Source organism: Nakamurella sp., from assembly GCF_044224575.1.
Lineage (GTDB): Bacteria > Actinomycetota > Actinomycetes > Mycobacteriales > Nakamurellaceae > Nakamurella.
This window is the reverse complement of record NZ_JBGAKE010000011.1, coordinates 1-57,671: the sequence shown is the minus strand read 5'-3', so window position 1 is coordinate 57,671 and position 57,671 is coordinate 1. Positions and strand designations below refer to the sequence as shown.

General features: G+C 71.3%; 51 protein-coding genes and 1 tRNA gene. 26 read left to right on the top strand and 26 right to left on the bottom strand.

Features of this window, described 5'->3' with window-relative positions; all coding sequences use genetic code 11:
• The first annotated feature begins 5 nt into the window (after positions 1-5).
• The 3 genes from ACILSK_RS14055 (at position 6) to ACILSK_RS14045 (ending at position 2,214) form a co-directional block, all read left to right on the top strand.
• A complete protein-coding gene (locus tag ACILSK_RS14055) occupies positions 6-635 on the top strand; it encodes a DUF2020 domain-containing protein (RefSeq protein ID WP_395727792.1) in 630 nt (209 codons plus the stop codon).
• Positions 636-757: 122 nt separating this feature from the next.
• A complete protein-coding gene (locus ACILSK_RS14050; protein WP_395727791.1) occupies positions 758-1,294 on the top strand; it encodes a peptidylprolyl isomerase in 537 nt (178 codons plus the stop codon).
• A gap of 41 nt (positions 1,295-1,335) precedes the next feature.
• A complete protein-coding gene (locus tag ACILSK_RS14045; protein ID WP_395727790.1) occupies positions 1,336-2,214 on the top strand; it encodes a rhomboid family intramembrane serine protease in 879 nt (292 codons plus the stop codon).
• Between the two features lie 10 nt (positions 2,215-2,224).
• Here ACILSK_RS14045 and ACILSK_RS14040 read toward each other — a convergent pair whose 3' ends face one another.
• On the bottom strand, positions 2,225-2,680 hold the full coding sequence (locus ACILSK_RS14040) for a PH domain-containing protein (protein WP_395727789.1): 456 nt from the start codon (positions 2,678-2,680) through the stop codon (positions 2,225-2,227).
• A gap of 66 nt (positions 2,681-2,746) precedes the next feature.
• Entirely contained in the window at positions 2,747-3,034 is a 288-nt protein-coding gene (gene crgA / locus ACILSK_RS14035; RefSeq protein WP_395727788.1) for a cell division protein CrgA, read from the bottom strand.
• A gap of 206 nt (positions 3,035-3,240) precedes the next feature.
• Between crgA and ACILSK_RS14030 the strand changes: the two genes are divergently transcribed.
• The 4 genes from ACILSK_RS14030 to ACILSK_RS14015 all read left to right on the top strand — a co-directional run bounded on the left by ACILSK_RS14030 (position 3,241) and on the right by ACILSK_RS14015 (position 5,985).
• Positions 3,241-3,972, top strand: coding sequence for a DUF881 domain-containing protein (locus ACILSK_RS14030; RefSeq protein WP_395727787.1), 732 nt, complete (start codon positions 3,241-3,243; stop codon positions 3,970-3,972).
• Positions 3,969-4,820: a class E sortase gene (locus ACILSK_RS14025; RefSeq protein WP_395727786.1), complete on the top strand. Its 852-nt coding sequence runs from the start codon at positions 3,969-3,971 to the stop codon at positions 4,818-4,820. The genes ACILSK_RS14030 and ACILSK_RS14025 overlap by 4 nt, the downstream gene beginning before the upstream one ends.
• Before the next feature lie 9 nt (positions 4,821-4,829).
• Complete coding sequence (locus ACILSK_RS14020; RefSeq protein WP_395727785.1) at positions 4,830-4,985, top strand: hypothetical protein; 156 nt, start codon at positions 4,830-4,832, stop codon at positions 4,983-4,985.
• A 355-nt stretch (positions 4,986-5,340) separates the two neighbouring features.
• Entirely contained in the window at positions 5,341-5,985 is a 645-nt protein-coding gene (locus tag ACILSK_RS14015; RefSeq protein WP_395727784.1) for an aminodeoxychorismate/anthranilate synthase component II, read from the top strand.
• A 118-nt stretch (positions 5,986-6,103) separates the two neighbouring features.
• Here the strand turns inward: ACILSK_RS14015 and ACILSK_RS14010 are convergent, their stop codons facing one another.
• The 12 genes from ACILSK_RS14010 to ACILSK_RS13955 form a co-directional block, all read right to left on the bottom strand.
• The gene (locus tag ACILSK_RS14010) at positions 6,104-7,756 is read right to left on the bottom strand and encodes a trypsin-like peptidase domain-containing protein (RefSeq protein ID WP_395727783.1); all 1,653 of its coding nucleotides are present in this window, start codon (positions 7,754-7,756) and stop codon (positions 6,104-6,106) included.
• A gap of 108 nt (positions 7,757-7,864) precedes the next feature.
• Entirely contained in the window at positions 7,865-9,910 is a 2,046-nt protein-coding gene (gene pknB, locus ACILSK_RS14005) for a Stk1 family PASTA domain-containing Ser/Thr kinase (RefSeq protein WP_395727782.1), read from the bottom strand.
• 130 nt (positions 9,911-10,040) lie between these two features.
• On the bottom strand, positions 10,041-11,213 hold the full coding sequence (locus ACILSK_RS14000) for a serine/threonine-protein kinase (RefSeq protein WP_395727781.1): 1,173 nt from the start codon (positions 11,211-11,213) through the stop codon (positions 10,041-10,043).
• 85 nt (positions 11,214-11,298) lie between these two features.
• Positions 11,299-12,780, bottom strand: a complete 1,482-nt coding sequence (locus tag ACILSK_RS13995; protein ID WP_395727780.1) for a peptidoglycan D,D-transpeptidase FtsI family protein — start codon at positions 12,778-12,780, stop codon at positions 11,299-11,301.
• Entirely contained in the window at positions 12,777-14,171 is a 1,395-nt protein-coding gene (locus ACILSK_RS13990) for an FtsW/RodA/SpoVE family cell cycle protein (protein ID WP_395727779.1), read from the bottom strand. The genes ACILSK_RS13995 and ACILSK_RS13990 overlap by 4 nt, the downstream gene beginning before the upstream one ends.
• 68 nt (positions 14,172-14,239) lie before the next feature.
• Positions 14,240-15,859, bottom strand: a complete 1,620-nt coding sequence (locus ACILSK_RS13985) for a protein phosphatase 2C domain-containing protein (RefSeq protein ID WP_395727778.1) — start codon at positions 15,857-15,859, stop codon at positions 14,240-14,242.
• Between the two features lie 52 nt (positions 15,860-15,911).
• Positions 15,912-16,382: an FHA domain-containing protein gene (locus ACILSK_RS13980; protein ID WP_395727777.1), complete on the bottom strand. Its 471-nt coding sequence runs from the start codon at positions 16,380-16,382 to the stop codon at positions 15,912-15,914.
• Between the two features lie 28 nt (positions 16,383-16,410).
• The gene (locus ACILSK_RS13975) at positions 16,411-17,601 is read right to left on the bottom strand and encodes an FhaA domain-containing protein (RefSeq protein ID WP_395727776.1); all 1,191 of its coding nucleotides are present in this window, start codon (positions 17,599-17,601) and stop codon (positions 16,411-16,413) included.
• A 160-nt stretch (positions 17,602-17,761) separates the two neighbouring features.
• Positions 17,762-18,397 carry a YigZ family protein gene (locus ACILSK_RS13970; protein WP_395727775.1) on the bottom strand — a complete coding sequence of 212 codons (636 nt, stop codon included), beginning with the start codon at positions 18,395-18,397 and terminating at the stop codon, positions 17,762-17,764.
• A gap of 290 nt (positions 18,398-18,687) precedes the next feature.
• Positions 18,688-20,058: a pyridoxal phosphate-dependent decarboxylase family protein gene (locus ACILSK_RS13965; RefSeq protein WP_395727774.1), complete on the bottom strand. Its 1,371-nt coding sequence runs from the start codon at positions 20,056-20,058 to the stop codon at positions 18,688-18,690.
• 4 nt (positions 20,059-20,062) lie between these two features.
• Positions 20,063-21,487, bottom strand: a complete 1,425-nt coding sequence (locus ACILSK_RS13960) for an APC family permease (protein ID WP_395727900.1) — start codon at positions 21,485-21,487, stop codon at positions 20,063-20,065.
• A gap of 249 nt (positions 21,488-21,736) precedes the next feature.
• On the bottom strand, positions 21,737-21,889 hold the full coding sequence (locus ACILSK_RS13955) for a hypothetical protein (protein WP_395727773.1): 153 nt from the start codon (positions 21,887-21,889) through the stop codon (positions 21,737-21,739).
• A 221-nt stretch (positions 21,890-22,110) separates the two neighbouring features.
• Between ACILSK_RS13955 and ACILSK_RS13950 the strand changes: the two genes are divergently transcribed.
• Both ACILSK_RS13950 and ACILSK_RS13945 read left to right on the top strand, forming a co-directional pair.
• Positions 22,111-22,193, top strand: a tRNA-Leu gene (locus tag ACILSK_RS13950).
• A 180-nt stretch (positions 22,194-22,373) separates the two neighbouring features.
• Positions 22,374-23,348 carry an alpha/beta hydrolase gene (locus ACILSK_RS13945; RefSeq protein WP_395727772.1) on the top strand — a complete coding sequence of 325 codons (975 nt, stop codon included), beginning with the start codon at positions 22,374-22,376 and terminating at the stop codon, positions 23,346-23,348.
• Here the strand turns inward: ACILSK_RS13945 and ACILSK_RS13940 are convergent, their stop codons facing one another.
• Complete coding sequence (locus ACILSK_RS13940; RefSeq protein WP_395727771.1) at positions 23,349-24,362, bottom strand: helix-turn-helix transcriptional regulator; 1,014 nt, start codon at positions 24,360-24,362, stop codon at positions 23,349-23,351. It abuts the gene before it with no gap.
• Positions 24,363-24,491: 129 nt separating this feature from the next.
• Between ACILSK_RS13940 and ACILSK_RS13935 the strand changes: the two genes are divergently transcribed.
• The 7 genes from ACILSK_RS13935 to ACILSK_RS13905 all read left to right on the top strand — a co-directional run bounded on the left by ACILSK_RS13935 (position 24,492) and on the right by ACILSK_RS13905 (position 32,561).
• Positions 24,492-25,493 carry an ATP-binding cassette domain-containing protein gene (locus ACILSK_RS13935; RefSeq protein ID WP_395727770.1) on the top strand — a complete coding sequence of 334 codons (1,002 nt, stop codon included), beginning with the start codon at positions 24,492-24,494 and terminating at the stop codon, positions 25,491-25,493.
• Positions 25,493-26,323, top strand: a complete 831-nt coding sequence (locus tag ACILSK_RS13930; protein ID WP_395727769.1) for an ABC transporter permease — start codon at positions 25,493-25,495, stop codon at positions 26,321-26,323. The genes ACILSK_RS13935 and ACILSK_RS13930 overlap by 1 nt, the downstream gene beginning before the upstream one ends.
• Before the next feature lie 161 nt (positions 26,324-26,484).
• Entirely contained in the window at positions 26,485-27,489 is a 1,005-nt protein-coding gene (locus tag ACILSK_RS13925; RefSeq protein ID WP_395727899.1) for an SDR family NAD(P)-dependent oxidoreductase, read from the top strand.
• Between the two features lie 209 nt (positions 27,490-27,698).
• Positions 27,699-28,538, top strand: a complete 840-nt coding sequence (locus tag ACILSK_RS13920) for a DUF2786 domain-containing protein (RefSeq protein ID WP_395727768.1) — start codon at positions 27,699-27,701, stop codon at positions 28,536-28,538.
• On the top strand, positions 28,531-29,064 hold the full coding sequence (locus tag ACILSK_RS13915) for a TIGR04338 family metallohydrolase (protein ID WP_395727767.1): 534 nt from the start codon (positions 28,531-28,533) through the stop codon (positions 29,062-29,064). Before ACILSK_RS13920 ends, ACILSK_RS13915 begins: the two co-directional genes overlap by 8 nt.
• A gap of 112 nt (positions 29,065-29,176) precedes the next feature.
• Entirely contained in the window at positions 29,177-30,181 is a 1,005-nt protein-coding gene (locus tag ACILSK_RS13910) for a pirin family protein (RefSeq protein ID WP_395727766.1), read from the top strand.
• Between the two features lie 208 nt (positions 30,182-30,389).
• Positions 30,390-32,561 (top strand): glutamine synthetase III, encoded by a 2,172-nt coding sequence (locus tag ACILSK_RS13905; protein WP_395727765.1) that lies wholly within the window; start codon positions 30,390-30,392, stop codon positions 32,559-32,561.
• A 205-nt stretch (positions 32,562-32,766) separates the two neighbouring features.
• On the opposite strand, the gene ACILSK_RS13900 is transcribed toward ACILSK_RS13905, so the two are convergent.
• Positions 32,767-35,160 carry a UvrD-helicase domain-containing protein gene (locus tag ACILSK_RS13900; RefSeq protein ID WP_395727764.1) on the bottom strand — a complete coding sequence of 798 codons (2,394 nt, stop codon included), beginning with the start codon at positions 35,158-35,160 and terminating at the stop codon, positions 32,767-32,769.
• A gap of 79 nt (positions 35,161-35,239) precedes the next feature.
• Entirely contained in the window at positions 35,240-36,220 is a 981-nt protein-coding gene (locus ACILSK_RS13895) for an NADPH:quinone reductase (RefSeq protein ID WP_395727763.1), read from the bottom strand.
• Positions 36,221-36,786: 566 nt separating this feature from the next.
• On the opposite strand from ACILSK_RS13895, the gene ACILSK_RS13890 reads away from it, so the two are divergent.
• On the top strand, positions 36,787-38,457 hold the full coding sequence (locus ACILSK_RS13890) for a hypothetical protein (protein WP_395727762.1): 1,671 nt from the start codon (positions 36,787-36,789) through the stop codon (positions 38,455-38,457).
• A 917-nt stretch (positions 38,458-39,374) separates the two neighbouring features.
• Here the strand turns inward: ACILSK_RS13890 and ACILSK_RS13885 are convergent.
• Genes ACILSK_RS13885 through ACILSK_RS13870 form a run of 4 tightly spaced genes read right to left on the bottom strand, consistent with a single transcriptional unit; the run spans position 39,375 to position 43,423 of the window.
• Positions 39,375-40,241 carry an ABC transporter ATP-binding protein gene (locus ACILSK_RS13885; protein ID WP_395727761.1) on the bottom strand — a complete coding sequence of 289 codons (867 nt, stop codon included), beginning with the start codon at positions 40,239-40,241 and terminating at the stop codon, positions 39,375-39,377.
• Entirely contained in the window at positions 40,238-41,245 is a 1,008-nt protein-coding gene (locus ACILSK_RS13880) for an iron chelate uptake ABC transporter family permease subunit (protein WP_395727760.1), read from the bottom strand. Before ACILSK_RS13880 ends, ACILSK_RS13885 begins: the two co-directional genes overlap by 4 nt.
• A complete protein-coding gene (locus tag ACILSK_RS13875; RefSeq protein ID WP_395727759.1) occupies positions 41,242-42,351 on the bottom strand; it encodes an iron chelate uptake ABC transporter family permease subunit in 1,110 nt (369 codons plus the stop codon). Before ACILSK_RS13875 ends, ACILSK_RS13880 begins: the two co-directional genes overlap by 4 nt.
• 28 nt (positions 42,352-42,379) lie before the next feature.
• A complete protein-coding gene (locus ACILSK_RS13870) occupies positions 42,380-43,423 on the bottom strand; it encodes an ABC transporter substrate-binding protein (protein WP_395727758.1) in 1,044 nt (347 codons plus the stop codon).
• Between the two features lie 133 nt (positions 43,424-43,556).
• Here ACILSK_RS13870 and rpmG point away from each other — a divergent pair, with 133 nt between their 5' ends.
• The 5 genes from rpmG to ACILSK_RS13845 all read left to right on the top strand — a co-directional run bounded on the left by rpmG (position 43,557) and on the right by ACILSK_RS13845 (position 47,230).
• Positions 43,557-43,721, top strand: a complete 165-nt coding sequence (gene rpmG / locus ACILSK_RS13865) for a 50S ribosomal protein L33 (RefSeq protein WP_395727757.1) — start codon at positions 43,557-43,559, stop codon at positions 43,719-43,721.
• A complete protein-coding gene (rpsR, locus tag ACILSK_RS13860; protein ID WP_395727756.1) occupies positions 43,718-43,966 on the top strand; it encodes a 30S ribosomal protein S18 in 249 nt (82 codons plus the stop codon). Before rpmG ends, rpsR begins: the two co-directional genes overlap by 4 nt.
• Positions 43,967-44,171: 205 nt before the next feature.
• The gene (locus ACILSK_RS13855; protein WP_395727755.1) at positions 44,172-45,074 is read left to right on the top strand and encodes a Gfo/Idh/MocA family protein; all 903 of its coding nucleotides are present in this window, start codon (positions 44,172-44,174) and stop codon (positions 45,072-45,074) included.
• Between the two features lie 39 nt (positions 45,075-45,113).
• Positions 45,114-46,628, top strand: a complete 1,515-nt coding sequence (locus ACILSK_RS13850; RefSeq protein ID WP_395727754.1) for a dihydrolipoyl dehydrogenase family protein — start codon at positions 45,114-45,116, stop codon at positions 46,626-46,628.
• Between the two features lie 38 nt (positions 46,629-46,666).
• Positions 46,667-47,230, top strand: a complete 564-nt coding sequence (locus ACILSK_RS13845; protein ID WP_395727753.1) for an SHOCT domain-containing protein — start codon at positions 46,667-46,669, stop codon at positions 47,228-47,230.
• Positions 47,231-47,236: 6 nt separating this feature from the next.
• On the opposite strand, the gene ACILSK_RS13840 is transcribed toward ACILSK_RS13845, so the two are convergent.
• Complete coding sequence (locus tag ACILSK_RS13840) at positions 47,237-47,458, bottom strand: heavy-metal-associated domain-containing protein (protein WP_395727752.1); 222 nt, start codon at positions 47,456-47,458, stop codon at positions 47,237-47,239.
• A gap of 120 nt (positions 47,459-47,578) precedes the next feature.
• Between ACILSK_RS13840 and ACILSK_RS13835 the strand changes: the two genes are divergently transcribed.
• Entirely contained in the window at positions 47,579-49,534 is a 1,956-nt protein-coding gene (locus ACILSK_RS13835; protein ID WP_395727751.1) for a M13 family metallopeptidase, read from the top strand.
• A 3-nt stretch (positions 49,535-49,537) separates the two neighbouring features.
• On the opposite strand, the gene ACILSK_RS13830 is transcribed toward ACILSK_RS13835, so the two are convergent.
• From ACILSK_RS13830 to ACILSK_RS13815, 4 genes are all read right to left on the bottom strand, one after another.
• Positions 49,538-50,878, bottom strand: a complete 1,341-nt coding sequence (locus tag ACILSK_RS13830; RefSeq protein ID WP_395727750.1) for a GGDEF domain-containing protein — start codon at positions 50,876-50,878, stop codon at positions 49,538-49,540.
• Positions 50,879-51,011: 133 nt separating this feature from the next.
• Complete coding sequence (locus ACILSK_RS13825; RefSeq protein WP_395727898.1) at positions 51,012-52,097, bottom strand: MBL fold metallo-hydrolase; 1,086 nt, start codon at positions 52,095-52,097, stop codon at positions 51,012-51,014.
• Between the two features lie 112 nt (positions 52,098-52,209).
• Positions 52,210-53,499, bottom strand: coding sequence for a TerD family protein (locus ACILSK_RS13820; RefSeq protein WP_395727749.1), 1,290 nt, complete (start codon positions 53,497-53,499; stop codon positions 52,210-52,212).
• 47 nt (positions 53,500-53,546) lie between these two features.
• Positions 53,547-53,828, bottom strand: a complete 282-nt coding sequence (locus tag ACILSK_RS13815; protein WP_395727748.1) for a hypothetical protein — start codon at positions 53,826-53,828, stop codon at positions 53,547-53,549.
• Positions 53,829-54,005: 177 nt separating this feature from the next.
• Here ACILSK_RS13815 and ACILSK_RS13810 point away from each other — a divergent pair, with 177 nt between their 5' ends.
• The 3 genes from ACILSK_RS13810 to ACILSK_RS13800 form a co-directional block, all read left to right on the top strand.
• Positions 54,006-55,826, top strand: coding sequence for an amino acid permease (locus tag ACILSK_RS13810; protein ID WP_395727747.1), 1,821 nt, complete (start codon positions 54,006-54,008; stop codon positions 55,824-55,826).
• A 36-nt stretch (positions 55,827-55,862) separates the two neighbouring features.
• A complete protein-coding gene (locus tag ACILSK_RS13805) occupies positions 55,863-56,456 on the top strand; it encodes a hypothetical protein (RefSeq protein ID WP_395727746.1) in 594 nt (197 codons plus the stop codon).
• A gap of 73 nt (positions 56,457-56,529) precedes the next feature.
• On the top strand, positions 56,530-57,671 hold a 1,142-nt coding region (locus ACILSK_RS13800), incomplete at its 3' end, for an ATP-dependent 6-phosphofructokinase (RefSeq protein WP_395727745.1).

Sequence of the window (57,671 nt, the reverse complement as noted above, 5' to 3'; positions counted from 1 at the left end):
GCCCGATGGTCGACCTCCGACCGATCGCGCGGTCGCGTCGGGCGGTCGTCCCGACGACCGTGTGCCTGCTGGCGTCCGTCCTGGTCGGCTGTTCGGGTGGGCCCGCGGCGCCCGCGGAATCGACGATCACGCTGACCGAGGGAACCCGGACCGCCACCCGGTCGGTCACCGTGACGGCCGCGCCGAGCGTGGCCCGGGCCGCGCCGACCACCGTGCTGCCGCCCGGTCCGACGGCCGAGCCCGCGCCGGAGGCCGGCCCCTGCCCGTACCTGTCGGACGACCAGGTGGCCGACATCAACGGCCAGCGCACCGGGACGACCACGGTCGTCGACGTCCCGCCGCAGCCCATCTGCACCTTCACCCGCAGCGACGGCGGCTGGCTGGCGACCGTACGCGTCGTCCAGGCCGATACCGCCGCGGCGGCCGTGGCCGCGGTCGACCAGCACGTCCCGGTGGACGGGTCGAACCCGGCCGATGACCCGGCGGGCTGGTCCGGCGGGTCGATGCTCACCGATCGCGGGTCGATCTATGCCGTCTCCAAAGGCCCGGTGGCCGTGATCGCGGAGGCCAATCAGCCGCAGTCGATCAAAGGCCGGCAGCTCGCCGCTGCCGCCATCTCCAACCTGGGGCTTTGAGCGAATCGGCCGAGCCGGCGAGGCCGCCATCGAGCACCGGAGAATGGGCACGGGGAACAAACCGGAGACGGAGGAGCCGGATTGTTCAGTGCCATCCCGGCCGAGTGGCAGGATGGTTCACCGTGAGCGACCTCTACGCGACCCTGCACACCAACCGCGGCGACATCCGGATCCAGATGTTCCGCTTCCAGGCCCCCAAGACCGTCAGCAACTTCGTCAAGCTGGCCAAGGGCACGGCGAAGTACACGACCAAGAACGCCTCGGGCGAGACGACCGGTCCGTTCTACGACGGCGCGATCTTCCACCGGGTGATCGAGGGCTTCATGATCCAGGGGGGCGATCCCACCGGCACCGGCTCGGGCGGGCCCGGTTACCAGTTCGCCGACGAGTTCCACCCCGAGCTGGCCTTCAACAAGCCGTACCTGCTGGCGATGGCCAACGCCGGACCGGGCACCAACGGCTCGCAGTTCTTCATCACCGTCGGCCCGACCCCGCACCTGAACCGCCGGCACACCATCTTCGGTGAGGTCGCCGACCAGGCGTCGCGCGACGTGGTGGACGCGATCGCGACCACCCGGACCGACCGGTTCGACCGGCCCGCCGACGACGTGGTGATCAATTCGATCAGCATCGAGGATCCAGAGGAGTCCGCGAGCTGAGCGGCCTGCCCCCGCCGGGCCCGGCCGCCGCCGGGCCACCGATGCTGCCGTGCACCTGGCATCAAGACCGCAACACCCCGCTGTCCTGTTCCCGGTGCGGGCGGCCCGCCTGCCCGGAGTGCCTGACGCCGGCGTCCGTCGGGTTCCACTGCCGGGAGTGCGTCGCCCAGGGCCGGGCGGCCACCACCGCGCCGCGCACCGTGGCCGGTGCCCGGCTCGGCCAGCGCCCGGTCGTCACGATCGCGTTGATCGTGGTGAACCTGGCATTCTTCCTGGTCACCGCCGTGCAGTCACGGTCGGCGATGGACCTGTCGAACTCGGAGCTGTACCTGCGCGGCGGGCTGATCCCGGCCGAGGTCGCCTCCGGCGAGTACTGGCGGCTCGTCACCGCCGGGTTCCTGCACGGCAGCCTGATCCACCTGGCCACCAACATGCTCTCGCTGTACTGGCTGGGCATCCCGCTCGAACGCATCCTCGGCCGGTCCCGGATGCTGGTGATCTACCTGCTCGGGCTGCTCGGCTCGTCGGTGAGCGTGCTGCTGTTCAGCCTGCCGGTCAGCCTCACCATCGGCGCATCCGGTGCCGTCTACGCCCTGATGGGTGCGCTGGTGGCGACGTTCCGCCGCTTGCGCCTGGACCTTCGCCCGCTGATCGTCGTGCTGGCCCTGAACGTCTTCATCACCTTGACCTACCCGGGGCTGTCCTGGCAGGGGCACCTGGGCGGGTTCGTGGTCGGGGCGATCGTGGGGGCCGCGATGGTGTTCCCCCCGCGGGCCACCCGCCGGCTCTGGCAGTGGGGGGTGTGTGCCGGCGTGATCGTCGTGCTGGCCGGGCTGACCGTGTACGCGAACCTGGAGATCGGCTCCTGGTACTGCATCTATCCGCCCGGCGGGCAGGTGGGCTGCATTCCCGCCCACTGACCCGGTTCGATCAGTTCCGGCCGGCGAACCATCCGGTCAATTCGGTGGCGACGTCGGCCGGGTCGGTGCCCAGCTCCACCCGACCGAACAACAGCAGGTCGTCATCGACGAGATCGATCTCCAGGGTCGCCGATCCCATCCGCTTGGTCCGGCCGCAGTCGATGGTGCGCACCGCCGACCACGGCACCAGCCGGGTGCCGGTCACTCCGCCGACCAGCAGCCCTCGGGGTCCGCCGACCAGCCGACGCCGCCAGGCGGCACCGGCCAGCGCCAGCAGCGCCACGGCCGCGGCGCCGGCGACGATCCGGTCGATCGGTTCACGGGGCAGGGCCGCGCCGAGCACCGCGACGGCCGCCAACGCGAGCAGCACCACCGGCAGGGCGGTGGACGGTCGCCAGGTGCGTGATCCCGGGCCGGGGAAGTCGGTCCCGGCGGTCACCGGCGGTCCCGAGTCGGAGTTGTCCACCGGGCTTGTCCACAATGGGGATGAATCACACGAGTGTGGTTCGGCGCCGCGGCCGGGTCACTCCGGTCAGCGCCACCGCATCGTCATCAACAGCCCGGCGATCATCAGGGCGAAGCCGATGGCGAAGTTCCAGTTCCCCAGGTCGGCGATGAACGGGATGCTCGATCCCCAGAGGTAGTAGACGACCAGCCACACCAGGCCGAGAATCATCAGCCCGAGCATCACGCCGATGTACAGGGGCGACGACGGTGCGGCCACATGGGCGCGAGTGGCCTCGGCGGCCGCCTCGTTGGCGTGGGTCGACGCACTGGCCGTGCTGGTCGCAACCTTCTTGCGCACCTTCGACTTGGGCACTTGTTCCTCCTGCGTCCGACACCCGCCGGTGAGCGCATCACCGCGGCCGTATGCCACTGCCTCTAGCCTACGGTGTGCGGCGCCCGATGCCGCCGGATCGATCGCCGCCCGGGGCACTCTCAGCGGCGACACGGGAGGCGCGGGTCGGCCCGGACGAAGGGGAGCGACGGACCAGCTGTGAGTCAAGTGTGCCGGGGACGGACGGGATGACGGCCCGACGACCACTGCGGTGGCGGGTGGGTGCGGTGGCCGCCTGCCTGGTCGCCGGACTGCTGCTCGGCGTGGCGCGGGCGTCCGCGGGTGGCGAGGACGTCGGTACCCGCTCGGTCGACCTGTCGGTGGTGGTCCGCGATGCCCAGCAACGGGTGCTCGATGCGGACGCCCGGGCCGCGGACCTGCAAGCCAAGGTGGGCCAGGCCGCTGAGCGGGACGTCTCGCCGCAGGTCGATCAGGCCTTGGCCCAGGTGGACGCGCTCGCCCCGGCCGCCGGCCTGGTGCCCGTCGTGGGGCCCGGCATCCGGGTGTCGATGTCCGATGCGCCGCGCGACTCCGACGGTAACTATCCGGCCGGCGTCGACCCGGACGACCTGGTGATCCATCAGCAGGACGTGCAGGCGGCCGTCAACGCGCTGTGGGCCGGCGGGGCCGAAGCAATGATGATCATGGACCAGCGGGTGCTGACCACGTCGGCGGTGCGCTGCATCGGCAACACCCTGTTGCTGCAGGGGCGCACCTACTCACCGCCGTTCGTGATCACCGCGATCGGTGACGCGACGGCGATGTCGGCCGCCCTCGACCGGGAGCCCGGAGTGCGCCTGCTACTGCAGTACGTGGCCAAGTACCGCCTCGGCTACGAGGTGACGCGGCTGGACGAGGTGGAATTGCCCGGTTACGACGGCGCGATCCGGATGAAATCGGCGACCGAGGGGGGCCGGTGACGACCACCGCGCCCGACCCGCCGCGCCCGGGCGCCGGCCGCCGGCTGGTGCGTGGCGTCGGCGAGTTGCTGATCACGCTCGGTGTCGTCGTGCTGCTGTTCGTCGTTTACGAGGTCTACGTCACCGATCTGTTCGGGGAGCGCAAGCAGGCCGCGGCCACCACGGCGGTCGACCGGGTCTGGGCCCAGTCGCAAGAGACCGCGACCGTCATCGCCCCGGCCCCGGATCAGATGGCGACGGATCCGCAGCAGCGGGTGCCCAGGTACGACACGGTGCTCGGCGAGGGCTTCGCCAAGCTGCGCATCCCGGTGCTGGGTGCGGACTACGTGTTCACCGTCGTCGAGGGCACCGCCCCGGACGACCTGTACATCGGGCCGGGCCACTACTCGGAGACCCAACTACCCGGTGAGCAGGGCAACTTCGCGGTGGCCGGCCACCGGGTGTCCAAGGGTTCGCCGTTCAACGATCTGGGCCTGCTCAACTCCTGCGACGCCGTCGTCGTGGAGACGCAGGACGACTGGTTCGTCTACCGGGTGCTGCCGATGGCGGAGGAGGAGTCGGCCTGGGCGGCCACCCCTCGGGCGCACTGCGCCGGGGTGCAGGTACAGACCGGGGCCTACCACGGCGTGTACGGCCGCCAGATCACCCTGCCGTCCGACTACGCCCAGGTGCTGCCCGTGCCCACGGTGCTGTCCACGACGGTCCCGCCGGACGCGCAGCGGTTGATCACCCTCACCACTTGCCACCCACAGTTCTCCGACGCCGAACGAATGATCATCCACGGCGTGCTGGTGGCCAGCTACGCCAAGGCGACCGGCTATCTTCCCCCCGAGCTGACCGAGACCTGAGGACTCGACGTGTACCCGTGGATCTGGCGTCATCTACCCGGACCGACCGCCGCCCGGCTCGGCCTGTCGCTCGTGCTGTTCCTGGCCGTGGTGGCCCTGCTGTTCTTCGTCGTCTTCCCCTGGCTGGAGCCGTACCTGCCGTTCGACCGGGTCACCACCGGCTGACGTCGCCGCGACCGGTCCCACCTCCTTCCTTCCGCGCCCCCGGCCGGCCGCGCCCCGCCCCTGCCGCGCCCCCTTGCCGCGCGGATCAACTAGGCCCGCGCGGATGAACTCGTCGACTCGCGTCCCACGCGTCACATCCGGTGCGACTTCATCCGCGCGTTCGTCCACAGGCGCGGTGTGGATCGCTGCGCGGATGAAGTGGTTGACTCCCGTCCCAGGCATCACATTCGGGGTGAGTTGATCCGCGCCGGCGTTCTTGATCCGCGCGGGGGAAGGGGGCGAGGCCGGTGTCGCGATCCGCGGCCTGGTCCCGACCCGGGGTGACCGATGGCGGACGTGTGGGACTCTGGTCGTCGTGACGCGCATCCTGGTGGTCGACAACTACGACTCGTTCGTGTTCAACCTGGTGCAGTACCTGGAGCAGCTCGGGGCCGAGTGCGTGGTCCGGCGCAATGACGCCGTGACCACGGACGACGTGCCGGCCATGGGCGCCGACGGCATCCTGCTCTCGCCCGGGCCCGGCACACCGGCCGACGCGGGCGTCACCGAGGAGATGGTGCGGTGGGCGGCCGGTCGGCTGCCGGTGTTCGGGGTCTGCCTGGGCCATCAGGCGATCGCCGAGGTCTACGGCGCGACGGTCGACCGCGCCGAGGAACTCCTGCACGGCCGCACATCACTGGTCGACCACGGCGGTGCGGGCGTCCTCGCCGGCCTCCCCACTCCGTTCACCGCGACCCGCTATCACTCGTTGGCCGTGGTCGACGGCACCGTCCCGGACGAACTCGAGGTCACTGCGCGCACCCAGGGCGGCGTGATCATGGGGCTGCGGCATCGCGAGCATGCCGTCGAGGGGGTGCAGTTCCACCCCGAGTCCGTGCTGACCCAGGGCGGCCACCGGATGCTGGCGAACTGGCTCGCCGCATGCGGTGATCGTGCGGCTGCCGACCGCGTCGCCCCGCTGGAGCAGGACGTCGAGCGGCTGCGACTGTCGGCCGTCTGAGTGCCCGACCCGGCTGATCGCACGGCCCGGGCCCGACTCGGCAGAGAGCCCGCGACCTTGGGGGGCGGTCGCGGGCTCTCTGGTCTGGGGGGCGGTCGGCACCGCCGGTGAGCGATGGCTAGTTTGCGGCGGCCGATCCCAACGTGACGTTGACGGTCTGGGACTTGCCGTCCCGGATGAAGGTGACCGTCGTGGTCCCGTTCGGGGTCTGCGACCGCACGGCGGCGATCAGCGCGTCCGCGCTCTCGATCTTGATGTCGCCGATCGCGGTCACCACGTCGCCCTTCTGCAACCCGGCGGCCTCGGCCCCGCTGCCGGCGGTGACGCTGTCGATGTCGGCGCCGGTGGGGATCTGGCTGTTGCCGTCGGTGGCGTCGCCGACAGCCGCGCCCAGCACGGCGTGGGTGGCCTTGCCGTTGTCGATGATCTCCTGGGCGATCCGCTTGGCCTGGTCGATCGGAATCGCGAAGCCGACGCCGATGTTGCCGGCCTGGCCGCCGTTGGAGGTGTCCGACAGCGAGGCGATCGCGGAGTTGATCCCGATGACGTTGCCGCCCATGTCGACCAGTGCGCCACCGGAGTTACCCGGGTTGATCGCGGCGTCCGTCTGCACGGCGTTGATCACGGTGTCCTGGGCCTGGCTGCGACTGGTCTGCTCCTCCGACGCCGTCCGCACCGGTCGGTTCAGCGCAGAGACGATGCCCGACGTCACGGTGGCGGACAGGCCCAGCGGCGAGCCGATCGCAACGACCTGCTGGCCGACCTGCAGCCCGCCGCTGCTGCCCAGGCTGGCCGGGGTGAGTCCGGAAACCCCGTCCGCCTTGATGACCGCGAGGTCGTCGGTGGCGGTCTTGCCGACCACCGTGGCGGTGGCGGTGGTCCCGTCGTTGAAGCGGACCTCCAGGTCGGTGGCCCCGTCGACGACGTGGTTGTTGGTCAGGATCAGCCCGTCGGCGGTCAGGATGACGCCGGAGCCCTCGCCCGCGCTCTGACCGGAACTGGCCAACACCGACACGACCGACGGCAACACCTTGGCGGCGACCTCCTGGACCGAGCCGGCCGGGGCCGGGGTCAAATTCTGGGAGACGGCCGCGCTCGTGTTCAGCCGGGACAGCGAGTTGTCCGAGGCCGCCGAGTTGTTGCTCTCCCAGGCCGACCCGGCCCAGCCGCCCGCGAATCCCGCCACCAGGGCCAGCGCGGTGGTGGTCGCCACCACCAGGGAGGTCTTGCGGCGACGTGGATTCGCTGGCGCTCCCGACCCGTTGCCGGTGGCCGGATAGCCGGTCTGGGCCGGGGGCGCGTAGGGGACGCCCGGGCCGGACGGAGGCATGGTCTGGGTGTGGCGGCCGGTGGCGGCGCTCGATCCCGGTACCGGGCCGGTCGCCGCTCCCGGCACTGCGCCGGTCGCCGCCCACGGTTGGCTGGACCAGGCGCCGCTGGGCCGCGGCTGCCAGCCGGAATGCTCGGCCGGCGTGCTCGGACCGGTCGTGCCCGGACCGCCACGGCCGGCGCCGGCCGGCGGCAGCTGGCTCCACGCCTGCGATGCCGTCGATCCCGGATAGCCGGCCGAACCGTACGACCGGCCGGTGTGCGTGTCCGCCGCGGGCGGGGCCGAGTACCGCGGGGCGGCGGGGTACCCGCCGCGGTCGGCGGTACCGCCTTCCGCGGCGCCAACCTGGCTGGTAGCCGCCGGCCCCATGCCGTCACGGGCAGTTGCGGGCTGATCACCGGCGGGCTGGTCACCGGGGCGCGGGGTCATGTCCTGGCTCATGGGTAGGACAGTGCCGGACCAGCTTGTGGATCTTCTGAGCGACCCCGGGGCTGCATCGGTGAGTACCTACCAACTCGTTGTGAATCGGGAAAGAGCCTGGTGAGGGGGTCAGCCACCGGCCGGAGGCGCTGCGGGTGGGGGCGCCGCGGGTGGCGCCGGCGTGGCCGGGGGCACGACAGCATCCGAGGTCGGCGGTGTGGTCGGTGGCGTCGTCGGTGGCGTCGTGGGCGGTGGTGGAGCCGCCACCCCGACGACGACCCGCACCGCGGTCGTCTTGGAGACGGTAGCGCCGGATGCAGGGTTCTGGCTGATGATCGCGCCGACCAGCCCGGGATTGGTGACCTCCTGGGTGGTCTGCCGCAACTGTTCGGTACCGCCGACCCAGCCACGGGCGTTCAGTGCGGCCAGCGCCTCGGCCGGCGTGCTGTTGACCAGGTTCGGCATGAACATCAGGTTGCCGTTGGACACCGTCAGCGTGATCGGCGTGCCCTCCTGGACCCGGGTACCGGCCGCCGGGTCGGCTGCCGTCACCTCATTGACCGGCTCGGCCGAATCCGCGGATTGCGACACCACCTGCAGCTTGGCGTCGGTGAGGATCTGGGTGGCCTCATCGAGCGACTTGCCGACGAGCCCGTCGGGCACCTGGACCACCTGCAGGCCGGTCCCGACCGTCACCTTCACCGTCGACCCGGGTTGAACCTGGGTCTGCGCCGTCGGGTCCTGGGCCAGCGCCTTGCCCTTGTCCGCGTCGGAGGAGGACTGAGGAACCTCCTCGTATTGCAGGTTGGCCGCGTTGAGGGCCTTCTTGGCCTCCTCGGGTGTGTAGGAAACCACGTTGGGGACCGAGACCAGGCTGACCCCCTTGCCGATCTCCAGGTTCACGGCGGAGTCCTGTGCCACCTGCGTCTGGCTGGACGGCCGCTGGTTGACGACCTTGTCCTTGTTCGCGTCGGTCGACTCGGTCGGGGTGACGGTGCCCAGGGTCAACCGGCTGTCGCGGAGCTTGGCGGTGGCCTCCTCCAGCGTCATGCCGGACAGGTCCGGCACGGCGACCAGGGCGGCCGGCGGCGGCGCGCTGATCACCCGCAGGGTCAGCCAAATGGCGCCCGCGATGAGCGCCGCGCAGAGCACACCGATGCCGATGAAACCCCAGACCCGCTTGGACCGGTCCGATTCCTCCGGTTCCCAGTCGTCGTCGGGCACGCCGCGGGACGGCGGGGCCAGCAGCGGCGGCGATCCACCGCCGACCCGGGCCGGGGTGGCGCGCATCAACTCGGTGCGCTCGTCATCGCTCATCAGCGGCGTCGCCTGCACGGCTTGCCCGGACAGCGCGCGGACCAGGTCCGAGCGCATGTCGGCGGCCGTCTGGTAGCGGTTCAGCGGGTTCTTGTTCAGGGCCTTGAGGACGATCGCGTCCATTTCCTTGGGCAGCCCGGGGTGCACGTCGCTGGGTGCTCGGGGCGCCTCCCGGACGTGCTGGTAGGCGATCGCGACCGGCGAATCACCGGTGAACGGCGGCTCCCCGGTGAGCAGTTCGTAGAGCACGCACCCAGTGGCATAGACGTCGGACCGCGCGTCGACCGCTTCGCCGCGGGCCTGCTCCGGGGACAGGTACTGCGCGGTGCCGATCACCGCCGCGGTGGCCGTCATGGTCGCCTGGCCGTCGGACACTGCCCGGGCGATGCCGAAGTCCATCACCTTGACCGCGCCGGCCCGGTTCAGCATCACGTTGGCCGGCTTGATGTCCCGGTGCACGATGCCGTGGCGGTGCGAGAAGTCCAACGCGGCGCAGATATCGGCGACGATCTCCATCGCCCGCCGCGGGGGCAGCGGCCCCTCCTTCTTCAGCACGTCGCGCAGGGTGTCCCCGTCGACGAACTCCATCACGATGTACGGGACGTTGCCCGCGTCGGTCATCGTCTCGCCGGTGTCATAGACCGCGACGATCGCCGGGTGGTTCAGCGAGGCGGCATTCTGCGCCTCACGGCTGAACCGGGCCTGGAAAGACGGGTCCCGGGCCAGGTCGGCGCGGAGCACCTTGATGGCCACGTCCCGGCCGAGCCGCAGGTCGCGGCCGCGGTGCACCTCGGACATACCGCCGAAGCCGAGGGTGTCCCCGACCTGATAGCGATCCCCGAAGAGATATCCCGTCATCGATGTTGTTCCTTGTTGCATATCCGTCGCGTTCGTCCGGTCGGCAGGAGGGCCCTGCGCTTGATGCATGAGGACCCTCCGGGGTTGCGTGCGATGATCCGCGGACCGCCTGTGGTGTTCGTCATCCTGATCACACCATCAACGTCCCGAAGACTGCGTTCAGGATCACCAGCACCAAGCCGGCCAGGATGACGACCAGCACCGCCAGCAATACCGAGAGCCCAGTGTGCCGTCCCGCGGTAGGCGCGGATCGGGCGGCCGGCACCGGCGGCGGAACGGACGGCCGAACCGCCTGTGCCGGTTGGGCCGGTGGCGGCAGCGGCCGGGCCGTGGCTCGAGTCGATCGGGCCTGCGGTCGGGCGGCGACGCCGGTCGTCATGGCCGGCGCGACCAACGTCGGCCGCGGGGCCGGCGGCGGCCGCAGCGGCGTCAGGTCGCGGCCCCCACCGGCCCGCAGCTCGCTCGCCGCGCGGGCCAGCACGGCACCGTTCGGGAAGCGGGCCGCCGGGTCCTTGGCCAGCATCGTCATCACCAGCCGGGCCACCGGCGGGGGCACGTCGTCGGGGAGCGGTGGCGGCGCCTCCCGGACATGGGCCAGCGCGATCGCGACGGTGTTGTCGCTGTTGAACGGCAGCCGGCCGGCCAGGCACTCGTAGGCGACCACGCCGAGGGAGTAGATGTCGGACGCGGGCGACGCCTCCCGCCCGGCGGCCTGCTCCGGAGAGATGTACTGGGCGGTGCCCATCACCATCCCGGACCGGGTCACGGGTGCCTCGTGGGCGACCTTGGCGATGCCGAAGTCAGTGATCTTCACCTGGCCGCCCGGCGTGATGAGCAGATTGCCGGGCTTGATGTCGCGGTGCACCAGTGCCCGGGCGTGCGCCTGCTGCAGGGCGTTGCCGGTCTGCTCGAGTACGTCCAGGGTGCGCCCGACGGACAACCGGCCCAGCCGGTTCAGCACGCTGGACAGGGACTCGCCGGAGATCAGTTCCATCACCAGGTAGGCGGTGCCGGTCAGGTAGTGGTCGGTGCCCGAGACCTCGCCGTAGTCGTAGACCGCGCAGATGCCGGGGTGGTTCAACGACGCGGTGATCCGGGCCTCGGTGCGAAACCGGCCGAGGAACTCCGGGTCGCCGGTGAGCTCGGGCCGCAGGATCTTGCACGCGACGACCCGGGCCAGCCGGATGTCGTCGGCGGCCCAGACCTCGCCCATCCCGCCGACCGCGATGCGGTGGGTGAGCCGGTAGCGATGGGACAACGTCACCCCGGGCGCCGTCATGACACCGCCCCCGTCGGGGCGCACGCAGGCTCCGCGCCCCTCGTGGGGGCGCTGCCGCTGTGCCGATGATTCGTTCGGTCGGCCTCACTCATCGCGCCCGCCCCGGCCATCAGGACCCCCCGGCCAGGGCCGCCGCGATGGTGGCCCGGCCGACCGGCCCGGCAACCTTCGCGCCGGTCGCGTCGGTGCCGAGGTCGCCGCCGTTCTCCACCAGAACGGCCACCGCGACCTTCGGATTCTCCGCGGGCGCGAAGGCCACGTACCAGGCGTGCGGGGGCGTGTTCTTCGGGTCGGCGCCGTGTTCGGCGGTCCCGGTCTTGGAGGCGATCACCAGGTCCGCGATGCTGCCGGACCCCGGGGTGTTCTTCTCCGACTCGATCATCATGTCCCGCAGTTGGTCGGCGACCGGGATCGGGATGGCCTGGCCCAGCGACTGCGGCTGGGTCTGCGAGATGACGGTCAGATCCGGTTTGGTCGTCTGCGCGACCAGGTGCGGAGCCATCCGGTCACCCCGGTTGGCGATGGTCGCGGTGGTCCAGGCCATCTCGAACGGTGTCACGGCCACGTCGCGCTGGCCGATGCCGGTCTGCGCGAGCGCCGCCGTGTCGGGGATGTCGCCGAGCCGGGATCCGACGACATCCAGTCCGATATCGGTGCCCTGCCCGTTGACGCCCAGCGCGTCGGCCTGCTTGCGCACCACCGGGGCGCCGAGCTGCATCGCGACCTCGGCGAACGCCGTGTTGCACGAGTGCGCCAGCGCCTCGGTCAGCGTGACGTCCCCACCGCCGCCGTTCGCGCAGGTCTCGCCGCCGAAGTTGGACAGGGTGGCCCCGCCGGTGGCCGGCAGCGTGATCGTCGACTCCCCCGTCACCGAGGTGTCCGGAGTGAAGCCGTTCTGCAGCGCCGCGGCCGCGATGACCAGCTTGAAGGTGGATCCGGGTGGGTAGACCGCGGAGATGGCCCGATTCAGCAGCGGGCTGGGATCGGCGTTGACCAGATCGTTGTAGGCCTGCCGCTGCGTCGCGTCCGAGTGGCTGGCCAGCGGGTTCGGGTCGAACGACGGCGTGGAGACCATGGCCAGGACGTTGCCGGTGGCGGGTTCGATGGCCACCACCGCACCGACGTAGCCCTTGTCGTTCATGGCCGAATACGCCGCCTGCTGCACGGCGGGCTCCAGCGTCAGCTGCACGTTGCCGCCGCGCGGGTCGCGGCCGGTGATCAGGTCGGACAGCTGACCGGCGATCAGCTCCGGGGCCTCGCCGGAGAGGACCTCGTTCTGATTCCGCTCGATGCCGGTCGGCCCATAGCGCATCGAGTAGTACCCGACCGGGTGCGCGTACACGGCGCCCTCCGGGTAGACACGCTGGTACGAGTACTGGTCGTCGACCGGATCGGACCGGGCCAGCACCACCCCGCCGGCCGCGGTGATCTGGCCGCGCTGGCGGCTGTACTCGGCGACCAGGGTGCGCTTGTTGTTGGGGTCGGCGCGGTAGTCGTCGGCCTTGATGACCTGGGTGTAGGCGACGTTGCCGAGCAGCAGCACCACCATGACGATGATGGCGTAGCCGACCCGGCGCAGCGGGCGCTTCATCCGCGACCGCCGCGGGCCGGGTGGGCGGGTAGCGCCGGGACCATCTGGGTGTGCGCCTGGTCCAGGGGGACCGCCGGGCCGGCAGGCACCGCCGGTGTCTCCTCCGGCCGCCGCGAGGAGTCGGAGATGCGCACCAGCAGCGCCAGGATCACGTAGTTCGACAGCAGCGACGATCCGCCGTAGGACAGGAACGGGGTGGTGAGGCCGGTCAACGGGATCAGCCGGGTGACCCCACCGACCACGATGAACATCTGCAGCGCCAGCGAGAACGCCAGCCCGCCGGCCAGCAACGTGCCGAAGCCATCCTTGGCCGCCAGTCCCGTGCGAATCCCGCGGGCGGTCAGGATGAGATACAGCAGGAAGATCGCGGTGATGCCGACCAGACCGAGTTCCTCACCCAGCGCGGCCGTGATGAAGTCCGTCGACGCGAAGGGCACGATGTCCGGGCGGCCGGCCCCGAGTCCGGTGCCGAAGATGCCGCCGGTGCCCAGCCCGAACAGCGACTGGACCAGTTGGTAACCGTTGCCCAGCGGATCACCGAACGGGTCGAGCCAGATATCCACCCGGACCCGGACGTGGGCGAACATGCGGTACGCCAGGTAGGCGCCGGCGGAGAAGCCGAGGACGCCGATGATCAGCCAGGACACCCGGCCGGTGGCGACGTAGATCATGGCCAGGAAGGTGCCGAAGATCAGTAAGGCGCTGCCCAGGTCCTTGCCCAGGACCATGATGCCGAGCACCAGCAGCAGCGCCACCAGGAGCGGGCCGAGGTCCCGGCCCCGGGGCAGGACCAGGCCGAACACCTTCTTTCCCGCCGTCGACAGGACGGTGCGCTTGGACACCAGGAACGCCGCGGCGAAGATGATCAGGGCGATCTTGGCGAACTCGGCGGGCTGGATGGAGAAGAGCCCGGGCACCTTGATCCAGATCTTCGCCCCGTTCACCTCCGACAGGCTGGACGGGAGGAGGGCGGGGATGGCCAGGAACACCACGCCGATCAGGGCCAGCGTGTACGCGTAGGACTGCAACACCGTGTGGTCGCGGACGACCAGCAGCACGATCAGGAAGCAGACCAGGGCGACGCCCGTCCAGACCAGCTGCAGTGAGGCCTGCGGGGTGGGCACCTCCTCGCCGCGGTTGACCGCGCTGATCTCCCGGGCCAGGTCCAGCCGGTAGATCATCACCAGCCCGATGCCGTTGAGCAGGGCGACGATCGGCAACAGCACCGGGTCGGCGTACGGCGCGTACCGGCGGATCAGCAGGTGGGCGACGGCCAGGGCGAGCAGATACCCGCCGCCGTAGTAGGCCAGCTCCCAGCTCAGCGTCCGGTTCTGGTTCAGCTCGACGATGACCAGGGCCGAGGTGACGACGATCGCGGCGAACACCAGCATCCAGAGTTCCGCCGTGCGCCCGGTTCGTGCGGGTGCGCCGGCGGTGGCCTGGTCCCCCCGGCGCCGGCTCACCTGACCACCCGGCAGGTCACGCCGGGTTCGGGAGCGCGGGTGGACAACGGGGTGCCCGAGCTGGTCGGGGTGAGCTCGCGCGACGCGGTGGTCAACAGTGGGTCGGTCGGCGCGGGGTTGGTCGGCACCGAGTTGGTCGGCACCGAGTTGGTCTCGCCGGCCCCCAACGGCTCGGTCAGCCCGGGCACCGTCACGCCGGGGACCGGGAGACCGGGCGCGGTGGACACCGCCGGTCCGGTCGGGAGGACACCGGTGGCCGTCCCGGGGGGACCGGAGGTGATTGCGCCCGCCGTCGGGGTTGGCGTCGGAGTCGGGGTGGCGTCGGGGGTGGTGCACGGCGGGAGCATCCGGCCGGCCAGCCGGGCAATCACCGCGCGGGCGTCGTCCAGGCTGCCGGCCTGGATGCCGGCCAGCACCTGGTCGCGGGCCGCCGGCAGCAGGTCCTCGACCATCAAGGGGGTGCATCCATCGAGTCCGGGCTGGCAGGAGCCCTCCTGCACGTTCGACAGCTGCAGGCCCAGAACCGTCCCGTCCACGCCGCGGTAGACCACGACCTGCCCGTCGTTCTCGCCCACGAAGTACTGGCTGCGCACCCACAGGATCGAGCCGACCAGCCCGATGATGCCCAGCACGATGACCGCGGTGATCAGGATGATGGTGGTGCGGCGCCGCCGGCGCCGGTCCGGCGGGCCGTCCGGATCCACCGCGGCGGTCGCGATCGGTGCCGTGATGTCCTCGTCCGGCGGCATGAAATCCGGCGGCGCGGCCGATTCCTCGGGGATCGCGGGCAGCGGGATGCGGGGCATCTCGGCCGTCATCCGGATCGATGACAGCTGCCCGATCGGGCCGGTGGCGTCCGGGTCGGCCGGTTCGGCCACCGCAGTCGGCCCGTCACCCGCACCGGTGTCGACGACGTCCGCGACGATGACGGTCACGTTGTCCGGCCCACCGCCGACCAGCGCCAGGTGGACCAGTTGATCGGCCGCGGCTCCCGGATCCTCGATCGCGAGGGTTTCGGCGATCACCTCCGCCGACACCACCCCGGACAACCCGTCCGAGCAGATCAGGTACCGGTCGCCGACGTCGACCTCGCGGATGGTCAGGGCCGGGTCGACGTCGGTGCCGTTCAGGGCCCGGAGCAGCAGCGACCGCTGCGGGTGGTGGCTGGCTTCCTCCTGAGTGATCCGGCCGTCGTCGATCAGCGACTGGACGAACGTGTCGTCGTGGGTCAGCTGGTGCAGGACGCCGCCCCGGTACAGGTAGGCGCGGGAGTCCCCGACGTGGGCCATGCCCAGTCGTCCGCCGTCGAACAGCAGGGCGGTCACCGTGGTGCCCATGCCGTCGAGTTCCGGGTTCTCGCGCACCACCCCGGAGATGGACCGGTTGCCCTCGCGCGTCGCCTTGGCCAGCGCGCGCACCAGGTCCCCACCCGGGTCGCGTTGATCGAGCGGGACGAAGGCGTTGACCACCAGCCGGGAGGCCATGTCGCCGGCGGCGTGCCCGCCCATTCCGTCCGCGACGACCAGCAGGGTGTTGCCGGCGAACACGGCGTCCTGGTTGTTCGCCCGGATCAGCCCACGGTCGGTGCGTGCGGCGTAGACGAGTTGGTGCGTCATCACATCGTCCCGGTGGCCCGGGTGGGCGCGCTCAGGCGAATCCGTGGATTGCTCATGGGCGTAGCTCGATGACGGTGCGGCCGATCCGGATGGGGACCCCGACCGGCACCGGGGTCGGCGTGGTCACCCGCGCCCGGTCCAGGTAGGTGCCGTTGGTGGAGCCGAGATCCTCCAGGAAGTACTCCTGTCCCTGCTGGGTCAGCCGGGCGTGCCGGGACGAGGCGTAGTCGTCGTCCAGCACGAGCGTGGAGTCGTCGGCCCGTCCGATCAGGATCGGCCCCGGTCCCAGCCGGAGCCGGGTGCCGGACAGCGATCCGGCGGTGACCACCAGCGTCGCCGGATGCATCCGCGGGGCCGGCAGTTGCGCGGCCGAGCGCTGCTCGCCGCGCCGCCGCCCGCCGTCCGTCCGAGGCTCGCCCGCGTACCGCAGGTCGGCCCGGATCACCCGGATGGCGGCCAGCACGAACAAGCAGAGCAGGACCAGGAAGCCGATCCTGGTCAGCTGAAGAATGAGGGCTGGCACGTGGGGTTCCCGGTTCTGACCGGCGTCCTCAGTACCGGCTCGAGAAGACGACGGTGGAATGCCCGATGTGGATCACGTCGCCGTCGGCGAGTTGCCAGGTCTGCACCGACGACCCGTTGACCGTGGTGCCGTTGGTCGAACCCAGGTCGTGCAGCACCGCGGACTGCCCGTCGAAGTAGATGTCAACGTGCCGGCGGGAGACCGAGGTGTCGGCGAGCCGGAACGACGCGTCCTGCCCCCGGCCGATCACGTTCGAGCCGCGCTGCAACTGGTAGCTGCGACCCGATCCGTCGTCGACCGACAGCGTGGCGACGATTTCCTGCGGGCCGGCCGCGGGCACGCCGTAGTTCTGGCCCCAGTTCTGCGGTTGCTGCCCGGGGGGCGGGTAGTTCTGGTAGCCGGGCTGCTGATAGCCCTGGCCCTGCTGGTAGTCCGACGGCGGGTAGCCCTGCGGGTAACCCGGCTGGCCATATCCCTGCCCACCCTGGTCCCAGCCACCCGGACCCTGCGGGTACTGCGGTGGCTGGCCCGGGCCCTGCGGGTAGCCGGGCGGGGGCTGCTGGCCGTACTGCTGCTCCCACTGCTGATTCTGCTGATCCCAGCCGCGTTGCCCGTAGCCCGGGGCGTCGTACGGCTGCGGCGGGTACCCGGGATTGGGCTGCTGGCCCTGGTCGCCGAAGTTGCCGTGGTTCGGCGGGCCGTACTGCTGGGGGTATCCCGGGTACTGACCGGGATCCGGGTCGCGCTGCTCACCCTGGTCCGGGCGACCCTGCTGGTCGCGGCCGTAGTCGCCGCCTTGTTGACTCATGGGTCCCACTCCTGCCCTTGCCTGCGATGCGCGTCGACCGACATCAGGATCGACGAACGAGCTGATGCGGAACTGCCCGGTGTGCAGGGCGCCGGACGTTTCGAGCGTGACCGCCACGTCACCGAACGTCTGCCAACCCTGCTGGCTCAGATACTCCCGGATCATGTCCGAAAGCGCCGTGGCGACACTCTCCTCGGCCGAACTCAGGCCCTGTTGGTCGGTGGGTCCGAGCGACACCGTGTAGTGGTTCGGCGCGACCGCGACGGTACCCTGCCGCTCGACGTGGTCCGCCGCCTCGCGCTGCAGGGCGTCGGCCACCTCGGCCGGTTGGACCTTGCCCCCGAAGAGCCGGGCAAAGGTGTTCCCGACGGCGCCCTGGAGTTTGCGTTCAAAAGACTGTATGACGCCCATCGTCACCTCCGGCCGGCATTCAACTGCAGGGTCGATAGCCGACCACGTCGGTCGGCGGGCATGCGAACGCGGTGATCACAGCCCAGCCCTGATCGTAGTGGTGACGCATCACGGTGGTCGGGGTTGCTCCTGGTCACCCCCCGGTGCGCCTCGGCCAGGGTCAGCCGGTCGCCGGGACGGCCCGCAGGGCCTGCTCGCCGGGGGTGGCCAGCGCGCCGCCGGCGGTGACCCGGGCGAGCCAATCGGTGAAGGCGCCCAGATCGGCGGTGGGTACCAGCACCCGGAAGGTGGGGGAGCCGGTGGCCGGGGCATAGTCGGTGCCCGTCACCTCGAATCCCGCGGTGCGCAGGTCGTGCTCCAGCCGGCCGGCGGCGGCGAACCCGACCGTCACGGTGACCGCGGTGTGCGACACCAGCGCCAGGGTGCCGATGGCATCGAGGGCGTCGGTGACGCAGCGTCCGTAGGCGCGCACGAGCCCGCCCGCGCCGAGCTTGACTCCGCCGAAGTAGCGGGTGACGACCGCGACGGTGTCGGTGATGTCCCGGTGGACCAGGACCTGGAGCATCGGTACCCCGGCGGTGCCGGCCGGTTCCCCGTCGTCGTTGGAGCGTTGATGCTCGGCGTGCGGGCCGACCCGGTACGCCACGCAGTGGTGCGTCGCCGACCAGTGCTCCCGCCGGACGGCCTCGACGAACGCCGTCGCCTCCGCCGGCGTCCGGACCGGGCCGAGCGCGCAGATGAACCGCGATCGTTGGATGAGCAGTTCGTGCGTCCCCGCCGCACGGACCGTCCGCATCCCCCGACCGTAAACCCTCCCCCTCCCCGCGCGGATCATCTGCGCAGGCGCGGATGAAGTCGACAACTCCTGTCCCACCCGTCACATTCGGGGCGACTTGATCCGCGCGGTTGTTCCCCTCCGGGCGGTGGAACCGCGCGGATGAAGTCGTCGACTCCTGTCGCAGCCGTCACATTCGGGGCGAGTTCATCCGCGCCGGCCTAGTTGATCCGCGCGGGAGGGGCGGCGGGGACGGGGGTTGCGGGAGGGGCGGCGGGGACGGAGGTTGCGGGAGGGTGGGGCCGGGTGGGTCAGGCCGTCCGGTCGAGGATCTCCTGGACCAGCCACATCGGGGTGTGCGGGTGCAGGAACGCGAACCGGCCCACCGTCTCGCCCTCCCACTTGGTCGGCGGGATGAACGCGATTCCCTCGGTGTGCAGGGCCTGCGCCCAGGCGTCGTAGTCGGCCGGCGACCAACCGATGCGGCGGAACAGGACCACGCCGAGGTCGGGTTCGCGGATCAACTCCAGCTGCGGGGTCCGGTCGATGAGGCGGGCGGTCTGCCGGGCCAGGTCGACGGCGACCTCGATGGCCTCCCGGTACGCGTCGATGCCGTGCACCGCCAGGGAGAACCACAACGGCAGCCCGCGGGCGCGGCGGGTCAGGTGGTAGGCGTAGTCGGTGGGGTTCCATTCGCCGGTCTCCCGATCGGCGCCGGTGTGGATGACGTCCAGGTACGACGCGTCCTGGGTGTGCGTGGCCTTGGCCAGCGCGGGTTCCCGGTAGAGCAGCGCGCAGCAGTCGAACGGGGCGAACAGCCACTTGTGCGGATCGAGGATGAACGAATCGGCCAGTTCCAGCCCGGCGTACTTGGCCTTGAGGGAGGGGGCGAACACCCCGGAGCCGCCATAGGCGCCGTCCACGTGGAACCACCAGCCGTGCTCGCGGGCCAAGGCGCCGACGCCGGCCAGGTCGTCGATGATGCCGGCGTTGGTGGTGCCCGACGTGCAGACCACGGCGACCACGTCGGAGATGTCGAGGCCGTCGATGCCGGCCCGGATCGCGTCCGCGGTGACCCGGTGATCGGGGGTGCGGACGACCAGCGCGTCCATCTCCAACAGGCGCAGGGTGTTCACGATCGAGGAGTGCGCGTCCTCACCCACCACCACCCGGGGCCGGCGGCCGGCCAGCGCGTCGCCGAGCCGGCGTTTGCCGGTCTCCCGGGCCACGGCCAGCGCGGACAGGTTGCCGGCGGAGCCGCCGGAGACGAAGCAGCCGCCCGCGCTGCCGGGCATGCCGGCCTCGTCGGCGATCACCCGCAGCGCGGTGTTCTCGGCCGCGATCGCACCGGATGCCTCCAGCCAGGAGATGCCCTGGATGGACGCCGACGAGACGACCATGTCGAACAGCAGGCTCGCCTTCGTGGGGGCCGCCGGGATGAAGCCGAGGAACCGGGGGCTGTCGGCCGAGATGATGCTCGGCGCGATCACCGAGGAGTACACCCCCAGTACCTCGTCGGGCTGCCGGGCCTGGTCCCGGATCAGCCCGTCGAGCTCGCGGTACAGCTCCTGCGGGGTGCGGGTGCCGCGGTCCAGCGGCACCGGCGTCATGCGCAGCCGGTTCTCGGCGTACGCCAGCACGCTGCGAACCATGGCGTCGGTGGTCTGGTTGACGGAGTGCACGGATTCAGTCCTTCTGGTCGGTGACGGGGGTGGTGGGTTCTGACGTGGCGAGGAGGCCGGCGGGCCGGTGCCGGCCCAGGGTGGAGTGCTTGATGCCGTAGGCGAAATACCAGATCAGCGCGACCGCCACCCAGCCGACGAAGACCAGCAGGGTGACCGGGCGCAGGTCCTTGATGATCCACAGGCAGCCGAGGGCGGAGAGGATGGGGGTGATCGGGTACAGCGGCACCCGGAACGAGCGGGGCAGGCCGGGTTCGCGGCGCCGGAGCACCATCACCGCGATCGACACGACCAGGAACGCGACCAACGTGCCGACGCTCGTCATCTCGGCCAGGAAGGTGATGGGCACGAAGCCGGCCAGCACCGCGATGACCGCGGCGACGACGATGGTGTTCGGGATCGGGGTGCGGGTGCGGGGGTTCACCCGGTGGAACAGCTGGGGGATCATGCCGTCACGGGCCATGGTGAACAGGATGCGGGTCTGCCCGTAGAGGACCACCAGGGTGATGGAGAAGATCGACACGACGGCGCCGGCGGCGATCACCGTGCCGGGCCACGAGGCGCCGACGATGTTCTCCAGGATCTGCGCCAGGCCCGCCTCCTGACCGTCGAACTGCGTCCACGGTTGCGCGGCGACCGCGACCAGGCTGACCAGGATGTACAGCCCGGTGACCGTGATGAGCGCAATGATGATGGCCATCGGCAGCGTGCGATGCGGGTTGCGCACCTCGTCACCGGCGGTCGACACGGCGTCCAGCCCGATGAACGAGAAGAAGATGACGCCGGCCGCCGCGGTGACGCCGGCCATCCCGAACGGCGCGAAATCGGCCAGATTGTCGGTGTCCCAGCCGGTGATGCCGATGGCGATGAACATGACCAGGATGGCGAGCTTGATCAGCACCATCACCGCGTTGACCTTCGCCGACTCGCTGGCGCCACGGATGAGCAGTGCGGCGCACATCGCGATGAGGACCACGGCCGGCAAGTTGATCAGCCCGCCCTCCTCCGGCGAGTTCGACAGTGCCTCCGGTATTCGCCAGCCGAACAGGTTGTCCAGCAACTCGTTGAGGTACTGCGACCAACCGACGGCGACGGCCGCACCGGAGACGCCGTACTCCAGCAGCAGGCAGGCCGCCACCACCATCGCGACGAGCTCACCCATGGTGGCGTACGCGTAGGAGTAGGACGAGCCGGAGACCGGCACGGCGCCGGCGAGTTCGGCGTAGCAGACCGCGGTCAGTCCGGCGACGACGCCGGCGATGACGAACGACCAGATCACCGCGGGCCCGGCGATCGGGACCGCCTGCGACAGCACGAAGAAGATGCCGGTGCCGATGGTCGCGCCGATGCCGAACGCCGAGAGCTGGAACAGCCCGATGCTGCGAGACAGTTCGCTCCGGCCGGTCTCGGATCCGGATTCCGCCTCCATCTGGACGACCGGCTTGCGGCGGAGCAGCCGGTGGGCGAGGCCCGGCTGGTTCGGAGTGGGGGTCGAAGAGGGCACGGCCGCTCCCATGGGAAAGCCGGCGCAACATTGCGCCGGGAAGGGGGTGGTGGGTGCGCGTCGGCAGGTTCCGGCGCGGGAGGTCGATGTCCAGGCGAGATCGATCGCCGGACGGGAATGCGGTGCGCCGGCGTCAGGCCGAGCGCCACGGGCGGGCGATGCCGCCCGGCCGGGTTACCAGATGGCGACGGCCTGGCTGCCGAACAGGGCGAAGCGCTCCGGCCGCGCGGGCAGGGTCAGCGCACCCCGGAACTTGACGACGACGGCCGGTCGCTGCGACGCGAAGGTGGCCGGCGCGGCAGTGGTGGGCACGGGGATCGTCGACATGATGGGTCTTATGTTGACAGAAGAAACACCGGTTGACCAGAGCTTGATGGGAGTTTCTTCGGCGCTCCCTGTGCGAACAGCGTGAACGGCCGGCCGCCTTCGGGGATCGATCCCCGGCGTCCGGTCACCGGCGTCCGGCCTGTCCCGGTGAACGAGCGGGCCGCGACCCAGGCGGTGGTCGAGAGCACCCGTGCCTCCGTGCTAGCCTTTCCCGCGTCGCTGGGCAAGTGGCGAAATGGCAGACGCGCACGGTTCAGGTCCGTGTGTCCGAAAGGACGTGGGGGTTCAACTCCCCCCTTGCCCACTCTGGTTGAGACAGACGACCAAGGCCCCGCCGGCGTTCGCGCCGCGGGGCTTTGGTCGTTTCTGGGGTCGTTTCTGGGGCTGACTGCGGTGGTGGGAAGGTCGCGGTGGCGTCGTCCCGCCACGGTCCGCGGCGGGGTCCGGTTCCGGGCATGCTCTGTGCTGTGGATCGGGTGCTGTCATGACATTCGCCGGAAGGTTCCGGCTGGCCATCGGCCTGCTGCTGACGGTCGGGACCCTCGGGGTGCTGTTCACCGCGTTGGACCCGATCTGGAACGGGCACCCCGCCTACCCCGCCACCCTGCTGGTCGGCACGGGCGTCGGGATGGTGCTGATCGCGTCGGCCTTCTGGTCCCTGGGCCGGCCCGATGACCTGCCGACCGGACAGGAGGAGGCGCCGCCTCGGCCGTCGACCGGGCGGCGCGTCCTGCGGATCACCGGCCGGGTGATCGTCGCGGTGCTGGTCGTGCTGGTGCTGGGGATCCTGGTCTGGCTGCGCCCGTTCCCGGCCGGTTCGGGCGCGCGGTCGGCGCTGGATCCCGACGCGTCCGTCACGGTGGTGGATCGTCCGACCAGCATCGAACTCGTGCCGGCCGCGCCCTCGGACTCGGCGCTGGTGTTCGTCCCTGGGGCCCGGGTCGACGCCCGCGCCTACGCCCAGATCCTGCGTCCGGTGGCCGCGGCCGGCCACCTCGTCGTCATCCTCAAGGCGCCGTTCGGGATGGCGATCGCCCAACCGGGCCAGCCCGACGGCGTGATCGCGGACCACCCGGAGATCGGCACCTGGGCCGTCGGCGGTCACTCCCTCGGCGGGGTCGTCGCCTCCTGGTACGCCCTGGACCACCCCGACCAGGTGGACGGCTTGCTGCTGTTCGGCTCGTATTCCGATCGCGATCTGTCCGGAACGGATCTGACTGTGGAGTCGGTCTGGGGCAGCAACGACGGGCTGACCACGCCGGCCGACATCGAACGCACCCGGGCGAACCTGCCGGCCGATGCGGCGCTCACCGAGGTCGTCGGGGGCGTGCACGCGTACTTCGGGGACTATGGCGAGCAGCCCGGTGACGGAAACCCGGGCATCGACCGGGCGGCGGCGACGGCGCAGATCAGCTCGGCAGCAGTCGATTTCATGCGGGGGCTGGCACCGGCGGGGTGATCACGGCTCGGCGGGCCGGCCTCGGGCGGCGGCCAGGAACCGCTCACCCAGTCGGGCGGCCGCCGCGCGGAGTTCGGCCGGGCCGACGATCTGGACCGGGACCTCCCACCAGGACACCCAGGCGGCCAGTCGCTCCCACGACCACGACCCGGTGACGACCCGGGTGCGCTCCGGGCCCAACTCCTCCACCACCGACTGCCGACCGGCCCATGGCTGCACCGCCGCGGCCGGGGCGGCGATGACGAACTCGCCCCGACACGGCCACTCCCGGCCCCGGAAGGCGGCCTGCAGGTAGCTTGCGACGTCGCCGCCGGGCAGGTCGCGCGGCGCGACGCGGGGGCCGGTGGGTGTCTTCGGCGTCATCCGGTCGACCCGGAAGGTGCGCCAATCGACGCGGTCGAGATCCCAGGCCACCAGGTACCAGCGGCCGCTCCAGGTGGCCAGATGGTGCGGCTCGACCCGCCGGGGCGGCGCCGTGGCCCCGACGTCCGCCTCGGCCGGCCGGTCCTCCCGGGTCCAGGTCGGCCGCTCGTAGTCGAACCGCAGCACCTCCCGCGCGCGTACGGCGGCGCCGACCGCCATCAGGACCGCTGAGTCCACCTTCGGGTGTTCGGGGTCGCCGGGCACCGCGGTCACCTGCAGGGCGTCCACCCGACCACGGAGCCGGGCCGGCATCACCTGGCGGACCGTGGCCAGCGCCCGGAGGGCGCCCTCCTCGATCCCGGACACGCCGGCCGATGCGGTCTGCAGGGCGACGGCGACGGCGACCGCCTGCTCGTCGTCGAACAGCAGCGGCGGCAACTCGGTTCCGGCGTCCAGCCGATACCCGCCGTCCGGGCCCTTGGTCGCCCGCACCGGATAGCCCAGGTCGCGCAACCGGTCCACGTCCCGCCGGACCGTCCGCGGGCTCACCTCGAGCCGTTCGGCGAGCACCCCGCCCGGCCAGTCGCGGCGGGCCTGCAGCAGCGACAGCAGATGCAGGAGCCGGCCCGACGGGCCGGGGGAATCACTCATGCGATCGAGAATGCCGCAGGTAACGGCCACCATCTGACCGCTACCCGCACGATTCTGGTACTCGGGCCGGCCACACCGGGCCCGGAGGAGAACCCTTGAGGGCGGAAGAGATGGGGAGATGAGGCCGCGATGATTCGCACGCGCAACCTGACCAAGGACTTCGTGGTCGGCCGGGGCAACACGGTGCACGCGGTGCGCGGCATCAACCTGGACATCGAGGCCGGCGAGCTGGTCGCCGTGCTCGGCCCGAACGGGGCGGGCAAGACCACCACGATGCGGATGCTGACCACCCTGCTCGCGCCGACCGCCGGCACCGCAGCGGTGGCCGGTCACGACGTCGTCGCCGCCTCGGCCACCGTCCGGTCGCTGATCGGCTACGTCGGTCAGGGCAACGGCGCCGGACACCAGCAGCGGGCCGTCGACGAACTGTTCAGCCAGGGCCTGATCTACGGGCTCGACCGGCGGGCCGCGCGACGCCGCGCCGGTGAGCTGCTGGAGGCGCTGGACCTCGCGGCGCTGGCCGACCGCAAGGTGTCCAGCCTGTCCGGCGGCCAGCGCCGCCGGCTGGACGTGGCCATGGGGCTGGTGCACCATCCGGCGCTGCTGTTCTTGGACGAGCCGTCGACCGGCCTCGACCCGCACAACCGGGCGAACCTGTGGGACCACATCCTGCAGATGCGTGATCGGGCCGCCACGCCGATGACGATCATGCTGACCACCCATTACCTGGACGAGGCCGACTCGATGGCCGGTCGGGTGGTCGTCGTCGACCACGGCGAGGTGATCGCCGACGACACCGCGGAGGCGCTCAAGGCGGAGCTGGCCGGCGACCGGGTGGAACTCGGAGCGGCCGATCCCGTCCGGGCCGGGGACCTGGCCGCGCTGATCGAGCGGCTGCCCGGCGGCCGGGACGTGCAGGTTGACGGCGGCGTGGTGACCGGGCGGGTGGCCGACGGGCCCCGGGCGCTGCCCGAACTGCTCCGCGCGGCCGACCGGGCCGGCCTGCTGGTGGCCACCGCCCAGCTGCATCGGCCCACCCTGGACGACGTGTTCCTCTCGCTGACCGGGCGCAGCCTGCGCGAATCGGAGTCCGCCGGGCCCGCGACCAATCCCGAAGGGCAGGCGGCGTGATGACGACGCAGACCATCGACCCGACCCGATCGGTGCCGGCACGGGCCGTCGGCGGCCCGCGCAAGTTCGTCCGGGACACGCATCTGGTGATGACCCGCGAACTCCGGCCGGTCCTGCGGGACCCGTTCTCGGTCGTCTTCGGCATGATCCAGCCGCTGGTGTTCCTCGGCCTGTTCGGTCCGCTGCTGGTCGGCTCGCTCGGCGGCCAGGCCGAGAGCACCGTGGGGGCCAGCGTCTGGCAGTGGTTCGTGCCGTCCATCCTGGTGATGACCGCCCTGTTCGGGACGACCACGGTCGGCGCCAACCTGCTGTTCGAATTCCAGACCGGGGCGCACGAGCGGATGCTGGTGACTCCGCTGTCGCGCCCGTCGTTGCTGGTCGGGCGGGCGTTGAAGGAGATGGCGCCGCTGGCCGCGCAGGCGGTGATCATCGTCGCGGTGATGATCCCGTTCGGCTTCGAGCTGTACCCGCTCGGGGCACTCGTCGGCCTGGTGTTGCTCGCCGTGTTCGGGATCGGCATCGGGTCGCTGTCGTACGCGTTGGCCATCGCGGTGCGCAAGCAGGAATGGATGTTCTGGGCGGTGCAGCAGACGGTGATCTTCCCGTTGATGATCCTGTCCGGAATGCTGCTGCCGCTGGAGACCGGACCCGGCTGGATGCAGGTCGCGTCGAAGTTCAACCCGCTCACCTACCTGGTGGACGCCGAGCGGGCGCTGTTCGCCGGCGGCATCGGCACCGTCGAGGCGGCCGGGGGATGGGTCGCCGCCCTGCTGACCGTGCTGGTCGGGTTGACCGTGGGCATCCGGTCGATGCGCCGCAGCGCCGGTTGAGTCGGCGGGACCGGTCGATGCCCACCGTCGCCCGTGCATCCGCCCCCGTGCCTACGCCCCCGTGCCTGCGCCTCGTGCATCCGCCGGCCGGGCCCCGCGCGTACCGTCCGGGACGACCTGGTCCCGGAGCGGCGGTGGCGCCGCCCGGCGACGGGTCGGGGATGGAGCTGACCGTGCAGGGACCGGACCGGATCTACGGTGCACTCGACACCGTGCTCGATGCCTTGGTGGTGCCCGGGTACAGCCGGCTCGGGGTCGCCGCGCGTCGGCATTGGTGGCCGGCGGATGCAGCCCGCTTCGACCGGCCGGTGGACGTGCTGGTGACCGGGGCCAGTTCGGGTCTGGGGGCCGCGACCGCCCAGGGGTTGGCCGAGCTGGGGGCCCGGGTGCACATGGTCGGGCGCAGCACCGAGCGGTTGGCCTCCGCCGCCGCTCGCATCCGGTCGGCCGTACCTGATGCCGACCTGGTGCTGCGCGAGGCGGACATCGCCGATCTTGGCGCGGCCGGCCGGCTCGCCGACGCCGTGGCAGTCGATGTCGACGCCCTGCACGCAGTGATCCACTGCGCCGGCATCATGCCCCCGCAGCGAACCCTGACCGCGGACGGCAATGAGCTGGCCTTCGCCACCCATATCCTGGGACCGTTCCTGACGACCGTGCGGTTACGGCCGCTGCTCGCGGCCGATGCCGATGGTCGGGTGGTGTTCGTCTCGTCCGGGGGGATGTACAGCGCGGCCTTGTCCGACGACTGGGATTCCGATATCGGCGAGTACAGCGGGGTGCGCGCCTACGCCCGGACCAAGCGGATGCAGGTGACGCTGGCCGAACTGCTCGCCGCGGAGCTGGATCGCCCGGCGGACCCCGTGGTGCACAGCATGCATCCGGGTTGGGCGGCCACGCCGGGGGTGTCGGACTCGCTGCCCGGGTTCGACACCGTGGCCCGGCCGATCCTGCGGTCGCCGGAACAGGGGGCGGACACCATCGTCTGGTTGGCCGCCGCGCAGCCGCCCGGGCGATCGACCGGGCGCTTCTGGCACGACCGGCGGGTTCGACGCACCCACTACCTGCCCTGGCAGCAGGACGACCCGGAGATGCGGCGCCGGCTGTGGCGGACGTGCGTGCGGCGTACCGGCGCCTCGCCGTCGGCGCCGGCCGACCCGAGCTGACCAGGTTGGATCCTGCTTCGAACGTGTGATCGGCGGGAGTGTCGGACCCCGCTGACATTCTGGGCCGGAACACAATGGCCCAGCACAGGCCCAGACCGATCGGGGACCGCATCAATGAGCGAGGCTTGCCGAGCGAATCATCAGCGCTCTCGAGATGCCGGGCGTGGCCGAGCGGCCGAGCCGGCGAGGCGCTCGGGAGGGTCGGCACGATGAGCGACAAGGATCTGACGAGAATCGCCGCGCTGCTGCGCAAGGCGGAGGGCACGGACAACGAGCACGAGGCCGACGCCTTCCTGCAGGCCGCCCAGCGATTGGCCACCCTCGCGTCCGTCGACCTGGCGGTGGCCCGCGCGCACACCGAGCGCCGGGAGCGGCGCCCGGTGCCGACCCAGCGAGCCGTGGTCATCGGCGAGTCGGGCAAACGCGGCCTGCGCACCTACGTCGAACTGTTCCTGGCCATCGGCCGGGCCAACAACCTGACGTGCGACATCGCCCGGGACTCGACCCGGGTGCACGCGTTCGGCTTCGACACCGACATCGACATGACCGAGACGCTGTACGCCTCGCTCGTCGTGCAGATGGTGCGGGCGTCCGACGCCTATATCAAGTCGGGGGACTTCGCCCTGGAGAAGGTGATCAAGCGGGTCACCGTGACGACGCCGGGGCGAAGCGGCGGGTGGCGGCGGGAGGATCGGTACGTGGCGAAGCCGGTCCACGCCACCACGGCGCGCATCAGCTTCCAGCAGGCGTTCGCGCGGCGCATCGGCGCCCGGCTGGCCCAGGCGAAGAAGGAGACCGAGCAGCGGCTGGTCGTCGAGCAACCGACCCGGGACGGCGCCGGCGTCGCCCTGGTGCTGCGTCAGCGCGAGGTCGAACTGGCCGACCACTACCGGGCGAACTCGACCGCTCGTGGCACCTGGGCGGGCAGCCGGGCAGCGGCGGGGCAGTCGGAGCGATCACGCCAGGCCGGCGATCGGGCCGGTCGGCGGGCCCGGCTGGCCCCTGAGCGAGCGATCGGCGGTCAGCGGACGGCACTGGACGGTGGCTGACCCGGCATCCGGCGGGCCGTCCGCCGGTCCGGGACGGGACGGGCAGCGCGCGAAGGTGTACGCAGCCGAGAACCTCGTGCATCGGATGTTCGACCGTTCGTCGACGTACCCGGTGGTCGAGATCGCCGGCTCCCGGCTGACCCTGCCGGTGGAACGCCGGTTCGGTGATCTCGTAGCGGTGCAGGGGTACGTCGACCGCGTGCTGGCCCTGAACTGGGTGAGCCGTTCGTGGCCGCGTGCGGCGCTGCCGGTGCGGGTCCGGGAGCGGGCCGGCTCCGCCCAGGCGCACTACGAGCGCGCCGGGGCCACCATCGCCGTGCCGACCCGCCGGACCGGAACCGGGTGGGCGCTGCGTGAACTGGTGGTCCTGCACGAACTCGCGCATCACCTGGCCGGTGACCAGGAGGTGCCCCACGGCGGCGCCTTCACCGACCGGCTGCTCGCCCTGGTGGATGGCGTGGTGGGTCCGGAAGCGGCGTTGGTGCTGCGCATCGCGATGCTGGACCTCGGGGTCCGGGTCGGTTGACGGGCGGCGGGGGCCGCGCCGGCCGAGGCCCCCGGCCGTGCTGAAGAACCGCCGCTGGGAGACGCGCGGCCGCCGGCCCGTCACCGGTCGTCCTCGGACTACCCTCGCCGGGGTGACGAACGTCGACGCCGATCCCGCCGAGCTGGTCTGCCGCAGCGGTACCGATCACCGGGACCGCCGGGCGGTCGAAGTCCTGGAGCCTCGGGATGTGCCGCTGGGCGGCATCCGGGCGATGACGGTGCGGCGGACCCTGCCGCTCAAGCAGCGATCGCTGATCGGTGCGTGGTGCTTTGCCGACCATTACGGCCCTGACCGGGTCGCCGCCAGTGGTGGCATGGATGTCGCGCCCCATCCGCACACCGGGCTGCAGACTGTGAGCTGGCTGTTCGCCGGGGAGATCGAGCACCGGGACTCGCTGGGCTCGCAGGCCATGGTGCGGCCCGGGGAGCTCAATCTGATGACCGCCGGTCGCGGCATCTCGCACTCCGAGGTGTCGACGCCGGACACCGACGTGCTGCACGGCGTACAGCTGTGGCTGGCCCTCCCGGAGGCGGCCCGTTCGACGGCACCCGCCTTCGAGCACGTGGTGCCGGAGGACGCCCGCGACGGCGCTGTTCGCTGCCGGGTCTTCATCGGAAGCTGGCTGGGCCTGTCGTCGCCGGCGACCGTGCACACGCCGCTGCTGGGTGCCGAACTCCTCCTGCAGCCGGGTGGCGCCGTCGAACTGCCGTTGGAGGGCGAGTTCGAGCATGGCGTGCTGGTCGACTCCGGCGCGGTGACGGTGAACGACGCACCGGTGGGCCGGGCCGCGATGGCCTACCTGCCGCCGGGCACCAGGGCGCTCCGGCTGACCTGCGGATCGTCGCCGGGCCGGGTCGTCGTGCTGGGCGGCACCCCGCTGCACGAGGAGATCGTCATGTGGTGGAACTTCATCGGGCGCACCCACGACGAGGTGGTCGAGTTCCGGAACGAGTGGCAGGCGGAGATCGCCGCGTTCGCGGACGGCGCGCCGGCGGCGACCCGTTTCGGGCGTGTGCTCGGATATCCCGGCGCCCCGCTGCCGGCCCCGACGATGCCGGCGATCCGGCTCAAGCCCCGGGTCCGGCCGGAGCGCTGACCCCGGGCGCCGGCCGGACGGCGCCCTGATACCGTCGTCCGGTCCTCCCACGACCCGGGTAACGGCGGCAGGGTTTTCCCGCCGATAAGGCCGTCGAAACATGCCCGTGACGCCCGGCTGGCACCGTCGGTCTTCGCGCGCCCGGCTCCGGCCGGCGCGAACACCGACTGCGCACGGCACGTCGGCCGGATTCCGGGAGATCACAAGTATGAGCGGTAGCCAGTCACGTCGCCAGGCGATCAACGCGGTCACCGGGTACCAGGTGCCCGATAAGGATTTCACCGAACCGCTGGGAGAGCTGTTCGGGCGCAACACCTTCAGCCCGGCCGTGATGAAGTCACGGTTGCCCAAGTCGATCTACAAGTCGGTCATGTCGACGATCGACAAGGGCACGCCACTGGACCCGGCGGTGGCCGATGTCGTCGCCTCGGCGATGAAGGACTGGGCGCTGGAGAACGGTGCGTCGCACTACGCGCACGTGTTCTACCCGCTGACCGGGCTGACCGCGGAGAAGCACGATTCGTTCCTGTCCCCGGAGGACAGCGGCACGTCGATGGCCGAGTTCGCCGGCAAGACCCTGATCCAGGGTGAGCCGGACGCGTCCAGCTTCCCCAACGGCGGCATCCGCAACACGTTCGAGGCCCGCGGTTACACCGGCTGGGACGTCACCAGCCCGGCGTACATCCTGGAGAACCCGAACGGGAACACCTTGTGCATCCCCACCGTGTTCATCTCCTGGACCGGTGAGGCGCTGGACAAGAAGACCCCGCTGCTGCGCAGCCAGCAGGCGATGAGCAAGCAGGCCGCCCGCGTGCTGGCCCTGTTCGGCCACCAGGACATCGACACCGTCGTGTCCTACGCCGGGGCCGAGCAGGAGTACTTCCTGATCGACCGGCACTTCTTCTTCTCCCGCCCGGACCTGATGTCCAGCGGCCGGACCCTGTTCGGCGCCAAGCCGGCCAAGGGCCAGCAGTTCGACGACCACTACTTCGGCGCCATCCCCGAGCGGGTGCTGGCATTCATGATCGAGGTGGACCGGGAGCTGTTCAAGCAGGGCATCCTGGCCAAGACCCGGCACAACGAGGTCGCCCCCGGCCAGTTCGAGATCGCCCCGTTGTTCGAGAAGGCCAACCTGGCGCACGACCACCAGCAGCTGATGATGACCACCCTGCAGCGGGTGGCGCAGCGCTACGGCATGGAATGCCTGCTGCACGAGAAGCCGTTCGCCGGGGTCAACGGCTCGGGCAAGCACGTCAACTTCTCCATCGGCAACGGCAACCAGGGCAACCTGCTCAACCCGGGCGACACCCCGCACGAGAACGTCCAGTTCCTGGTGTTCTGCGCCGCCGTCATCCGCGGCGTGCACAAGTACAGCGGCCTGCTGCGGGCCGTCGTCGCCTCGGCCCGCAACGACCACCGGTTGGGCGCCAACGAGGCCCCGCCGGCCATCATCTCGGTCTTCCTGGGTGCGCAGTTGGCCGACGTGTTCGACCAGATCGCCGCGGGTGCGCTGACCGGCTCCAAGCCGGCCGGCACGCTGACCCTGGGCGTCGACACCCTGCCGCCGTTCAAGGCCGATCCGGGTGACCGCAACCGGACCAGCCCGTTCGCCTTCACCGGCAACCGGTTCGAGTTCCGGGCGCCCGGCTCGTCGCAGTCGATCTCCGGACCGATGGTCGCGATCAACACGATCCTGGCCGACTCGCTGGACTACATCGCCACCGAGCTGGAGACCCTGATCGCCGGCGGCACCGAGTTCGACGCCGCCGTGCAGAAGGTGCTCAAGGACATCATCACCGAGCACGGCGCCGTGGTGTTCAACGGCGACGGCTACGCCGACGCCTGGCAGGTGGAGGCGGCCGAGCGGGGCCTGCCCAACCTCAAGACCACCGTCGACGCGCTGCCCCAGTTCGGCCGGGCCGACGTCAAGGACCTGTTCGAGAAGTACGCCGTCCTGTCCAACCGGGAGCTGGCCAGCCGGCTCGAGGTCTACCTGGAGCAGTACGCGCTCTCGGTGATGCTCGAGGCGTCGGAGACGCTGGAGATCGCCAAGACCAAGATCCTGCCGGCGGCCATCCGCTACCAGGGCGAGCTGGCCGGTGCGGCGATGAACCTCAAGGCCATCGGCATGTCCTTCGACTCGCCGACGCTGGACGCCATCACCGCCTCGGTCGGGGCGCTGACCAGCGGCATCACCGGTCTGGAGACCGCGCTGGGCATCCACGCCGGCGAATCCTCGATGGAGGAGGCGGTGTACGCGATGGAGAAGCTCATCCCGGCCATGGCCGCGGTGCGCACCGCCGCCGACGAGCTCGAGGGCCTGGTCGCCGACGACACCTGGCCGCTGCCGACCTACCAGGAGATGCTGCACATCCTGTAGTCCGCAGTAGCGCGCCGGCCCCCTGGTGGTCTTCGCTGATCAAACCCGCGTCGAGTCCGGCATTTCGGGCACAATGGCGCGGGTTTGATCAGCCCACCAGCGGGGGGCCGGCGGCTTGACTGATCAAACCCGGGTCGAGTCCGGCATTGCGGGCGCCTCGGCGCGGGTTTGATCAGCCCAGCAGCAGCAGCAGGGGCGGGACGGCTCAGGCAGCGGGTTCGCGCAGCCGGCCGAGCACCGCCGGCAGGTCGCCGGTGTGCAGCACGGTCAGCCGTTGCGTGGTCCGGGTCAGCGCGACGTACAGGTCGGACAGGCCCCGGTCGGACTCGCCGATGATGCCGGCCGGGTCGGCGACGATCACGCTGTCGAATTCCAGGCCCTTGACCTGCGGGACGGTCAAGACGACCACGTGCCGGCGCAGATCGGTGACGTCCTCGCCCACCTCGAACAGGGACGGCTGCGGGCTCTCCGATGCCGGCGCCGGCCCGCCGGTCCGGGCCCGCTCGACCGCCCCGGCGACGGCCGCGAACCGGGACCGCGGAACGATCACGGCGACGGTGCCGGGCTCGTCGTCCTCGTCCCGCACGACGTCGACCACCTGCGCGGCCAGGTCGGCCGACGCGACCCGGCGGTGCGCCGGCCACACGCCGGTGTCCCGCACCGACCGCGGGGCCCGCAGTTCCGGGTCGATCGCGGACAGCACGGGTTCGGCGACCGTCATGATCTCCGCCGGCGTGCGGTAATTGACGGTCAGCTCCTCGATGCCGAACCGGCCGCGCACATACTGCCGGAGCATCCGCGACCAGGACGACGCGCCGGCCGGGTCGGAGGTCTGGGCCAGATCGCCGACCAGCGTCATCGACCGCATCGGGCAGCGGCGCATGACCATCCGCCAGGCCATCGCGGACAGTTCCTGCGCCTCATCGACGATGACGTGCCCGTAGGTCCACTCCCGATCGGCGGCAGCCCGCTCGGCGGTTGAGGTCCAGTCGGCCACCTCCTCGTGCAGCCCGGCGAGCGTGGCGGCATTGACCATGCCGACCATGCTGTGCAGGCCGACGTCCTCCGGGTCGAGGTCGTCGTTGGCGCCGAGCAGGTCGAGCACCTCGGCGGCATAGCCGTCCTCGGCACTCCGGCTCACCGCCGCGGCGGCGGCGGCGGCATCGAGCACGCCGAGGGACTCGGCCGCCTCGTCCAGCAGCGGCACGTCGGCGACGGTCCACGCGGCCGGTTCGTCGGTCCGCAGCAGCCGCTCCCGGTCCTGCTGGCGCAGCGACTCGGCGGCGAACTCGATCCGCTCGGCCGAGCCGAACAGGTCGGCCAGCAGGCGCTGCGGGGTCAGCGTCGGCCAGACGCCGCGCAGCGCGTCCCGCAGCCCCTCGTGCTCGATGAGGTCCTGCCGGATGGCGGCGAGATCATCTGCGGTCGCTAGGCTTTCGCCGTCCGGGCCGGTGCCCAGGCGGGCCGCGACCTGCCGGACCAGGCCGTCGATGACCCGCCGGACGAACAGTGGCCGGGCCCGGTTGTGCGGGCGCCGCGACGCCCAGGCCCGATCGCGGGCGGGCCCCAGGATGCTCCGGCCGATCGTCAGCCGGCCGCCCGGCGCTCCCTCGAAGGGGACCTCGATGGGCACCTTCGGCAGTGCCTGCCGGTGCAGGACCGCGTTGGCGATCACCGTCGTCATCGACGTCCGACCCTTGACCCGGGCAACCTCGGGTCGCTCGACCGCCTGGGCGGACACCCCCGGGAACAGGTCGGCGACGGTGGACAGCACGACCGCGTTCTCGCCCAGGGACGGCAGCACCTGACCGATGTAGTCCAGGAAGGTCGGATTGGGTCCGATGATCAACACACCGCGCTGCTGCAGCTGCTCCCGGTGGTTGTACAGCAGGTAGGCGGCGCGGTGCAGGGCCACGGCGGTCTTGCCGGTGCCCGGCCCGCCCTGCACGACCAGGATCCCGTTGAGCTCGGCCCGGATGATGCGGTCCTGTTCGGCCTGGATGGTGGCGACGATGTCGGACATCCGCCCGGTCCGCGGGGCCCGCAGCGCGGCGAGCAGCGCGGCCTCGCCCGCCGGCCCGCCGCCGTTCGCCTGGGCCTGGGCGAGCGCGTCGCGATCGGTCAGGTCCAGGTACTCGTCGTTGGCGGTCAGCACCCGCCGCCGCCTGGTCGTGATGTACCGGCGGCGGCGCAGGCCCAGCGGGTTGGCCGCGGTCGCCACGTAGAACGGGCGGGCCGACGGTGCTCGCCAGTCCATCAGTAGCTGCCGGTGGTCACCGGCGTCCGCGAAGATGCCCATCCGGCCGATGTGCATGGACTCCCCGTCGGTGCGGTCGATCCGCCCGAAGCACAGCCGATCCTCGGCGGCGTTCAGCGCCACCACCGCGGCGGCGTGGTTGGCGTACGCGAGGTCGCGTTCCACCCGCCCGCCGGGCGTGTTGTCGCTGCGGCTGATGTACCGGTCGCGCAGCTCGATGCGTTCCGTGCGCAGATCGTCCAGCCGCCGGTACAACTCGTCGATCGCCGCCTGCTCCTCGACGATGGGATCGACAGGTGCGCCTGTCGGGGCACCGCCGGGGGTACTGCCGGGATCTGACACGCGGGCCCTTCCACCTCACCGGTGCTCGCGCACGCACGAGCCGGACAGGAAATCCTACTCTGCCCGGCCGGGAGCCCGCTCAGATCGTCAGCAGCAGCCGCCCGTCCACCTCGCCGGCCTCGAGTAGGCGGTGCGCCTCGGCGGCCCGGTCCAGCGGCAGGCGGCGGGTGATCCGGGTGGTCAGCGCACCCGCGGCCAGCATGGCGTTGATCAGCTCCGCGGCCTGGGCGAACTCGGTCGCGGAGGCGCGGCTGATCACGAACCCGTCGATGGTGACGTCGTGGGTGTACAGCGGCGCGAGGGCGACCGTGACGGGCGTGCGGGCGGCGGTGACCAGCATCCGGCCGCCGGGCTTGAGCACCGCGGCGGCGAGGTCCGTGTCGTTCGTGCCCGAGGTGTCCCAGTACACGTCGATCCCGTCCGGCGCGTGCGCGGCGATCTGGTCGGCCAGGTCGCCGGCGCGGTAGTCGACGACGGCATCCGCCCCCGCGGCCCGGCACCGGTCGGCGTGGGTGTCGCGGGCCGAGGCGATCACCCGAACACCGGCCCGGACCGCCATCTGGATCGACGAGATGCCGACGTTGCCGGCTCCGCCACCGACGAACACCGTCCAGCCGGGCCGGATCCGGGCCCGCAAGAACCAGCCCAGGTAGGCCGTGACCGCCGGGTGCGCGACGGCGACCGCGACCTCCGGATCCACACCGTCGGGTAGCCGGTACAGCCGCTCCCGGGGCACGACGGCCAGGTCGGTGGCCGCGCCCTGCCGGCCGGCGTGGCCGAGGCTGTTCGCCCACACGGCGTCGCCGACAGCCAGCCCGCGCACCGCCGGGCCGACGGCGGCGACGGTGCCGACCAGGTCGCGGCCGATGATGAACGGCAGGGGGATCGGAGTGTCGTACCGGCCGCTGCGCACGTAGGTGTCGACCGGGTTGACGCTCACCGCGGTCACCGCCACCAGCACGTCGTCGGGACCGAGGTCGGGGACGGGCAACGGACCGACCCGGATCGAGTCCGCCGGTCCTCGTTGCTCGACATAGGCGGCGCGGCGGGTGGTGGTCACCGCCCGATGATGGCGGCGCGGGCCGACGGCGGCAACCGGTGCCCGGACCGGCTACCCGGGCGCGGTTCCGGGGACGATCTCGAGGACGAACGACGGCGCGGTCTGGTTGCAGATGCGGTCAGTCGCGCCGCGGACCCGCGGGTCGTCCATCAGCGCCGGGCCGTTCCGCGGCTCCATGGTGTCCGGGGTGGCGTCCGGTGCACCGGTGTGCAGCCGTTCCGGCGAGCGGCTCGCATCGCGATTGCGCGGACGACATCGCCGATGCGCTCGGCCTCATCCCAGCGAATCGTGCTCAGGGGCTCCGGTCGGCGCCCGCCAATCTCGACCGCATTCACCAACGGATGCGCTCTGCGTGAGGTGTGACGGCATCGCGCCCCTCAATGTAGCTGCCTCGGCTTCACGAGAAATTTGCGCTACCGCCGACCGCAATAACGAGATAGCCGACCCCCTGAGATCGCACATGACCTATGCCGGCGCGGAGGTCGCGAAAAAGGCGTTGCTGCTGGGCGCGACCGTCGTCAATATGTCCACATGTCCGGCATTCGCTGGAGATTCAAGGGGGAAAGATGGTTGATCCACGCACGCGCGCACTCGACCAGCAGTTCGACATCCAGCACGAAGTGCTGCGGGCACCGACGAAGTATTTCCCGCTCCTCTTACGAGCCTACCGCCTGAAGATCTTGATGGTCACGGATGGCGGCGGCAGCTTCGGTCGGGCCGACTTCGGCCTGTCCGCGCTGCTTGAGACGCTGTCCGTCCCGCCCGGACCGTGGGTGGCTTTCGATGTCACCAAGGCGCATCGCCGGTTCGATCCCGACGCGGACCTCAACGGATTTCGCTTCGACGTCACTGATCTATCGAGGTTCGACCAGATCTGGATGTTTGCCGTCGAGCGAGCAGGGAGCACGGTGACCGTCTCGGACTCCGAACTCGCGGCGCTCTCCCGGTTCATGGACGCCGGCGGCGGTGTGTTCGCCACTGGGGATCACGAGGATCTCGGGGTGGCGATGTGCGGGAGGATCCCCCGGGTGCGAAGCATGCGCATGTGGCATTGGCCCAGCCCAGGGCCGAACGGCGAACCGGTCGCCCCGAAGGTGGACGGTGTGAACCGGTTCGACACGCTCAGTGCCGGCGGCGACGCTGGTGTGCAGTTCGACGACCAGTCCGACGACGTTCCGCAGATCATCATCCCCCGCATGTACAGTCTTACGTCCTGGGGTCCGTACTTCTCCCGGTCGCGTCCGCACCCGCTGCTGTGCGGGCCACGTGGGGTGATCCGCCAGATGCCCGATCACCCGCACGAGGGACAGTGCTACGAGCCGACGGACCTGTCGGCGTCTTTCACATTCGGCGGGGTCACCGTCGTCGAGTATCCGGCCGGGATAGGGCCCGAAGTGGTTGCGACGTCACGGGTGTCGGGTGGTCGGTTGTCTACCGATGTGAAGGGCCTACTCAATCCGAGAACATTCGGCTCGATCGGGGCTTACGACGGTCACCGGGCGGGCGTGGGGCGGGTGGTCGTGGATTCCACGTGGCACCACTTCTTCGACATCAATCTCATCGGCGCGCTCGGCACCGGCGACCCGGTGAAGTCGATCGGCTTCGACTACTCAGTGAGTGGCCACCAGGCATTCGAGGACATCAAGTCCTACTTCCGCAATATCGCGGTGTGGATCGCCTCCGACTCAGCCCAGCGCGAAATGTGGCAGCGCGCCCTGTGGTGGCTGCGGTGGCACCACCGGATCGCGATGGACCTGCGCCCGCCGTTCCTGGAGAGGAAGGTTCCCTTTGACCTCGCGGAGCTGATCCGAGTGGGGAGCGAAGCGCGAGATGCTCTCGGCCAGCGAGCGTCCCAGTGCACGGTCCTGCGATGGATCTACGAATTTGTGGTGCGGCCGCGGGTGCGGCGACCGTGGGAAGAGCTTGTGCCGGTGCTGGACCCGTGGGGTCCTCGGCCGCCCGAGCCGGATCCACGAGTGCCACAGATCAGTGAGCCAATGTCGGATGCCGTCACGATGCTGCATGCCGAAATGCTCGCCGATGCGGCACTCGGTGCCGCAGTCTATGCCGTCGCTATGGAGTTCCCGGTGCTCGATGACGAGGCGCGGGACCGCGCCGAGAAGACCGATCTCGCGAAGATCCCGGCGGAGTTGGTCAGCGACGCTTTCGCGGAACTCGCCGCTCATGCCGAGAGCAACGGCGCCGCGCTCGCAATGTTCGGTGATCTGCTCCGCTGAACCGTTCTCCCGGGCCGCATTTGCGGTAGACGTCGGTTGGCTTGAGCGTGCCAGCCTGCTCCTTGTCAAAGAAGCCGCAGGCACCGGTCGATTCACTCCGTCGCCAGGTCCCGGGAATCCTCCTCCTCGGCGTGGTGGCGAAAGATCCTCCAAGTCGCTGGACGCACCGTCGTGTGGAGGTGAGGGGCGGGTCGTCGCGCGGGAATGCCCTGGCGAGGCAGCAAGATCGGACCTCTCGGGGTTCGATCGGACTGTCAGAAGGGGCATCCCGCGGATACGACTGGATTGGTCCATCAGCAAGACCTATCTTCCCAGGTAGGAGCACGTTTCGTTATGGTCAACACCGGTCAGCCCGGAATTGCCGCGAAAGCGGCAGGCAGACCGAGCTGGCCGGCGTGACGCAGGATCAGACTCCCCGAAGGGCCCTGGATATGAGTGAAGAGGCTTCGCTACGTTCAGCCTGCAATCAATTGACCGTTCTCGCCGTCAACGAAGGCCGTTCCGTCCGGACGACCGGGTGTCCTGCCCGGAATAAGGATTTCACCCGACGTTGGCGTCTCTCCGCCATCCCTACCGCAACCTAGATATCCCGGAACCGAAACACCGGGGCGAATGCCGAGCTCATTCCGGCCGCGCTGGACCGTCGATGGTGAGTACGACGTTCCATCGTTGCCGGAGAAGCCTTCGGCCAGGATCCGGTGCTCTTCCTGACTGAGCCCTCCTGCGTCATCGATCGCCCGATCCTGCTCTTGCTGCTCTGCCGCCGCGGCTTGTTCTGCGACGACCCGCGCAGCTTCTGCCGCCGCAGCCTGTTCTGCCGTCTGGGGGGCGATAGCGGGGGCGGCCGCTGTCGCGGCAGCCGTTGTCGGCGCACTGCCGGCGCACGCTCCTAGGACAGATCGTCTTCGATCGAAGCCTCAGACGGGTTCGTCGACGAGGCAGCGGGGCCGGCCGGTGACCGCGTCGGCGACCACCCGGCCGCGCACCTGGTAGACGGTCCGCAGCAGGGCGGCATCGAGCACATCGGCCGGGGCCCCGTTGGCGACGACCCGGCCGTGGGCCAGCGCGACCAGCCGCGTCGCGGCGCGGGCGGCGACGTCGAGCTCGTGCAGGACGGCGACCACGGTCAGGTCGAGGGTGCGGCGCAGCTCGTCGATCAGCGCCAGCATCTGCAACTGGTGGCGCACGTCCAGGTGCGCGATCGGCTCGTCGAGCAGCAGCACGGGGGCGGATTGGGCCAGCGCCAGCGCCAGCCGGGCCCGCTGCCGCTCGCCGCCGGAGAGTTCGTCGAGCGGCCGGTGCACGTCGCCGACCAGGCCGACGGCGTCCAGCGCCCGCTCGACCTGCTCGCCGGGCGCGCCGGTGGACCGGCGCAGCGCACCCCACGCTCCCTCGTGCGGGTATCGGCCCTGCCGGACGAACGCTGCAACCGAGAGTCCGGGCAGCGGCGGCAGGCTCTGGTGCACCACGGCGACCCGCCGGGCGACCGCCCGGCGGCTCAGCCCGGACAACGGCACCGGCGCGACGTCGTCGGCGGGGCTCAGCCGGACGGTCCCCGCGTCGGGGGTCAGTTCGCCCGCCAGCAGCCGCAGCAGCGTGCTCTTGCCGCAGCCGTTCATCCCGAGCACGGCGACGAATTCACCGGGCCGGACGGCCAGGTCGACGCCGTCCAGGACCGCCGGCGGCGCCGCACTCTCGCCCCGGCGGCGCGGGTAGCGGTAGCCCACCCCGTCGGCCTGCAGCAGCGCGGTGTCGGCGCGCGTGGGGGATCGGGATTCGGTCATGGTCGCTCCGCTCGTCGGATCAGCGCCACCAGGGCGACGGCGCCGGCCACCGCGGCCACGGCACCGGCCGGAATCCCTGCGCGTTGGGACAGCTGCGCACCGGCCAGCAGCATGGTGAGGGTTTGGGCAATGGCGTCGCAGCCGACCAGCAGCGCGGCGCCGATGGCAGCGGCGATCGGCACCACCCACCGGCTGGCCCGGTCCACCAGCAGCCGGGTCAGGTGCGGGACAGCCAACCCGAGAAACGTGATCGCACCGGCCAGCGCGGCCGCGCCCGCGGCCAGCGCGACCGCGGTGACCAGCAACAACAGCCGGGTGCGGCGCGGCGCCAAGCCGACCGCGGCGGCGTGCGCGTCCCCACCGACCAGGATCGGCAGCAGCGGCGAGGCCAGAGCGGCAATCAGCAGCCAGGCCAAAATCCACGGCGCGGCCCCGGCCAGGTCGGCCCACACCCGGGCGTCCACCGACCCCACCAGCCAGCGCAAGATCGTGCCGAACTGGGACGTCCGGACGGACAGGAACAGGGTGATCGCGCCGCCCATCGCCCCCGCCGCGAGCACCCCGCACAGCAGCTGCCGTTCCGGTCCGAGCCGGGACGCCAGCAGGTACACCAGGCCGCTGCCGAGCAGCCCGGCGGCCAGCGCCGCCCAGAGCATGCCGGTCGTGGAATCGCGGGGCACCAGCGCGGTGGCCGTCACGACGACCACGCCGAACACGGCCGCCCCGCTGACCCCGGTGGTGTCCGGCGACGCGAGCGGGTTGGCCAGCGTCGACTGCAGGATGACGCCGGCCACGCCGAGGGCGGCCCCGGCCAGCACCGCCGTCAGCATGCGCGGGACCCGGAGCAGCCAGACGATCTGCCCGTCCAGCGAGCCGGGATCCAGCACCGCGGCGGCGAACCGGTCGACCGGCACCCCGCGGCCGGCGAGCAGATCGGCGGCCACCGCCAGGACCAGCGCCGCGAGCGCGACCAGCGCGGGGCGCGCCGTCCGGACGGTCCTCACCGGTCGGCCCGTTCCGCGCCCGTCTCGCGGTCGGCCCGGTCCGCGCGGTCGAACCGTTCCGCCTGGTCCGCCGGGCCCGGAGCACGGGCGTCGGCGCGGGCGCCCGGCCTGCCCAGCCGGCCGGAGACGACGGTGACCGCCAGGGCGATCCCGACCACCGCCGTCCACGCGCCGACCGGCGATTCCACCGGCGCGAACGCGATCCGGGCGGCCAGATCGGCGCCGACCGTGATGACCGCCCCGGCCAGCGCGGACAGCGGAACCTGCCGCGCCACCCCGGCGTCCGGCAGCAGCAGCCGGACCACGAAAGGGCCGAGGAAGCCGATCCAGGCGATCGGGCCGGCGACGCTCACCGCACCGGCGACCAGGGCGACGCAGACGGCCACGGCCAGCCGGCGGACCCGGTCGACGGGCAGCCCGAGGGTGCCGGCGGTCCGGTCGCCCACCACCAGCACCGACAGCCAGGGGGCCAGGGCCAGCGCGGCCAGCAGGGCCACCGCGGTCCACACCGCCATGGGCGTGACCTGGGACCAGGCGACGGCGGCCAACGACCCGGACAGGTACCGGAACAGGACCTGCACCTGAAGTTGCTCGGCCATCGAGGTCACCGAGATCACCAGGGCGCCGAGCGCGGCCCCGACCGCGGCCCCCGCGAGCAGCACCGACGACGGTTGCCGCAGGCCGCGGGCCGCGGCCAGGGTGATCGCGCCCCCGACGGCGGCACCCGCAGTGGCGACCACCGGGAACCAGACGCCGGGGACGGGCAGCCCGAACACCACGACGAGCGCCACCGCGACGGACGCACCCGGACCGACCCCCAGTAGGTCGGGGGTCGCGAGCCGGTTGTGCAGCACGGCCTGCAACAGCGTGCCGGCCACGGCCAGCGCGGCACCCGCGGCGATGGCGGCCAGCACCCGCGGGGCCCGCAGCTGGTTCACCACGGTGACCGCCAGCCGGTCGCCGTCCCCGCCGAGCGCCCGCACCATCGCCCCGACGCCCAGCGTCGGCGTCCCCCAGCAGAGGGCGGCCAGCGACCCGGCGGCCAGCAGGACGAGCCCGACCGCGGCGACCGGTGCCACCCGCCGGCCCCGGGGTGGCGCCGGCACCCCCGACGATTGCGCCCGCACCGCCCGGTCAGGACTGCGCGGCCGCGACGGCCTGGTCGAGGACCAGGCCGAGGGCCCGCGGCCCCCGGCCGGCCGTCCACAACGCGGTGTCGACCTCGACCACCTTCCCGGTGCGGACCGCGTCGATCTGCTGCCACACCGGGGTGGCGGCCAGCTCGGTGGACGCCTTCGGGGCGTCGGGCGAGCTGGTGAACGACTGGACGAAGATCAGCTGCGGATCGACCGCCAGGATCTCCTCCACCGAGTACGCCTGGGCGGTGTCCCAACCGCCGCCCTTGTTCGGCCACGGGTAGGCGAACACCTCGCCGAGCAGCCCGCCGAGCAGGTCGTCCTGGGTGTTCACGCCCATCCCGGCCCCGCTGGAGTACATGGCCATGGCCCTGGTCGCGGCCAGGCCCTGTTGGGTGGAGGCGGTGTGGGCCCGGTCGAGCGACTGGGTGAACGCCTGCTCGGCGGTCACCTGCTGCTCCGGCCGGTCCGTCAGGGTCGCCATCGCCCGCAGGTACCCGACGGAGTCCTGCCAGCCGGTGACGTCCATCAGCCACAGCGGCGCGAACTGCTCGACGGCCGATCGCAGCTGGTCGTGGGCGCCGGCCAGGCCGATCACCAGGTCGGGCTTGAGCGCGGCGATGGAGGCCACGTCCTCATTGCCGAACGATCCGTCGACGGTGGCCACCTCGGCGGCCTTGTCGCCCAGGAACTCCGGCAGGGCCAGCAGGTCCGGGGTCGTGGTGCCGACCGGCTGCAGGCCGAGCTCGACCAGCACGTCGTCGCAGATGCCGGTGAGGCAGACGATCCGCTCCGGTCGCTTGGTCAGGGTGACGGTCTCGCCGCCGGGTCCGGTCACGGTCAGGGCCGGCGTCACCGGGGTGACCGCGCTGCCGGCGGGCGACGCCGTGAACGAGACAGCTGCGGACGAGGACGTGGAGGAGGCGGCCGCGGCCGAGGTGACGGCGGCCGAGGAGTCGGCCGTGCAGCCGGCCAGGGTGAGTACGCCGAGAGCGGCGGTCGCGGCCAGCGCGCGGCGGTGGAGGGGGGAACTGACGGTCACGACGTGCTCCTCGACAGGCTGTAATGGTGGGAGCAGATGATAACCGTTCTCACTAATGGTCGGAGCCAGGGACGGCGAACCGCCAGCTGTAGTACATAATGAGTCGCGTTCTCAATTAGAGGGGAGGGCCGCGGTGGCCCGCAATGACATCCGGCCGGTGGTGCGACTGAAGTCCACCGCCGGGACCGGGTACACCTACGTGACCCGGAAGAACCGGCGCAACGACCCGGGCCGCCTGGTACTGCGCAAGTACGACCCCGTCGCCCGTCGGCACGTCGACTTCCGGGAGGAGCGGTGAAGGCGGGGCGGCCGGGCGCCGCCGGCCGGCCCCGGCGGAACCCGCTGATCGACGCCGGCGTGGAGCATGTGGACTACAAGGACACCGCGTTGCTGCGGAAGTTCATCTCCGATCGAGGCAAGATCCGCTCCCGCCGGGTCACCGGCTTGACCGTCCAGCAGCAGCGCGAGGTGGCCAAGGCCATCCGCAACGCCCGGGAGATGGCGTTGCTGCCCTACCCGACCACCGGGCCGCGCGCCGGCTGACCACCATCACCGAATGTGCACGTGCGCGGCGGGCGGTGATCCAGTCGCGTCCTCCGGCGGTGAGTTCATGGCTGCAACGCCGTGGATGCCTCGTTCCGACGGAACCGGAACCGGGACCGGCCGGCCGGTCGCTGGCCGGGGCAGATGATCCCGCAGCCGGGGAACTCCGCCCGCCTACACTCGCGCACCGGCGATGGAGGTAGTCATGACGATGAGATTCGGACTGGTCGGGACCGGGCCGTGGGCCGGGATCGCCCACGCGCCCGGCCTGGTCGCCTGCCCGGACGCGGAGCTGGTCGGCGTCTGGGGCCGGGACCCGGGCAAGGTGGCCGACCTGGCCGGCCGGGTCGGCACCCGCCCCTACGCCGACGTCGACACGCTGTTCGCCGACGTGGACGCGGTCGCGTTCGCTGTGCCCCCGACGGTCCAGGCGGACCTGGCCATCCGCGCCGCGCAGGCCGGCAAGCACCTACTGCTGGACAAGCCGATCGCGCTATCCGCCGCATCCGCCGACGCCCTGGAGTCCGCGGTGCAGGACGCCGGCGTGGCCTCGGTGGTGTTCTTCACCGATCGCTTCGTCGACACCTCGCGGGCCTGGTTCGACCAGGTCCGGTCCACGCCGGGCTGGCGCGGCGCGTGGTTCCGCTGGCTCAGCACCCTGCAGGCGCCGGACAACCCGTACGGTCGGTCGGCCTGGCGGCAGGAGAAGGGGGCGCTGTGGGACACCGGCCCGCACGCACTGTCCACCCTGATCGAGGCGCTCGGACCGGTCGCCGCGATCACCGCCACACCCGGTGACGGGGACCTGGTCACCCTGGTGATCCGGCACGAATCGGGGGCGACGAGTACGGCCGTGCTCAGCCAGTTCGCGCCGCCCGCCGCGGCGTCGTTCGACTGCACGCTGTGGGGCGAGGCCGGGCTGGTGCCCATGCCCAAGCGGCCGGACGGGCGGATCGTCGAGGTCTACGCGGCCGCGGCGACCGATCTGGTCACCGCCGCCGACACCGGCGGTCCGACCCGGGCCGACGTGCGGCTCGGCGCCACCATCGTCCGGCTGATCGGCGACGCGCAGGCCCAGATCGACCGGCAGCAGGTGCCCGCCGGCTGATCCCGTCACACCGTCGGCGGTGGCGGATACCGTAACGACATGGCTGCCGACCCCGCGCGTACCGCCGCCGACCTCACCGGGCAATCCGACACCTACGACGTGGTGGTGATCGGCGGCGGCCCGCCCGGCGAGATCGTCGCCCAGTACGCGATCCAGGGCAGCAACCGCACGGCGGCGATCGTCGAGCACGAACTGCTCGGCGGGGAGTGCTCGTACTGGGCGTGCATGCCCAGCAAGGCCCTGCTGCGGCCGATCGAGCTGCTGGACGCCGCCCGGCACATGCCCGGCGTCCAGTCCCTGGTCGCCGACCGCACCATCGACGTGCCGGCGGTGCTCGACCGGCGGGACGGGTTCACCAGCCACCACGAGGACAAGTGGCAGGTCAAGTGGGCCAACGACACCGGCATCGGCGTCATCCGCGGCCACGGCCGGCTGGCCGGCGAGAAGCGGGTCGAGGTGACCGCGGCGGACGGCAGCACCCGGACCGTCACCGCCCGGCACGCGGTCGTGCTGGCCACCGGCACCACCGCCGCCGTGCCCGACCTGCCCGGTCTGCGGGACGCCCGGCCGTGGATCTCCCGGGACGTCACCAACGTGCACGAGATTCCCCGCCGGGTCGCGGTGATCGGCGGCGGTGTGGTCGCCTGCGAGTCGGCCTGCTGGTTGCGCGGTCTCGGGGTCGAGGAACTGACCGTCATCGTCCGCGGCGGCGCTCTGCTGGAACGCAACGAACCGTTCGCCGGCGAGCTGGTCGCCCAGGCCTTCCGGGACGACGGGGTCCGGGTACTGCTCGACACCGGCGTCGACCAGGTGCACCGGGCCGATCCGGCCGACACCGGCGAGGGCCGCATCCACGGCGGCCCGGTCACCCTGCGGATCCGCACCCCCGAGGGCACCGAGACGATCACCGTCGACGAGGTCGTGGTCGCCGCCGGCCGGACCCCGGCCACCGCCGACATCGGGCTGGACACCGTCGGGCTCGACGTCGATGGGAGCCGCGGGTTCGTCACCACCGACGACCACCTGGCCGTGCGCGACGTGCCCGGCGACTGGCTGTACGCCGTCGGCGACATCACCGGCCGGGCGCTGCTCACCCACATGGGCAAGTACCAGGGACGGATCGGCGGGGCGGTCATCGCCGCCCGCGCCGACGGGCGGGACGCCACGGGTTCCCGGTTCACCGACGTCGCCGACGCCGGCCGGGTGCCGCAGGTGACGTTCACCGATCCGCAGGTCGCCTCGGTCGGGCGGACCGAGGCGGAGGCCCGCCGGGCCGGTCTGGCGGTGGAGACCGTCGAGTACGACATGGCCGGCGTCGCCGGCACCTCGCTGCTGCGGGACGGCTACGCCGGCCGGGCCAAGCTGGTGATCGACACGGCGTCCGACACCCTGGTCGCCGCCACCTTCGTCGGACCCGAGGTCGCCGAACTGGTGCACGCCGCAACCGTCGCGGTGGTCGGCGGCGTCACCCTCGAGCAGCTCTGGCACGTCGTGCCCTCCTACCCGACCATGAGCGAGATCTGGCTCAAGCTGCTGGAGGCCCGTACCCACTGATTTCGCGGGCGGGTGTCAGCCGGGTGGGATAGTGGGGCATGACCGGATTCATCGCGAAGTGGATGAAGATGCCGACGCTGGCCGAACGGCTCAAGGCCGCCGGCGTCCGCGACGACCTGGTCCGCGCGGCCGAGCGGACCGCCTTCGGCCGGCAGACCGACCGCGAGCTGCCCCGGCTGGCCGAACTGCTCACCGAGCAGGAGGTCGTCCGGCAGCTGGTCGAGGGCCGCTGGAACAAGAAGATGGGCCTGTTCACCCTGACCAGCCGCCGGTTGCTCTTCGTGCCGGGCGGTGACGCCCCCTACGGCGCGGACATCCCGCTGGACCAGGTGGAGTCCATCGAGACCGGCAAGCATCGGGGCATGGGCACCGTCGAGGTCGTCACCCGGGACGGCCGGTTGTTCGTCGACCAGATCCTGGGTACCCAGGCGGACACGTTCGTCGAGAACACCCGGCAGGCGATGAATCCCGCCGCCGATGGGCCGGCGACGTACAAGGATCCGCTGGACGAACTGGCCGAGCTGCGCGCGCTCCGTGCCGCCGGCGTCATCGGCGACGAGGAGTACGCGCAGCGCAAACTGCGGCTGATGGACCAGATCTGACCCGGATCAGGACGCCAGCGCGTACCCCGCCTCGTCGATCGCGTCGCGCACGGCCCCTTCCAACAGCGGCGCGTCGCTGGTGACCGTGACCACGGAGACGTCACCGGGGCGCAGTTCGACGTTCACCGAGCGCACCCCGTCCAGCCGGCCGACCTCTTCCGTCACCGCGATCACGCAGGCGTCGCAGGTCATCCCGGTCACTCGATACTTCGCGGTGCGTTCGCCCATCAGGCTTCCTCCAGAAACTGCGGTACTCATCATCGGGTCGAACCACCGAACGCCGCGGGGCATTCCGCGGCGCGTAGCGTGGGCGCGGAAATCGGGCCAGCACGCACGAGGAGCATGCAGATGACCGCAGTCGCCGAGCCGGAGCACAAGGCCCCGCGGCCCCAGGATGACCTGTTCCGGCACGTGAACGGGCACTGGTTGGCGACCGCCGAGATCCCCGCCGACCGGTCCGCCGACGGCGCCTTCTACCAATTGCGCGATGGCGCGGAGGCCGACAGCCGGGCCATCATCGAGGACGCGGCGGCCGGGGCCGCCGATGCCGAACCGGGCAGCACCGTCCAGCTGATCGGCGATCTGTACCGCAGCTTCATGAACGTCGAGACGGTGGAACGGTTGGGGCTGGCGCCGATCGCCGAGCGGCTCGCCGCGGTGGACGGGGTCGATTCCCCGGTCGACCTGTTGCGCACCCTCGGCCGGCTGGAACGCACCGGCATCGGCGGCGTCTTCGGCAGCTACGTCGACACCGATCCGGGCGATCCCGATCGGTACACCGTCAACCTCACTCAGGGCGGGCTCGGCCTGCCCGACGAGTCCTACTACTCCGACGCCACCCACGCCGACACCCTGGTCGCCTACTCCGGTCACCTGCCGGGCTTCCTGGACCTGGCCGGGGTGCCGGATGCCGCCGCGCACGGTGCGGCGATCCTCGAACTGGAGACCGAGCTGGCCGCCGGGCATTGGGACCGGGTCGCCTCGCGGGACAGCAGCAAGACCTACAACCCGATGGACCGGGCGGCGCTGGACGCGTTGATGCCGGCCGAGCTGTGGGACGCCTGGCTGGACGGCCTCGGTGCCGCGCCGTCGGTGCTGGACCAGGTCGTCGTCCGGCAACCGGACTTCTTCCGCACCCTGGCCGGGTTGCTCACCACCGGCCGGCTGCCCGCCTGGCGGTCGTGGCTGATCTCGCGGATCATCCGGTCGCTCGCCCCCTACGGCCCGGCCGAGCTGGTGGAGAAGAACTTCGACTTCTACGGCCGCACCCTGTCCGGCACGCCCGAGCTGCGGGAACGCTGGAAGCGGGGTGTGGCGTTCGTGGAATCGGCGGCGAACGAGGCAGTCGGCCGGCTCTACGTCGAGCGGCATTTTCCGCCGGAGTCCAAGCTCCGGATGGATGCGCTGGTGAACAACCTGCTGGCCGCCTACCGCACGGAGATCCGCACGCTGCCCTGGATGAGCGAGGACACCCGCGCCCGCGCCCTGGACAAGCTGGATTCGTTCACCCCGAAGATCGGCTACCCGGCCCGCTGGCGTGACTACTCCGCGCTGACCGTCACGGCCGATGACCTGATCGGCAACGCCGCGCGGGCCGCGGCGTTCGAGCTCGATCGGGAACTGGCCAAGCTCGGCGGCCCGGTCGACCGGGACGAGTGGTTCATGTCCCCGCAGACGGTGAACGCGTACTACAACCCGGGCATGAACGAGATCGTCTTCCCGGCCGCGATCCTGCAGCCGCCGTTCTTCGACCCGACCGCCGACGACGCGGTGAACTACGGCGCGATCGGCGCGGTGATCGGGCACGAGATCGGACACGGGTTCGACGACCAGGGCTCCAAGTACGACGGCCGGGGGGCGCTGCACGACTGGTGGACCCCGCAGGACCGGGCGGCGTTCGAGGCGCTGACCGGGCGGCTCATCGAGCAGTACTCGCGGTTGGAACCCCAGAACACCCCCGGGCACCACGTCAACGGTGCGCTGACCATCGGCGAGAACATCGGTGACGTCGGCGGCCTGGGCATCGCCTACCAGGCCTGGCGGATTGCCCTCGGCGGCGCCGAGCCGCCGGTGATCGATGGGCTCACCGGAGCCCAACGGTTCTTCCTGTCCTGGGCGACGGTCTGGCGGCTGAAGATGCGGGAGGCCGAGCAGATCCGGATGCTGGCGATCGATCCGCACTCGCCGGCCGAATTCCGCTGCAACCAGGTCGTGCGCAACCTCGACGGCTTCCACGACGCGTTCGCCGTCCAGCCGACCGATGCGCTGTGGCTGGACCCGGCGGACCGGGTCCGTATCTGGTAGCTCCTACCCCAGCCGGCGGGTGCGTTCGGTGTCGGCCGGCCACTGCGGACCGGGTGCCCTGCGCAGCTGTCCGTCGGGCGGCAGCGCCCACGACTCGCGCACGCCGCGGTCGGCGTCGGTGGCCGGCCCGGCGATCCGCACGGTGTTGCGGCCTTCCAGCTTCGCCCGGTAGAGCGCCTGATCGGCCCGCGCCAGCACGACCGCGAGCTCCATCGGGGTGTGGCCGGCCTCCACCACCGCGACGCCGATACTGACCGTCACCGGCTCGGGCAGGGCGGCGGACTCCTCGCTGACCGCGAGGCGCAGCCGCTGGGCCACCTGATCGGCGTCGTCGGCGAGGGTGTCCGGCAACAGGATGCAGAACTCCTCACCGCCGAATCGCGCCGTGAGGTCCTTGGGCCGCACATTGGTGGTGATGATCTGGGCGACGTGCTCCAGGGCGTGATCGCCGCCCAGGTGACCGTGTCGCTGGTTGTAGAACCGGAAGTTGTCGATGTCGGCGAAGATCACCGCCCACGACCGGCGGGCCGCGCTCATCCGGCGGATCTCCTCCACCGCCAGCCGTTGCCACGCGTTGAACACCAGCAGCCCCGTCTTCGGATCGCGGGTCGCCCGTTCCTGCAGCGGCCGATGCAGCACCGATTGCTGCAGGAATCCGTAGGCGGGGACCAGCAGCAGCACGAACCACGGGGCGTTCGCGCCGAGGAGGCCGGTCAACGCGCCGATGGTGAGCACCCCGGCCTCGGTCAGGTAGAACGCCGGATCGGCCAGGGTCCGCCGCATCCAGGCGTCGTCCTGAGCGGTGTTCAGCCACGCCGACATCGCGAGCATGGCGGACTCGACCGCGAGGAAGGTCAGCACCGCGGCGACCATGATCAACAGGCCGGGCAGTCCCGAGTCCAGCGACGGCGGGGTGCCGTCGCCGGGCAGCGGGGTGACGACCACGCCGGCGATCGCGCCGGCGCAGATGAGGAAACAGGCCGACGCGATCCATTTCCAGAGCGTGACCCGCATGCCCCGCCACCGGGCGTGCGCGTAGATCAACACGACCACCGGGGCCAGGTAGAACGAGGGCAGCAGCACGGTGGCGGCCATCGGCCACGCGGAGAGCGCCTTGTGCGGCCGTTGCTGGGCGACCTTGCCGCCCTCGAACAGCCGACCGATCTCGACGTTGAGCACGCTGCCGACCACCAGCGCGGCCGCCGCGACCAGGTCGCGGACCCGCAGGGTGGGGGTCGGGAAGGTGGACAGGAGCACGGGTAGCACGAGCGCCAGCACGGCCGACAGCCCGACCCACGCCCGCACCCGCCACGGGGCGGCGCCGAACTCGCGCAGAGCCGTCACACCACCACCGCTTCTCACCCACCCGTTGGCCGACACCCCGCCTCGACGGTGGCCAGGTCGAGGCCCGACCCCTCGGTCGCGGGCGTGCGCCCTGTCATTCTTCCACCCGGGGTGACCGTTCGGACACTGGATGTCATTTCGACGGGTCGGGAATCTCCCACCAACCGCCCGGCGCCGCGGTTCGGGCGGGGTCGACACGCTCACCCGGGCGAGGCGTGACGATGCGCACGCCGGCTCCCGCCGCCGTCAACCGCCGGACCGGTTCGGCCCACGAGTGCATGGCCAGGTCGAACGTCGCCCAATGGATCGGCAGCAGCAGGCCGCCGCCGAGGTCCCGGTGCGCGGCGAGCGCCTCCTCCGGATTGAGGTGGATGTCGGGCCAATGCTCGTTGTACGCACCGATCGGCAGGATCGTCACGTCGAACGGCCCCCACTGCCGCGCGGTCTCGGCGAAGGCTGCGGTGTAGCCGGTGTCGCCGCCGAAGTACACCCGGTGCTCGGCCCCGATCAATGCCCACGAGCACCACAGGGTGGTGTTGCGCCGCAGCCCCCGACCGGAGAAGTGGCGGTTGGGCGTGCAGACGAACTCGATGCCGTCCACCGTGCTGCTCCGGTTCCAGTCCAGCTCGACGATCCGATCGTCCGGAACGCCCCAGCGGCGCAGGTGGGCGCCGATGCCCAGGGGGACCAGGAACGGCGCCCGCTGGGTGGCGAGCAGCTGGCGGACCGTGCTCAGGTCCAGGTGGTCGTAGTGATCGTGCGAGATCACCACCGCCGTGAGGACCGGCAGCTGGCCGATGGCGATCGGCATCGGATGCAGGCGCGTGGGGCCGACCGTGGCCGACGGCGACACTCGCCGCGACCAGACCGGGTCGGTGAGCACGAACCGGCCATCGATCTCGACCAGGGTGGTCGCGTGCCCGAGCCAGGTGACGGCGAGGTCGCCGGCCGTGGCCGGCGGCGGCGCGGTCACCAGCGGAATGGTCAGCGGCGGACGTCCGCCGCCGCGGCGCCGGATCAGGTCCGGCACCAGCGCCAGGCCCTGCCGCAGGGTCAACACGGTCGATGGCTCGAAATTGCTGAACGCCCGCCCGTCGTAGCGGTCGGACCCGGCGGCGGCCCGGCGGATCTCCGCCGGCCGGGCCCCGATGGCGGTCGGCAGCCCGCGGGCCGCCCGGCCCACCGTGCGGGTGAGCGCGGACATGGAGACGGCGGCCATGGCCACGGCCGGCCAGATCAGTCGGCGGGCGCCGAGCCGGCGGCGGGCAGGTACTTGATGTGTCACCCGTCCAGTGTGCGGCGGGATTCTGTGGGGCGTCCGGGAGGATCGGCTACTTGAACGCGTTGACCGGTCCGGCGTCCATCTTGACGATCAGGTCGCCACCGACAACCGGGCGGTTCTCGCTGGCCGGCCGCGAGTACAGCTCCAGGAACTGGATCCGCACCCCGTCGGGGTCGTTGATGATGATGCCGGGCACGCAGGAGTAGACCGCGTCATCGTCCGAGGCGTCCGTGGCATCGATGGTCACGGTGTCGCCGCCGCCGTGCTCGGCCGACCCGTTGTCGATCGACATGGACACCTGGTACCGGCGGAACGATCCGTCGCCGTTGGACTGGGCCGAGTAGACGACCGGCACCACCGCGACGATCTGCGGGTTCAGGGTGATCTCGATGCTCTCCCGGCCGACCCCGGGCGGCCCGGCGGGGGAGGGTTTGCGGCGCCAGCCCCGCGGCTTCCCGGCCGTGGGCGCCCGGCCGACGTCGCCGCCGTGCCGGACCGCGCCGTCGGCGGTGGCGGCCCGGAACTCGTGCTGGTGCTCGGCCGTACCGAACGTGGACACCGTCTCGGTGTGCCCGTCGCGGTAGCGGACCAGCGCGAAGATGTCGTAGTCGGTGGCCCGCGGCCAGGTGCAGGTGGCCACGATCAGCGGGGTCCGGGTGATCGTGACCTGCTCGCCCTTGCGCAGGTTGATCGTCCCCGTCCGGGTGCCCAGGTCGACGGCGTCGACGCCCGGCTTGCGCAGGTTGATCGCGGGCGCGGGCGCAGACGCGGGGGAGGCCGGGGCCGGCGCGGAAGCGGGCGCGGCGGCCGGGGCCGGCTGCGGGGCCGGTCCGGCTGCGGGGTCGCCGGCCGCCGGTTCCCCGTCGTCGACGTCGACGCCGTGCGCGCGGACCAGGGCCGCGAATCCCTCGGTCCAGCCGGCGGACACGTTGCGCAGCTTCCACTCGCCCGCCCGCCGATACACCTCGGCGAGCACCACGGCCCGCTCCGAGGTCAGGCCGGTCACCGGCAGGGCCGGGCCGTCCGGGCCGACCGTCACGGTGACCGAACTGGCCGACAGCGGGGCGGGGTCGGCGTCGTCCTGCACGGCGGCGACGACCACCTTGTCGACGTCGGTCGGGACCGTCGCGAGGTCGATGCTTGCCCGGTGCCCGACGATCGTCACCCCGGGCACCGACGGGTTGTTGAAGAACACGAAGTCGTCGTCACCGCGCACCCGGCCGTCCGGACCGACCAGGAAGGCCAGCACACTGGCCGCCGCCGGCAGGCCGGTGACCTGCACGTCGGCCCGTGGCCGGCCCCACGGCATGTTCCCGCCCTTGGACAGCGGTGTCGTCATCGGGTCGTCTCCCCCTCGGTCGGCTGCCCGCCATCGTGCCAGCCGCGTCACCGCCGCCGGACGGTCGTGATCACCACCGGGGTGTCACCGCGATTGACCAGGCCTCGTAGGGAGAGCCCGACGAGCCAGAGCACGTCGCCGCCATGGAAGGTCTGCCGGATCCCGCTCGTCCCGTCCAGGTCGACACTGCCGGACTCGATGACCACGAGGCAGTCCTCCCAGTCGGACCGCCGGTAGGGACGGCAGGCTGCCGGTTCGATCCGGATCGTGGACCGCCGGAACCCGGGCCGGTCGGCGCCGGGCAGCGTCGGCGGATCCTCGGTGGTCACGATGGAGGGACCGTCTCCGGCGACCGAACTCATCGCTGCCGCCGTTTGATCCGAGATACGGACGTTGATCGGAAACACAAACGTGACCCACTTCGCCTTGCCGCCTTCTCGGAGAACGCGCACAGTGAGACCGCTCGACACCTTGGAGTCATGCAGTCACCGAATGTGAGGTATGCAATGGCGGGTTCTCCGGAGCTGCACAAGGGTCTGAGTCAGCGGCACCTGACCATGATCGCGATGGGCGGGGTGATCGGCGCCGGGCTGTTCGTCGGGTCCGGGGCGGTGATCAACGACGCCGGACCGGCCGCGTTCATCAGCTACGCGTTGTGCGGCGTGCTGATCGTCATGGTGATGCGGATGCTCGGCGAGATGGCGGTCGCCAACCCGTCGACCGGGTCGTTCGCCGACTACGCCCGGCGCGCTCTCGGTGGCTGGGCCGGGTTCGCCGTCGGCTGGTTGTACTGGTACTTCTGGGTCATCGTCGTCGGGTTCGAGGCCGTTGCCGGGGCGAAGATCCTGCAGTACTGGATCGATGCGCCGCTGTGGTTGATGTCGCTGGTCCTGATGGTGCTGATGACGGCGACCAACCTGTTCTCGGTGCGCTCGTTCGGCGAGTTCGAGTTCTGGTTCGCCGGCATCAAGGTCGCCGCGATCATCGTGTTCATCGTGCTCGGCACCCTGTACGTGTTCGGCGTGTGGCCGAACAAGAGCATGGACTTCTCCAACCTGTGGGCCCAGGGCGGCTTCCTGCCGAACGGGTGGGGCGCCGTGTTCTCCGGGATCGTGGTGGTGATCTTCTCCATGGTCGGCGCCGAGATCGCGACGATCGCCGCGGCCGAGTCCAAGGACCCGGCGAAGGCCATCGCCCGGGCCACCAATTCGGTGATCGTCCGGATCGCGATCTTCTTCGTCGGTTCGGTGTTCCTGCTGGCGGTCATCCTGCCGTGGAACTCCACCGAGCTGGGTGAATCGCCCTACGTGAGCGCGTTCAAGGTGATGGGGCTGCCGTTCGTCGACCACCTGATGAATGCGGTCGTGCTGACTGCGGTGCTGTCCTGTCTGAACTCCGGCCTGTACACGGCGTCCCGGATGCTGTTCGTGCTGGCGGCGCGGCGGGAGGCACCGGTCGCACTGATCACGGTGAACGGCCGCGGGGTGCCGGTCTGGGCGATCCTGTTCTCCACCGTCGTCGGCTTCCTGTGCGTCATCGCGGCGGCCATCGCGCCCGACACGGTCTTCCTGTTCCTGCTGAACTCCTCCGGCGCGATCATCCTGTTCGTGTACCTGCTGATCGCGATCTCCCAGCTGATCCTGCGCCGGCGGACGCCGGAGTCCAAGCTGCAGGTCAAGATGTGGCTGTACCCGGCGCTGACCGTGCTGACCATCGCCGCCATGGTCGCGGTGCTGGTGATGATGGGCCTGGAGGAGAGCACCCAGTCGCAGCTGTGGCTGAGCCTGCTGGCCCTGGGGGTCGTGCTGGTGCTGTACGCCGTCACCAAGGCGCGGGGCGGGTCGGTGGACCGCGACGTCGACGCCGCACCGTCCCCGGGCGGAACCCGAGTGCTCGTGCTGGCCAACGAGACCGTCGGCGCCACCGAGTTGCTCGACGAGCTCAAGGCGATCGATGCGGAGGGGGCCGCCCAGTACTTCGTCTGCGTGCCGGCCAATCCGGTCGACACCGGCCAGGCCGAGCACACCGGTGCGGTGTGGGTCTGGGAGGAGACGATGAAGGCGGCGCAGGCCCGCCTGGACGCGACCCTGAAGACGATGCGTGAGCACGGGCTGCACGCCGAGGGTGAGCTGGGCGACCATCGCCCGATCACGGCGCTGAGCGCGGCGGCGACCGAGTTCGACCCGGACCGGATCGTCATCTGCACCCACCCCGAGGTGCACTCGGCCTGGCTGCACCAGGACGTCGTCGAGCGCGCCCGGAAGGCCTACCCGGCCATTCCGGTCCGGCACATCGTCGCGCAGCTCACGGAACCGGCGGGCAGCTGAGCCGGGACGGGTGTCCCGCTCGCCTACCGTGGAGGCATGCTGAGATTCGACGGCGCCATCGCCGGCCTGGGCACTGCTTCCGGGACCCGCATCGTGGTCGGCATGTGGCCGCTGTCGCCGTTCGGGCCGGTCACCGACGTGATGGTGCAGCGTCCGGACGGGCACCGGATCCTGCTCGCGCCGACCGAGGAATTCGCCGGCTTCATCAGGTCGATGTATGAGTTCGACGAGGTGCGGGTCGAGCCGGTGTTGCGGATGCGGGACGGTCGTACCTGGATGATTTCGAGCGACGACCTGGCGTTGACGTTCGAGGTGGGTGGGCGTCCGCCCGTCGGCCTGGCGTTGCTGGCGGTGCCGCGGACGGTGGCTCGATCGCGCTGGTGGGCCGGCGCGGTGAGCCCGATCGCCCGGATGGCGATGCACGGCATCCGCACCCGCGGCCGGACGACCGACGGCCGGCGGGAGTGGTACTGCGCCCAGGACCTGCGGCACATCGTCGCGGCCGACGCCCGGTTCGACGGCCACGACCTGGGCGAATTGCGGCCGGTCGACCCGCCGGTCGGCTTCGGGTTCTCCTCGGTGCCGCCGCGGCCCAGCCTGGTCCGGGTGCTGACCCAGATCGCTGACTGACCCGGGCCGACGTCGCCGAGGAGTTTGCGCAGGGGATACACCCCGGACACAGCACCGGTGGACGATCGGCCACATGGTGACGCTCGCAGATCTGCAGGTGCGGCAGCTCGGCGAGTGCCGGCACGACTCGCCGCTGGCCAAGTACGTCGCCGCCCGGGAGACGAACGACCACTACGTCGACGAGCACGACCGGGTGCTGTTCGACGACACCCTGCGGCTGGTCGAGGCGCACGGGGTGCCGCTGGCCGAGTTGCCCACCCTCGAGCCGGGCGGACCCCGCCAGAAGATCTTCTTCCCGCCGGGCACCACCAAGGCGGCCATCGTCACCTGTGGGGGGCTCTGCCCCGGCCTGAACGACGTGATCCGTGGCCTGGTGATGGAGCTGAACACGCACTACGAGGTCAGCGACGTCGTCGGCTTCCGCAACGGTTACGCCGGCCTGGTGCCCTCGACCGGCATCGAGCCGATCGCGTTGACCCCCGAGCGCGTCGCCAAGATCAACACACAGGGCGGGACCATCCTGGGCACCTCGCGGGGCGCGCAGGACCCTGAGGTGATGGTCGACCGGCTGGTCGAGCTGGGCATCGACATCCTGTTCGTCATCGGCGGCGATGGGTCGATGCGGGGCGGCAGCCGGATCGCCGCGGTGGCCCGGGATCGCGGGCTGGCCATCTCGGTGATCGGTGTCCCGAAGACCATCGACAACGATATCCCCTTCATCGGGCAAAGTTTCGGCTTCCAAACGGCGTTTACGGTGGCCGCGCAATCGATCGCTGCCGCGCAGGTGGAGGCGCAGTCGGCGATCAACGGCATCGGCCTGGTGCAGCTGATGGGCCGGCATGCCGGGTTCATCGCCTGCTATGCCGCGCTGGCCAACCACCACGCCGATTTCGTGCTCATCCCCGAGGTGCCGTTCGCGCTGTCCGGCGAGTCGGGGTTGCTGGCCGCGCTGGAGCGTCGGGTCGCCGAGCGGGGCAGCGCCGTGGTGGTCGTCGCCGAGGGTGCCGGACAGGACCTGCTGGCCGACCTGAAGACCACCGATGCGTCCGGCAACAAGCGGCTCGGCGACATCGGGCGTTTCCTGGAGGCGCAGATCGTCAGCCACTACCAATCGCTGGGTCGGGAGCTCACCCTGAAATACCTCAAGCCCAGCTACGCCATCCGGGCCGTGCCGGCCAAATCGTACGACTCGGTGTACTGCGTGCGGCTGGCCCA

Bases quoted from the DNA above. Each gene is read 5' to 3' on its own strand.
- ACILSK_RS13930 (WP_395727769.1), top strand. From the start codon at position 25,493: ATGACGACGCAGACCATCGACCCGACCCGATCGGTGCCGGCACGGGCC.
- ACILSK_RS14055 (WP_395727792.1), top strand. From the start codon at position 6: ATGGTCGACCTCCGACCGATCGCGCGGTCGCGTCGGGCGGTCGTCCCG.
- ACILSK_RS13945 (WP_395727772.1), top strand. From the start codon at position 22,374: ATGACATTCGCCGGAAGGTTCCGGCTGGCCATCGGCCTGCTGCTGACG.
- ACILSK_RS13925 (WP_395727899.1), top strand. From the start codon at position 26,485: ATGGAGCTGACCGTGCAGGGACCGGACCGGATCTACGGTGCACTCGAC.
- ACILSK_RS13955 (WP_395727773.1), bottom strand. From the start codon at position 21,889: ATGTCGACGATCCCCGTGCCCACCACTGCCGCGCCGGCCACCTTCGCG.
- ACILSK_RS13960 (WP_395727900.1), bottom strand. From the start codon at position 21,487: ATGGAGGCGGAATCCGGATCCGAGACCGGCCGGAGCGAACTGTCTCGC.
- pknB (WP_395727782.1), bottom strand. From the start codon at position 9,910: ATGACGGGATATCTCTTCGGGGATCGCTATCAGGTCGGGGACACCCTC.
- ACILSK_RS13890 (WP_395727762.1), top strand. From the start codon at position 36,787: ATGGTTGATCCACGCACGCGCGCACTCGACCAGCAGTTCGACATCCAG.
- ACILSK_RS13975 (WP_395727776.1), bottom strand. From the start codon at position 17,601: ATGGGCGTCATACAGTCTTTTGAACGCAAACTCCAGGGCGCCGTCGGG.
- ACILSK_RS13990 (WP_395727779.1), bottom strand. From the start codon at position 14,171: ATGCTGGTGTTCGCCGCGATCGTCGTCACCTCGGCCCTGGTCATCGTC.
- ACILSK_RS13810 (WP_395727747.1), top strand. From the start codon at position 54,006: ATGGCGGGTTCTCCGGAGCTGCACAAGGGTCTGAGTCAGCGGCACCTG.
- ACILSK_RS13995 (WP_395727780.1), bottom strand. From the start codon at position 12,780: ATGAAGCGCCCGCTGCGCCGGGTCGGCTACGCCATCATCGTCATGGTG.
- ACILSK_RS13820 (WP_395727749.1), bottom strand. From the start codon at position 53,499: ATGACGACACCGCTGTCCAAGGGCGGGAACATGCCGTGGGGCCGGCCA.
- ACILSK_RS14030 (WP_395727787.1), top strand. From the start codon at position 3,241: ATGACGGCCCGACGACCACTGCGGTGGCGGGTGGGTGCGGTGGCCGCC.
- ACILSK_RS14010 (WP_395727783.1), bottom strand. From the start codon at position 7,756: ATGAGCCAGGACATGACCCCGCGCCCCGGTGACCAGCCCGCCGGTGAT.
- ACILSK_RS13985 (WP_395727778.1), bottom strand. From the start codon at position 15,859: ATGACGCACCAACTCGTCTACGCCGCACGCACCGACCGTGGGCTGATC.
- ACILSK_RS13920 (WP_395727768.1), top strand. From the start codon at position 27,699: ATGAGCGACAAGGATCTGACGAGAATCGCCGCGCTGCTGCGCAAGGCG.
- ACILSK_RS13935 (WP_395727770.1), top strand. From the start codon at position 24,492: ATGATTCGCACGCGCAACCTGACCAAGGACTTCGTGGTCGGCCGGGGC.
- ACILSK_RS13840 (WP_395727752.1), bottom strand. From the start codon at position 47,458: ATGGGCGAACGCACCGCGAAGTATCGAGTGACCGGGATGACCTGCGAC.
- ACILSK_RS13825 (WP_395727898.1), bottom strand. From the start codon at position 52,097: ATGGCCGCCGTCTCCATGTCCGCGCTCACCCGCACGGTGGGCCGGGCG.
- ACILSK_RS13970 (WP_395727775.1), bottom strand. From the start codon at position 18,397: ATGCGGACGGTCCGTGCGGCGGGGACGCACGAACTGCTCATCCAACGA.
- ACILSK_RS13940 (WP_395727771.1), bottom strand. From the start codon at position 24,362: ATGAGTGATTCCCCCGGCCCGTCGGGCCGGCTCCTGCATCTGCTGTCG.
- ACILSK_RS13845 (WP_395727753.1), top strand. From the start codon at position 46,667: ATGACCGGATTCATCGCGAAGTGGATGAAGATGCCGACGCTGGCCGAA.
- ACILSK_RS13855 (WP_395727755.1), top strand. From the start codon at position 44,172: ATGACGATGAGATTCGGACTGGTCGGGACCGGGCCGTGGGCCGGGATC.
- ACILSK_RS13850 (WP_395727754.1), top strand. From the start codon at position 45,114: ATGGCTGCCGACCCCGCGCGTACCGCCGCCGACCTCACCGGGCAATCC.
- ACILSK_RS13905 (WP_395727765.1), top strand. From the start codon at position 30,390: ATGAGCGGTAGCCAGTCACGTCGCCAGGCGATCAACGCGGTCACCGGG.
- ACILSK_RS13885 (WP_395727761.1), bottom strand. From the start codon at position 40,241: ATGACCGAATCCCGATCCCCCACGCGCGCCGACACCGCGCTGCTGCAG.
- ACILSK_RS13835 (WP_395727751.1), top strand. From the start codon at position 47,579: ATGACCGCAGTCGCCGAGCCGGAGCACAAGGCCCCGCGGCCCCAGGAT.
- ACILSK_RS14045 (WP_395727790.1), top strand. From the start codon at position 1,336: ATGCTGCCGTGCACCTGGCATCAAGACCGCAACACCCCGCTGTCCTGT.
- ACILSK_RS13805 (WP_395727746.1), top strand. From the start codon at position 55,863: ATGCTGAGATTCGACGGCGCCATCGCCGGCCTGGGCACTGCTTCCGGG.